The following is a 44215-nucleotide window of genomic DNA, read 5'->3' as shown; positions in this document are numbered from 1 at the left end:
CCAAAACCAACATCCCGATCTCGCCGCCTGAAAATCCAGCCGGCTGCTTAAACCATCGAAATGAGGGGTCCCTTTTAGACGCCGATCACCCCGCTAACGGGGTCCTTTTTGCACGCCGATCCACACGCCTGATTGATGACGAGATTTCGGGCAGAGCGGAACAGATAGGCTTCGGGATTTTCCACCCTCTCGAATGCTCCGCAGCGCAGCATCCCGGTAAAGGCTTGCTGGACGAGATCGGGCGCATCCTCTCGACCAACCCTCCTCCTGAAATAGTGGAACAGACGGCGGTTCTGGGACCGATAGAATTCGTCAAATGAGGCGAACGAGCCGGTGCTGGTCATGGCCGCGCCTCCCGACGATCGCGGCCGGTCAGCGGCGCGTCCCGCGAGGCGCGGTAGAGCGTGATACCGGCCTCGATCCGGTCGAGAATGAAGGTGTCGCGTTCGGACTTGGCGGTGCGGACGTCGGATTTGGAATAGATCTCAACATCGACCGCGCAGCGGTCGCCAAGCTCGCGCCGGATGACATCGCGAGCGCGCCGCCAGCAGCGCTCATTGGTGAACAGCGGATGATTGACGATGACCCAGAATTCGTAATCGGAAAAGTCGATCGTCCGCTGGTCTTCGTACCAGCTTCGGCGCGCATAGGGACCGATCAGGATAATCCGCTTGATGACACCCGGCCCAGGTGCCTGCACCTGCAAAGGATCGAACAGGCCGCGCAATATTCGAGTGATGCGCTCTATTTCTCCTTGTTTGCGCCGGATGAGATGGCCGACGCGCGCCATCACGACTTCGCGCGTGTAAACGTCGTTTAAATATGGGGTAGTCATTTGCAGCTCGCACCGCGGCGGTCCGCGCCTTGATGCGCGGATGGGCAAGCGGTGTTCGCTGTCGGGCCGCTGGTGCGGCTATCAGCAACCGTCCGACACGCGGCCGGACCTACATGATGCCTGGCGGGATTATCCCCGGAATGGCCGCCAGTCGTTCCATTCCGTGGAACGGATTATGCCAGAATCCGAGAGTCCCGGCAAGCCACGAGAGTTCGGCGCCTACTGGCGGGCCGCCGCCTCAAGCTCGGCGATCTTGTCGGAACAAACCTGATGCACGGCACAACCCAGTTCCTCGACGCGCTCGCCCAACCAAGTCAGCTCTTCTTCGCTGATCTTGTAATGCGTGGAATAACGGGCCTTGGTGTAGGCTTCCTTCAGCTTCTGGAACATCGCTCGCTCGCGGTGATTGGTCTCCGGCCATATTCCATAAAGGCGTCGGTCAAGACCTTCCGCGAGGGAACGCAGAAACGCGATATTGTGGTTGTAGGGCGTGTAGGACGTCAGCGTCAGCAGGAGGCATGAATAGAGGCGTTCCGTAGCCTGATGCAGATTGAACGCGGCCTCGTTGAGATTTCCGCGCTCGGTCAGAAACTTAAATGACGCGTGAAAAGCATCAGCGCTCGGGAACCACTTGGCATAATATTCCTTTGCCATGGCGAGCGCCTGTTCGGGCGTCTTGGGCTTGGGTGTCGCCAGCTCGCGGTCATCGGCCTCGTAAAGCCCGACGCCATCCTTTTTCACCTCCATGAAAAAGACGCGTCCGTGTGACAGCCCATCGTTAACCTCATGCAGGCTGTGAACGATGAAGTTGACCGGCGTATGGAGCGTCTTTTCTATCGTGTAGGCGCGGATCAGCCGTTCCTCGGCCTTTGCCCAATAGGCAGCGCGATCCGTCAGCTCCTTCTGGCTGACGATGATGAGGATGTCGTAGTCGGATTTATACTGGTTCGCCGACAGCGGTGCATCGACCCAATCGCCACGGGCGTGGCTCCCGAACAATATGATCTTGAGGATACGCGCGCCCTTGCGCGGTCCGGTCGCATTCTCGGTCGCGCCGCGAAACTCCTCGAAGATGATCTCGACGACGCGCTCAAGCTCGCGCTGTTTGGAGGCAGGAAGATGATCGAGATCGTTGCGCATCGTCATGAATCTTCGGGAACATTGCCCTTCTTGGCAAGGGATAAGTGGCCCGAGTTGCACCGACGCAGGCGGATGCGTCAGCATGGGAGAAGCGAAGCTCTATTTCTTTCCGGCGGAGCTTTTGCAAACCTGCTTCAAGTCTGGAACCTCCTTCTTACCCAAGATTCTTGTAATCCGAAGAGCCAGCTTGCTATCTACTTTTTTGAAGAACGCTGACGACCTCAAGGCGCTTTTAAACGAACCAAAGTCATCGTCATACGCATCGACAGCCGCATCCCAAAACGCGTCTGCAGATGCCTCGACGTATTTCTTAATTGCTGAGGAAAATTCCTTCCTCTTCATGCACTCAAGAGAAATTACGTTGGAAGAAAATGTGTTTCTCTTTTCAATAAGTTTTCTTGCCGTATAGCTTATCCAGTAAGTGCTTGTCACTCCGAGGAGCCCAGAGTTTTCATCATCTTTCAAATCATTATGGAGCTCCTGCCTTTTTGATTCGGCGAGGTTCCCAACGAGCCAAGCAAGGTAAACATCCTTCGCTGTTATGCCCTTAAAAAATATTGTCTGATATGGCTCATCAAAAAGCTCCCCCTTATTCGCGATGGCAGGGATTAGGTATTCTGCATAGCCAGATGCCAAGAACTGAGCAACCTTATCAAGCTCAATAATATTTAGATCTTTTTTTCGACGCGCCCCTTCAAGTTTAGGGGCGTAGTTTATTCCAATTGATTCAAATTCTTTACGAAGAGATTTCTGGATATTGTCAGCCGACCTGACACTCCAAATTCTTACCGCGTTCTGAGAGTTGTTATATCGAACGATATCAGTTCTTATATTTTGCTTGGCAGCGATAATCCTGACCAAAACTTTAGTATTTGCTGAAGCTTCGGCGTGCACGAGGCTGGATGTCGTTTGGCATCCGTTTACGATACTAAACCGCTTTAGCTTCACGCGCTGAATGTCGCCTTTTGCTCCTGGATCGATCGTATCGGCAACGATCGTAACGCCGTTGTTTAGCGCCCAGAAGACTCCGGGTTGCTCCTTCGCCGTCTTAATAATCTGCTCGTTAATTCCGCCCTTTCTGGCACCGAGAAATAGCCTAATATTTCCAGCGAACAGCTCCTGAGGGTAGGATTTATGCAATCTCTGCAATTCAGCAGCGCTCACCGAGCCAACGATCGCGCGACCATAATCACCTTTGTCTTCAAAGAAGCCAGAGGTGAAATCTATGTGGTCTTCCGCAATGCCGCCGCCATCTAAAATAATCGCCTTGTATTGGGCAATTAGCTCGTCTTGGGCAGAGTAAAAATAGGATATCTCTTGATCGCCACTTTTGGAAACTGAGACGGCATTGATTATCGTATCTGATTTTTTTCCAAGCGAAATTAGCCCAAGGGTAAGAGACAAATCTCGATGATCTTCATGCGCGCTTTCAATAAGGTCTGCGAGATCATCGCGCCCCGCCTCTCTCAGCGCGGCCGGATTCCTAATGTACGGAAGGCTTGCTAATACTGCGTCCCATTTTGCTTTCGGTGTCGGCTTGGTGGTGTTGCCGGGGCAATGGGCCTGTACGATCATCAAGCTCTCAGAGGCCTCATCAACGAACACGAGGTCTATGCCCTGATCGTTGCCGCCATCGGCCGCTGCCGCGTCGAGTGCATCATCCTCATCAATTGAATAGAAATTAATCGCATACCAAGCAGCGAATGCCTTCTCGCGGTCTACTTGCCCGCGGGCTGCCAATTCGTCGATCGAGGTCAATATGTCGTCTAACGTTGGCGTCGCCGTCATCGCGTTTCATCCCGCTTAGAGGTAATTAATTCTCCTCTCTAATTACGAGAAATGAATCAAACGTCCACCCTTCTGCTGATGGTAGTGAGCCGAATAACTTCGGTTCGCTCGGCTCGTCGAAAGCGCGGACATCGGAGGCGCCCAGTTCCGCCAACGGCGTGAGCACTTGCCGGATGGCAGGCTGGCACCTCAACAAAGCCCATGGGCGGAAAGAGGCTTTGCAAGGCCGAGGCCTGCCGCTTTGCTGGCGCCGGATGTCGGAGCGGCCGAAGGTGCAATCGCAGTTTGCACTGCTCCCGCCCGTTCACTTATCGCGGCAGCAAGCTTTGCGCGGTCGTTCGTGAAAATCGTCGCTGAATGCTTCGCGCGGGAAATCCCGACATAGAAGGATTTTTGATCGACCAGATTGGTCGCACGGCTGTCAGCGTGGATAATTACATGGTCGGCTGTACGGCCTTGGGCGGCAAAGGCCGTATCGACGTAGGCGTGGGCGATGTGCCGGTCGCGGGCTGCATCAAAATGGAGGGTCTCTATCTTACCCCGCGCGCCGCGAACGGTCGCGGTGCGGGATTCTTCATCAATCGCGGTCACAATCGCACGCGCGCCGTTGATCCGGCCCTCTGCGCGATCGTTGCGCGTAAATCGTATGCGGTCCCCGTTTCTGAGTTCGATCGACTGCGGTGAAAATGCCTGAACCTTGCCTGCGCCCCATTGGCGAAGCCGCCAATCGACCTCGCGCCCATCCTCTGATTTCAGGGCGATGGCGGATTTGGCGCGGTCGATGCTTTCGACGCGATAGGCTTCGCCGCGCGTCACACCCTTGTCGGCATAGTCGCGAGTAAAGCGAACGACATCACCCTCTTCATAGCTCATTGGATCGCGTGCCTCGGCGCGGCTGAGACCCTTGTTAGCAAGTGCCGTCACGGTGGCGGCGGGACCGGTAAGCGCGCCCGATCTGGCGAGCGCCGCGCGAATATCGGCCGTCAGGGCGTCGCGACCTTCGCGCGATGGCTCGATGACGAGCGTGCGAGCGCGACCGGCGGGGTCCAGCCCCGCATAGTGTTCGGAAATCGCCGCAAAGCGATCGGAGCGATCGGCATTTTCGATAATCGCGCCACCGCCTCCGTCGAGCGCCGCGATCGCCTTCTTGGCATCGCCCTCGATCGACGCCAGCACCGCTTCCTTGGTCGCGACATTGGTTTGCCGCACGATCTCGCCAAGCTTTGCGGTTTCCATGCCCGCATCCTGCAACTGCGCGAAAGCCGCGCCCGCCTCGACCGAGCCTAGCTGCTTTACATCGCCGACGAGGATGACGCGGGCATTATGCTTCTCCGCCAGGTCGAACAGGCGCGCGGTGTCGCGGGCTGAAAGCAAGGAGGCCTCGTCCACAATCCAAGCGGCGGGTTGACCATGTGCCGAAGGCTCCGGAGACAGTAAATGCCGCGCCACCGTATCGCCCCGCACGTCCAGCGCTTCCCCTAACACCATCGCGGCCGACGCGGTCGGTGCTAGCGCCACGACAGGCACGCCGCGCGCGTCGGCTTCGCGGGCGAATGTCGCAAGGACGGTGGTGGTTTTGGCTGTGCCGGCATAGCCTTGCACCGCTGTGATACGGTTGCGGCTGGTCAGAAGTTGTTGGGTGGCTACTCGCTGATCGGCGTTCCACGCAAAGCCGGACTGCTCAGATTGCGCGGCGGCGCGGGCGACCGTCTTCGCGGCAGCCAGTGGCGAGGCGATGGAAGCTATCGCCTCGCGCCCGCGTGCCTCAAGCCTAAGCAGCGTCCTTTCAGCTTCGACATTCTGGCGGGTCGTGAATCCTGCAAACGCAGCGCCGCGCCGATCCAGATATTTGCGGTCGATCAGTTCGCCCTGTTTTGTCGCCGCGTCCACGGCTGCCGCAATCTGCGCATAGCTGGCCTTACCCAATGCAAAGCGCCCGGCTTCTTCCTGCAAGGCGGCGGCAGAAAACACCGACTGCCGTTCGCCAAGCTTGTCGGCGGCGAAGGCGACGGCTCGATCGGCGATAGCCGCTTGTGAGGATGGATACGAAAGCGCAGCGCGGCTGGCCGCGAAGGATTGGGCTTGCTTGACCATCGCAATGCGGGCTTCCGAACCGAAGCCAGCACGATCGGCAGTTTCGCGCCAATCGGCAACCAGCGAAGTTTGATCGACCGCGACCTTCGCCTGCCGGGTATCGAGCGCTGCCACCTGCTTCTCGGTGGCGCTGGCCGCATCACGCGATGTTCCGCGCTCTTCTAGCGCGGCCTCGATCTCAGCGCTGCGGGTACTGAACGCCTTCATCACGTCGGCGGAAACGCCTCTGATCTCGAACATCGACTCCTTGTCCGTGTCGATCTCGTAGCCGAGCTCTCGCACCTTCAGGGCAAGTTCCTGCCGGTAGATAGCGCCAATCTGTTTCTGAAGCTGGTAGATCGCGCGCGGCTCAAGGCTTCGCCAAGTGTCATTCTCGCCCCGCGTGGCGTTCATGATGACATTATGGGTATGAAGCTGCGGGTCTTGCGCGCGGCTGGTGCCGTGCTGAAAGCTGGCGACAATGAGATTGCCGGTCGCTTCGCGGGCCACCGTGCCGCCATGCCGGACGCGGGTCGCGGCCATATGTGTTTCGACATGGGCGAGCGCGGTCTTCACCGCTTGGCCATGCGCCTCAATCAGCCGCCGGTCTCCCGCCACCTCCGCCATTATCGACACCGACTTGGGCGCGCTCAGGGTGACGTCCCATCCCGGTCGATGTTCAAGCTGACCCTCACGGATCGTGCCGAGTTGCTGGTCGCCGACCTCGCCGTCGAGTAATTCGCGAAAGGCATCGCGGTCCACTTCACCCGACAGGCCCAGTTCCTCGGCACCTTTGCCTTGCCATTTGGACGGCGATAGGCCGCCCTCGGCATAATAATCGTCGGCTTCGTAATAGCTGCTGGCCTGTGCTGAGCTGGTCAGTGCCGATACCGACGCGACCATCAAACCGGCCCCTGACGCTTGCGACGAAGAGCGGGCGGCGAAGGCGTGGGCGTTGGCATGGGCGCAACATCGGCCTGCGGGGGCGGCTTTGCCTGCTCCCACAGACTGTTTTTCGGATCGCCCGCGACAAATCCCGGCTGGCCTGCCGTGCCGCGGTGCGCGAGATGATCGGCGGTGAGGGCAATCGGCGCGACCGGCAGGCCATCGGGGAACAAAAGAAAACCCTTATATTTGGGCAGGCGGAATTCGCTTTCCAAAATGGCGGGCCGCCTTGTGCGCGTCTTGCTCAAGGTCGTTCGCGGCTTGTCGTCACCTGCGGCCAACGCGTCGGTCATCGTGTGAATTTCGACCTCGCACTCTCCGACCGTCTGACTTGCCCAGCGCCGGGTTTCGCCGTCGCCAAGCTGGAGGAACAGCTTGGTGTTGCAACAGCCGAGCATGGATTCGGCGAGTTGCGACCCGTAGCGATGCTGCATCTGGCCAAGCGCCTGAAAGGTCAGAACGACGGCGGCGCCGAACTTGCGACCTTCGGGAAGCAACCGCGCCAAATTATCGACGCGCGGCAAATCGGCAAGTTCGTCTAGGACGAACCAGATGCGCCGGTCGGAGGATGGGGACAGTCCGAGCACCGCGCTCGCCGCGCATTCGAGCCAACACGCGAGCAAGGGTTTCGACGCATCGAAATAGTCCTCTTTGCGCGGGACGAATATCCACGGCTTCGGACCCTCGCAGGCGTCCAGTTTCTGGATGAAATCGCGGAACGCAAAGGGAGCCTCGTCGCCACCGTCCGTCCGCAGGAACTGGATGAGGTTTGCTGCCTTGGCGAGCATGAACAAGACGCTGCCGGTCGCTCGGTCTGCGTCCTCGGCAAAGGTTCGGGCCGACGAGCTGTTGCCGAGCCATGTCTTGAGGTCATCCTTCTCCCGCGTTTGCAGCGCGTGAAGGAGGTCGGGCAGCGTGTCCTTGCCCTCGCGCCACAACGCGCGGATCATGTTGGCGACAAGGATGCGGCTGGTTTCCAGCCATACGTCGCGGTCGTGCTGGCCGGTCTCGGTAATCAACTGGTTCGCAATGCGGTCGGCGTCGGCAGGATGCGCTATCTCGGCAAAGGGCGACCAATAGGCGCAGCGGGCATCGAACGGATTGAGGATGATGTCGCCGCGTTCGGGCTGGTAATAATGGGCGATGAATTCGCCGCTGGTGTCATAGACCAAGGCGGCTTCGCCGCGCGCCTCGATGCCATCGAGCATCTGCCGTAGCGCGGTTGTCTTGCCGCTACCTGTCGTGCCGATCATCGCCATGTGCCGGGTTTCCAGTCGCGCCGATATTGGGACCGTGCCGATCGCAAGCGCGTTGGTCCCGGCTTCTGCGCGGGTCAGTTTGGCGAGCTTCTTTTCGGTTGTGACCTGAGTTCCGGCGATGACGCGATCCCGAAGGGCGCGTTCCCGGCGCTGCGCCCTAACGCCTCTCAGTAAGATCAACCCGGACAGCCATCCGGCAAAACCGAGCAAGGCTCCGCTGCGCAGTTGGCTCAGCAAGCTCGAAACGGCACCGCTATAATGTGGACTGGCGACGACATCGCGGGCGGGCACGAGATATTTCGATCCCTCATAGGTCACGGTGATTTCTGGTTCGGCCTCGGTGCCTGAGGCGATCCAGAGCGCGCCTCGGGCATAGGCGTAAACGCCGACCGCCCACCGCTCGTCTTCGGTCTGCATCATGTAGGGCATTGAGAGGGCACCCAAACCGACCGTTGCCAACATGATGACAACCTGCCGTTTGAAGCGTGCGGCACGATTGATCCGATTGTGACGACGCAAGGCATCGGCATGAATGCGGCGATCGGGGCGTTCGGTCATGACCGATCCTCCTGCGCGCGCTGCCGCTGTCGATCATAGGCTGCGTTGATGTCGGCGGTGATGTCCTCGTCGGATTCTTCTGATCCGAGCGCCGCGCTGCGTGCATAACAATATGCGGCACAGGCGGTGAAAAGCGCCCGGTCGAGTAGCCGTTCGACACCGATCATGCGGGTGCTGACCGATGCCAGTTCGAAGACGATCTCGCCGAACTCCACGTCTCTCGCTGGCGGGTTCGCTTGCGCCGCGATCCCGGTTTTTACGCAGCGCTGAAGCGTCGCGTAGGCGCTGATCCCCTCCCGTTCGGCGAGCGTTCGGAGGCTCTTGTCGAGCGCGGCGGGCAGGCGGATGTTGTAGCGGGCGAGAGTCATAGTCCGTCTCCCCGGCGATGCCGATCCGCTGCCTCCGAAAATACCGGAAATGCGCTCTTTGCGGGCCGTCCAAACTGCGCGCCGCCGGAACGCTGCCGCCAGAAATGGCGGAAAAGCTGGATGCACCCGTGCGTGAGGTGTGTATCCAAATTGTCGGCTCGATGCGTAGCATCGCAGCCCCTCCGCCCGTGATGGCGGGCGCTCTCATCGCGAAGCATGAAGGGCCTCGATCTGGCTATTACGGCGGACCCAGGCTTCCATCGACGCGATGGCTTCCGCGTCATCTTTGGCGCGATCGACTGATGGACGCTGGAAGTCGGGAACGTCGGTCAACGCATGTTTGAATAACCAGCGATTGATGGTGACATCGATCTCGGCGCGAAGGTCGAACAGAAGCTCTTTGGTCTCGACCGGCCCAAGCCGACGCCAGCCGCAAATTCCGCTGATCACTCCGCCCATCGGGAAGCGGTGCTGACCGGCGATCATCTCCGGGCCTTCGACTTGAAGCGCCACGCGGCGACCGGCGAAGGTCTCGATGACTGGACGCTCCGACCAAAGCCAATGACGGATGGCTGAGCGATAAGCACGGCCGTCGGCATCGTCGGCAACAAGGCCCGCGACCAGCGGGCGCATTTCGTCGGCGATATTTTCGGGGGCAGAGAATGTGAGATTGGGGCGAGAGAAAACGCGCATGATTCCTCCTTGCGGCGAAGTGCCTTTGTGAAGTGTCTGGAAGGTCAGTAGCGGCGGGGCTGGAGGCTGCTCAGCCAGTCCTCAACGTCGCCCGAGCGCCAGCGAATTTTGCCCGCGCCGATATGGCAGGGGCAGGGGAAGCGACCGTTTCGGGCGCGGCGATAGAGTGTGGTGCGGGACTTGAAGCCGGTGATTCTGAGCACCTCAGCGACGGTGAGGAGCTGGTCTCGATCGGGAGGCATTTGGGCGTCCTTTCATTCGTGGGAATGCAGGACGTGGCGGTGAGGGGCGTTGGAAGCTATTCAGTTCCACATTCACGGAAATTCATGCATCGGCAGGGCGCGCAGGAAATTGTTGAATGCGGGATATATCCCGGCATGTATTTTCTCGATGCGGCTCTCGCCGAAGCCCTCGCCGCTGAGCAGTTCTTTCTTCCTTTCGAATGTCATCCCGTCGAACTCGGGCCGTCGCAACGCGACGATAATCTGAACCGCCTCGCAAAACGAACGGGCTCGGGGAGTGGGCTGCTGGGCGTGCGAGAGCAACCACTCGATGCGTCGGTCGAACAGTTCCCGGTCGGGCGTGTCCAGCAAAACGCGAGACGTGACCAAGGCGGGGGCTACCCGTCCGCTCATGCGAACCCATAAGGAACTCATCGGGATTGGTCGGCGCGGGATGCACTGCCAAAGGGTTTGGTCACGGCTCAAGATGAGGAGCGTGCCGTGGTCGGCGGCAAAGGCGCTAAGAGCCGCTGGCGCGACGGGTTTGAGGGTGCCATCGGGCAATCGCTCCACGCAGGGAATGTCGCCGCTGGCGATCAGATTGCGGAAATCGTCGAGAGCACGCAAATTGCGTTCTAGGGTCGCGTCCGGCTCAGCAACGACTTCGTCGATCTCCGGTTCGTCTCTTATTTTGGACCGGTTGTGCGCTCCGATAAATCCCAGACCACCGATCAGCAACATGCCGATTCCGATGATCATGGGGTTCACTGCCACACTGACAATCGCGCCAACCGAGGCGACGATGGCCGAAGCGATCCGTAAGACATTGAGCAACCTGCGGCGCTTGCGGCCTCGGCGGGCTGCATCTGTCATCGCCAACAATGCGTGGCGCGGGATCACCGCCTCGATTGCGGTTCCGGCAGGCTGCTTGAGGAACGCGATATAGCCGTCCCAAACTCTGACCAGATCGGACGGGCGGAGAGGCAATTGCTGCTGCATGCCAACCGAATCTTAGGTGTGCGGACGCGCCTCTGCAATTCGGAATGACGCCTCCTCCACGTTCAAAATGGATGCGTTCCGTCGCTTTTGTTCTCAGAAGGTTCTGGCTGGCCTGCACCACCAGTGCACCACCAGAGGGCAATAAGGGGCTCGGCCCCTTATCGACAGGCCCGCAGGTGCCTCGTAAGTATCGGAAAATACTTGATAAATTGGTCGGGACGAGAGGATTCGAACCTCCGACCCCCACACCCCCAGTGTGATGCGCTACCAGGCTGCGCTACGTCCCGACCGGCCCTGTTGGGCAGGCGAGGCCCCTAGCGCGGCTTGGCCGGGGATGCAAGCGGGGATGGAGAGGCAAAATGCGGATTGCGCCCGGAAGTCGCATTCTGGCGGATGGAACACCCTTGATCTGACCGTTGCTATCCCCATTTCGGTCACGCTTGCCAAGGGGGAGGGCGCGCAGCGATTGGTTGCGTCGAAATTCCCTGCGTGATAGGCGCCGCGGCATCATTTTGCGCGCCCGTTCCTAGGAGGAAGGCCGCGCTTTCGAACAGAAAGTCTTTCATTCATGTCGACGCAATTGCTTCTGACCCAGGCGGCCGGATCCGGTGGCGGAGCCGCCGGCTTCCTGATGCTGGTCCCCTATCTGTTGATCTTCGTCGTCTTCTGGTTCTTCCTCATCCGTCCGCAGCAGATGCGCGCGAAGGAACATCGCGCCAAGGTTGCAGCGGTGAAGCCGCGCGACAAGGTCGTCACCGGCGGTGGTATCGTCGGTAAGGTGACCAGCGTCGACGATGATTTCGTCAATGTCGAAATCGCACAGGGCGTGAAGATCCAGGTCGTGAAATCGACCCTGGCCGACGTTCTCCAGCCTGGCGGCAAGCCCGCCAACGACTGACACGGCGCGGCCCGCACCCGCGGGCCGGCCCAGGCCAACCGGAATTTCCCATATGCTCGATTTCCCGCGCTGGAAAACCATCGGCATCAGCATCATCCTGCTGCTTGGTATTCTTTTCTCGATCCCCAGTTTCCTGCCCGAAAAGACGTTTGAGAAGCTGCCGTCCTTCGCGCAGACCAAGGTCAATCTGGGTCTCGATCTGGCGGGCGGCAGCCATTTGCTGCTCGAGGCCGATCTGGCCGATCTTCAAAAGACCCAGCTTTCCAATATGGAAAAGACCGTGCGTACCGCGATGCGCGGCGAGCGCGGCGCCGATGACGATATCGCAATCGGCGAACTGTCGACCGCGGGGGGCAAGATCAGCTTCCTTGTCCGCGATCAGGCGCAACTCGACGATGCGCGCGACAGGTTGTTCAAGGAAACGCAGGGCGCCGGGCTGACCGGTCAGCGCGACTGGAATATCAATATCGTCGATTCGACACGTATCGTGATGACGCCGACCAGCGCCGGGCGGACGCAGGCCGTTGCACATGCGATGGACACGGCGCGCGACATTATCGACCGCCGCGTCAACGCGCTGGGCACGCGCGAACCGACGATTATTCGCGAAGGCAATGACCGCGTTGTCGTTCAGGTTCCGGGTCTGCAAGATCCGACCGCGCTGAAGGAGCTGATCGGCAAGACCGCGCGGCTCGAGTTCCGCATGGTCGATGAGAATGCCGATCCGAACGAAGCCCTGGCCGGCCGCGTGCCGGTGGGCAGCGAAATCGTTCCCTATGCTGAGGGTGAGGGCAATGGCGCGTCGTTCGAAGTGCTGCGCCGTCAGGTGATGATCAGCGGTGAACAGCTGATCAACGCGCAGCAAAGCTATGAACCGCAGAACAACCAGCCGGTCGTCTCGATCCGTTTCGATTCGGCGGGTTCGAGCACCTTTGCCAAGGTCACGTCGCAGAGCGTCGGCAAGCGGTTCGCAATGGTCCTCGACGGCAAGGTGCTGTCGGCGCCGTCGATCAATGAACCGATTCTGGGCGGTAGCGCACAGATTTCGGGCAGCTTCAGTGTCGCCAGTGCCAATGCGCTCGCGATTTCGCTGCGCTCGGGTGCGTTGCCGGTGAAGATGACCGTTGTCGAAGAGCGTACCGTCACCCCCGAACTCGGCGCCGATTCGATCCGCAAGGGTGCGATCGCGGGCATCATCGCCACCGTTACCGTGCTGACGCTGATGTTCGTCGTTTATGGCCGCTTTGGCATTTATGCCAATATCGCGCTCGCCTTTAACGTGGCCCTGATCATCGCGATCATGGCGGCGTTCAACGCGACGCTGACGCTGCCGGGCATCGCGGGCTTCGTGCTGACGATCGGTGCGGCAGTCGACGCCAACGTGCTGATCAACGAGCGAATACGCGAAGAGCTGAAGCGTGGGCGAAAGGTCTTCCAGGCCGTCGAGCTCGGCTATTCCGAAGCCAGTCGCGCGATTTTCGACGCCAACGTCACCAACGTCATCGCGGCGTCGCTGATGTTCTGGTTCGGCTCGGGCCCGATCAAGGGGTTCGCCGTGGTGCTGACCATCGGTATCATCACCAGCGTCTTCACCGCCGTCACCGTCACGCGTATGTTCGTTGCCCATTGGCTGCGGACCAAGCGTCCGACGACGATCAACATTTAAGGGAGCGAAATCATGCGCTTGCTGAAACTCGTCCCTGACGACACGAATATCGATTTTCTGAAGTGGCGTAAGGTCGCTTCGGCCATGAGCATCATTCTGGTGGTCATCTCGATCGCGCTTGTCGCGGTGCGCGGGCTGAACCTGGGGGTCGATTTCGTCGGCGGCCAGTCGGTCCGCGTTGAATTCACGCAGGAAATGCCGCCGATCGACGATATCCGCGAAAAGGTCGGTGATATCGGCCTTGGCGAAGCGACGATCCAGCAGTTCGGGTCCGACAAGGCGATATCGATCCGCACCGCGCTCCCCGACGGTGACAAGGCTGCGGCGGAGCAGGCGGGGCAGCAGTTGGTGGCCGGTATCAAAAAGGCTTTCCCGACCGCAAAGACCGGATCGGTCGAAACTGTGTCGGGCAAGGTGTCCGAAGAATTGTTGCGCACCGGGGCGATCAGCCTCGCGCTCGCGATGCTGGGCATCTCCATCTATATCTGGGTTCGCTTCGAATGGCAGTTCGGCGTTGGTGCGCTAGGCCGTCTGTTCCACGAAGTCGCGCTGACGTTCGGCTTTTTTGCGGTGACGCAGCTGCAGTTCGACCTCAACAGCGTCGCGGCCTTGCTGACCATCGTCGGATATTCGCTCAACGATACGATCGTCGTGTATGATCGCATCCGCGAAAATCTGAAGAAATATCGCAAGATGGAGATCATTCCGCTGCTGAACCTCAGCATCAACGAAACGCTGTCGCGCACGGTCATGACCAGCGTTGCGATGCTGCTCGCGCTGGGTACGCTGCTGATCTTCGGTCCAGATGTGATCTTCGGCTTTACCGCCGCGATCCTGCTCGGCGTGTTTGTCGGCACCTATTCGTCGATCCTGATGTCGACGCCGATCCTGGTATGGCTGAAGGTCGGACCCGGCAGCTTCGTGCCGCGCACGAGCGCGGGGAACGAAGGCGCCGAACGGGTTGCCGGCAAGAGCGACGACGGCGCGGTCGTCTGAGCCCATCGAGCTTTGGTGAAAATCGGCGCCGGCCCGCTCTGAGAGTGGGCCGGCGTAGCCGTATCTAGAGACTGGCGCAGCGGCGGAGATGGTCCGCGAGTTCGCGGCCGTTGCGGCCCCAGTCGAAGCGGGCACTCAGGCTGGCGGCAACATCCGACGGAGCAGGCGGCGCGGCGATGATCGCACGCACCGCCTCGGCGATCGCTTCGGGGGCGCGCTGGACGATGCGGCCTGCGACGGGTGACGTTACCAGTTCGGCCGCTCCGCCCGCATTGCTGATCACAATCGGGGTGCCGCAGGCGATCGCCTCAACCCACGCATTGGCCAGGCCTTCGCTGACCGAGGGCATGACGACCGCATCGGCGGCGCGATAGAGCTGCGGGAGGTCGGCATTGGGTACGGGGCCCATGAAATGAACGCGCGGTGCGACGCCCAGCCGGGTGGCGAGGGCGCTATAGCGGGCTTCTTCCTCGCCGGTCCCCGCCACCCAGTAGTGGACATCGGGAAGTGCGGGCAGTGCTTCGATCACCAACGCCTGTCCCTTGCGTGCGATGAGCGCGCCGACGGTGAGTATGGCGGGTGCCTTGCCCATGCCGAGCGCGGCGCGCGCGGCCGTGCGGTCGCCGGGAGCGAAGCGCGCGGTGTCGATCCCGGTGTAGTGAACCGCGACCTTGTCCGCATCGATGCCGATCGCCGCCATGTCGCGGCGCATCGCGTCTGACACCGCAAGCAGTCCTGCCGCCTTGCTTGCCGCCGCGAGCAGTTGCGGCCGTGTCGCCGGAGCATGGCCGAAATGGCTGATGTCGGCGCCGCGTGCCTTGACCGAGAAGGGCAAACCGAGCGTCTCGGCGACACGCATCGCGGCGGGGCCGTCGGGATAGAAAAATTGCGCGTCGATGACGTCGAAGGTGGTGCTGTGCGCGATAGGCAGCACCGCGCGCGCGATCGCGCCGGGGTTGAGGCGCGCGCCGAGGCGCGGGATCAGGCGGAAGCGCGGGCGGTGGACGGTCAGGCCGTTCCACTCCTCGCGTTGTGGCAGGGCGCGGAGGGCGCGATAGCGCGGGTGGAGCGACAGGGGCCAAGGCGGCAGGCCGATGGGGGCGACAATGGTGAGGTCAATCCCGGGCTGTGCCGCGAGCGCGCGCAGGCTCCTCTCGACGAACAGGCCGAAGTTCGGGCGTGCGGTGTCGGGGAAGAGGGTGGCGATCGACAGGACGCGCAGTGGAGCGTTCACACGTAACCCCTCATCCGTTCGTGCTGAGCTTGTCGAAGCACTGCTCTTCCTCATGGGGCAAGAAAAGGACGGTCCTTCGATGATCCCGGATCAGGTCCGGGACAGGACGAGCGGAAAATTATAACGAGCGGATGAGTCGCACCGCGACCGCCGCCCATGGCGGGTTGCTGACCACCTGTTGCCGCTGGCCGGCGCCGAGCGGGAGCAGATGCAATTTCTCGCCATCGACGTTTAGCAGGCGCGCGAAGAAGAAGCGGCCGGCAGGGCGGGGGACGAGCAGGTCGCGGTTGAGCGCGCTTGCCCAGTCGCCCTCGATGCGGCGGCACCAGATTTCGTCGCCGGCGCGATAGTCGCCGATCGACGAGGTGACGCGTACCGCGATCATATCCTCGCCCGGGCGCGCGGTCAGCGCCTGTTCGACGCGGGTCGGCGCGATCGCACCGTCGGTGCCGAGATGTGCGGTAATCGTCAGCTGGGTATCCTGCGGCAGCTGGACGAGTTCGGCGGCATCGACCCCGAGCGCGGCGGCGATGCGGTTCATCCAGCCGAGCGACAAATTGCGGGTGCCGGTTTCGAGGCGGCCGATCGTCTGCGCGGTCGTCGGCGGGTCGCAGCGTTGCCCGACTTCTTCCAGTGTCAGTCCTTTGGCGCGGCGGACGGAGCGGATGCTGTTGATCATGGCGACACCTTCAAATAACCAAATCGGTTTCTTCTTTCCTACAAAATATCCGAGTGTCAAGGCTGGTCTTCGCTTTGAGGAGATTGCCATGACCGCGCGTCCGCTTGCCACCCGCCTCCATCCCGACGACCGTATCGACCCCGGCAAGACGGGGCCGCAGGCGATGCGCCATGTGACGGTCAATGTCGCCGAAAGCCCGATCGCCTGGCTCGCGGCGCGCGGGCATCTGACCGAAGCGCAGCTGTGCGCCGGAGAACGGCTGCGCGCCGATTATGAGCGCGCGGGGCTGTCGGCGCGGGTGACGATGCGTTGGGACGCCGCGCCGCCGGGCAAAAGTCGCGGCGGGACGCGGGCGTCGGATGCGTCGCTGGCGCGGATCGACGCGCATCGGCGCTTTCATGGCGCGCTCGACGCGGCAGGCCCGGGGCTCGCCGATATTTGCTGGCGCGTGATCTGCGCGGGGGAGGGGATTGGCGGGGCCGAGAAGGGGCTCGGCTGGCCTGCGCGGTCGGGGAAGCTGGTGCTGGGGTTGGCGCTCGATCGGCTGGCGCGGTTTTATGGGACGGGGTGAGGGGTGCGTTGGTGAGTGTCGAATTTGGGGTGGGAAGCGGACATAAAGATCCTCCCTGTCGCGCAGCGATGGGGAGGGGGACCGCCGCCGAAGGCGGCGGTGGAGGGGCCGTGGCGTCATGGCCCCTCCGTCAGCCGCCTGCGGCGACTGCCACCTCCCCATGCCTGCGGCACAGGGAGGATGTTTTGCCCGCAATTGGTCGTTTTCGGACACCTTCTTTCCGTTCGTGTCGAGCGAAGTCGAGACATCCATCGATCTGAAGCTGAACCTGAGGGGCATCTCGACTTCGCTCGATGCGAACGGGTTGGGGTGGTTTGGGTGTTCACATCTGGTCGTCAACAGTCACCCTGAATTCGTCACCCCGGACTTGATCCGGGGGCCACGCGGCGGGCGTGGCTATGGATGCCGGATCAAGTCCGGCATGACGATGGTTGGGGAGTGTTTGCAGCGGGGCGTTGGGGTTCGGTTTGCAAAACAGGCAATTGCCGCGATGGCAGGGCGTGCCATTGACCTCTGAGGAGGTTGCCAGCGGCCTCCGCCTGCGCGGGGGCGACGTTATGGGGCGGGGCGACGCTTACTGGAGGCCTTCGACCTCTTCGGCCAGCGCCAGCCAGCGATCTTCCGCCGCCGCCTTTTCGTCGCGCAGCGTGTCGAGCTTCCCCGTCAGCGCGGTGAATTTCGCATGATCGCGGGTAAACAGTGTGCCGTCGGACAGCTCCTTTTCGATGCCTGCCATTTCGGCCTCGATCGCCTCGATCCGGCCCGGCAGCAGGTCGTAATCCCTCTGGTCCTTATAGGTGAGTTTCTTGCGCGCGGTCGGCGGGGGCGGGGGTGCGGCAACCGACGCCTTGGTTTTGACGCTGTTCGGCTTGACGCGCTTCGCTTCCCAGTCGGCATAGCCGCCCGCGACGATATCGACCTTGCCCGATCCGTCGAGGCCGAGGGTGACGGTGACGGTGCGGTCGAGGAAGTCGCGGTCGTGGCTGACGAGCAGCACGGTGCCGGCATAATCGGCGATGACTTCCTGCAAAAGGTCGAGCGTTTCGAGGTCGAGGTCGTTGGTCGGCTCGTCGAGGACGAGCAGGTTCGATTCGCGGGCGAATTCGCGCGCCAGCAACAACCGTGAGCGTTCGCCGCCCGACAAAGCGCCGACGCTGGCCTCCATGACGCCGGGGTCGAACAGGAATTCTTTCAAATAGCCCTGAATATGCTTTTTGACCCCGCGCACTTCGACCCAGTCGCCGCCATCGGCGAGGATGTCGCGGACGGTCTTGTCGGGCGACATCAGGCTGCGTTGCTGGTCGATGATGATCCCGTCGAGGGTCGGGGCGAGGGTGATTTTGCCGCTGTCGGGCTGGATTTCGCCCGTGAGCAGCTTGAGCAGGGTCGATTTGCCTGCGCCATTGGCGCCGACGATGCCGATGCGGTCGCCGCGCTGGACGCGGAAATCGAAATTCTTGATGATCGTCCGGTCGCCGAAGCTGATCGAGACATTTTCGGCGACGATCACCGATTTCGACCGCACATCGTCGTTGGCGAGGCCCAGCTTGGCGACGCCGGGGCCGCCGATCATCGCGGCGCGGGTTGCGCGCATTTCCTTGAGCTTTTCGAGTCGGCCCTGATTGCGTTTGCGGCGCGCGGTGACGCCGCGTTCGAGCCAGTGCGCTTCGAGCCGCAGTTTCGAATCGAGGCGCTGGGCGGCGCGCGCTTCATCGGCGGCGATCGCGTCGCTCCATTCCTCGAAGCCGCCGAAGCCGATTTCCTTGCGGCGGATGCTGCCGCGGTCGAGCCACAAAGTCTGGCGCGTCAGGCGGGTGAGGAAGGTCCGGTCGTGACTGATCGCGACGAACGCGCCGGTGTAGCGGGCGAGCCAGGATTCGAGCCAGTCGATCGCGGCGAGGTCGAGGTGGTTGGTCGGTTCGTCGAGCAGCAGTACGTCGGGGTTTTGCGCGAGCGCGCGGGCGAGCGCGGCGCGGCGGCGTTCGCCGCCCGAGGCGCTGGCGGCAGTGCGGCTCATGTCGATGCCGAGCTGGTCGGCGATCGCGGCAACTTCAAATTCCTCGGGCGCATTGGGCGCGGCGAGGGCGAAATCCATCAGCGTCGCGAAGCCCGAGAAATTGGGTTCCTGTTCGAGCATCACGACATGGGTTCCGGGGACGATGACGCGCTTGCCCTTGTCGGGATCAATCTGTCCCGCGAGCAGTTTGAGCAAGGTCGTCTTGCCCGCGCCGTTGCGGCCGATCAGCGCGAGGCGGTCGCGTTCACCGACATAGATGTCGAGATCCTGGAACAGCCAGCCGCTGCCCTGAACGAGGCCGAGGCCTTCATATGATAATATCGGTGCTGCCATGATGAACGGCGAGCTAGCGGCCTGTTCAGCCCGGCGCAAGCGCGATGCGGGCAAAGGCCGGAACGGGTTGGCTCCGTCTGCGTTACGGGGCTGGGCTCATGAAGGGCCGGGACTCCGGCGACAGGAGAAGAATATGACGAAGCAGACGCTCACCGCTATGGCTACTGGACTGGCATTGCTGGTGGCAACGCCCGCACTCGCGCAGCAAGGGGGAACGACGGTGACGACAGCAACGGCCCAAGGTCCGATCCTCAGCTTCAGCGTCGACAAGGAAGTGCGTTCGCGCCCCGACCGCGCCAGCATTGGTGCGGGCGTGACCAGCACCGCGCCGACCGCGGTCGAAGCCTTGCGCGCGAATAGCGCTGCGATGGAAAAGCTGGTTGCCGCCGCCAAGGCGCGCGGGATCAAGGCGGACGATATCCAGACCAGCGGCATCAACCTGTCGCCGCAATATGATTATAACAACCAGGGCAATGGCCAGCCGCCGCGTTTTCTGGGCTATCAGGTCAGCAATACGGTGCGCGCAACAACCGACGACATTGGCAAGCTTGGCGAATTGCTCGACGCGCTGGTCGCGGCGGGCGGCACCAATGTCGACGGCCCCTATTTTTCGATGAAGGACGCCGATGCGTTGCTCGTTCCGGCGCGCAAGGCTGTGTTCGACGAAGCCAATCTTAAGGCCGCCGATTATGCGCGGCTTGCGGGTTATCGCACCGCCGAGCTGGTTTCGGTGAGCGAAGGCGGCGGCTTTCAGGGCCCGCCGCGTCCAATGGCCTATGCGTTGGATGCACGGGTGCAGAGCGCCGGTAAGGCCGTGATCGAGCCCGGTCAGGTTGCGAACACGCTGACGCTGAGCTTCCAGTATCGGTTGGTTCGTTAAGCGATCTAACGATCCGTTCGTGTCGAGCGTGGTCGAGACACCCCAAAGGCGCGTGCGACCGATGGGCATCTCGACTGCGCTCGATGCGAACGGATTTTTTGTGTCTGGAGCTTAGCCCAATTCTCCCTCGGCCCACGGCCAGGGCCGTTCGCGGAACCATTTGGTGATGATATATTTGCGCCCCTTGCGCACCTTCATCCCGTGGTGGAGCGTGTCGGCATTGGGCTGGCCATCGGCGCGGACATTGTTCCATGCGAGCAGCTTGCCGGTTTCGGGCTGGTGCATCTTGGCCGTGGAAAGAAAGCGCGTCGCGCCGCCGGCGCCGGGCTCGTTGAGATAGATCATCAGCGTCCAGCTGCGCTGCCCCGGCACCGCGCAATAGGTTTCCCAGTCGGCGCCGTGCGGGTCGAAATAATCGGTGTGCGCTTTGAACTGCTGGCCGACGTCGTAACGCTGCCCCTGTAGCGGTTCCCCATATTTGAGCGGGATGCCGGTGAGGTCGTGCAGCCTAGTGTTGACGGTGCTGACCAGCGGGTCGCGGTGGTTGAGGTCGCAGGTTGTGCTGGTGCGAAATGCCTCGTCGCCATTCGGGTCGGCGATCGTCGAGGGGCGCACGTCGCGGTCGATTTGCTCGACCAGGGCGGCGCAGGTGGCGGGGTCGAGGAAGCCCGCCAACATATATTGTTCGAGCTTGGACGTCGGGGCGCGGCGGATGCCGGGAACGGCGGCGAGCCGTGCTGCGGTGCGGTCGGCGCCCGATGTCGCCATGTCCACGATCTTGGTTTCGGTCATGCGGGCTTTTTAGTCGGGCGATGCCATGCGAACAATGCTTGACGAACGGGGGCGCCCGCGCCTATTCGCCGCGCGCTGTCGAGGTGCTTTATGCGCCCTCTTCGCTTATGTGGCGACCATAGCTCAGTTGGTTAGAGCGCCGGTTTGTGGTACCGGAGGTCGCGGGTTCGAGCCCCGTTGGTCGCCCCATTTTCCCATGATATCATGGATGATATTCCCCATGTGGAATCGGCGTGACTTCGCGCCATTGTTCTATTATTACTCTCGCACGTAATTTTTAAACGTGAGGATGAGTCCATGTCCGCAGTCTGGGATTTCGCCGATTTTGACGATCATGAGCATGTCCACATGTTCCGCGATCGCGCCAGCGGGCTGACGGCGGTCGTCGCGGTCCACTCGACGCATCTCGGCCCCGGGGCGGGCGGAGTGCGTTACTGGCATTATCCGCAGCGGGCGGCGGCGATCACCGATGCGCTGCGCCTGTCGCGCGGGATGAGCTATAAAAATGCGATGGCCGGGCTGCCGATGGGCGGCGGTAAGGGCGTGATTCTGGCCGACGAGGGCGGGGTGAAGACCCCCGAACTGCTCGCGGCGTTCGGCCGTGCGGTTGAATCGCTGGGCGGCGCCTATATCACCGCCGAAGATGTCGGGATCACTGACGTCGACATGGTCGAGATCGCCAAGCACACCAAATATGTCAGCGGACTTCCCGTGGCGAACGGTGCAGCCGTGGGCGGCAATCCCGGGCCGTACACAGCGCTGGGCGTTTATCTGGGCGTCAAGGCGGCGATTCGTAACGGGCTGGGCACCGACAGCGCCAAGGATGTGCGGATTGCGATCCAGGGCGTCGGTAGCGTCGGCGGCGGTGTGGCGCGGCGGCTGGCGGCCGAGGGCGCGAAGCTCACCCTCGCCGACGTCAATCTGGCGCGCGCGAAGGCGCTCGCCGATGAACTCGGCGCCGATCTGGCCGATTCGGGTGCGATTATGGAGATTGAGGCCGACGTTCTCAGCCCCAATGCGCTCGGTGCGATCCTGACCGAGCAGAGCATCGAGAAATTGCGGGTTTCTGTCGTCGCTGGCGGCGCGAACAACCAGCTCGCGACCGCAGCCGACGGCCAGCGAATCCACGATCGCGGCATCACCTATGCCCCCGATTATGTGATCAACGCGGGCGGCATCATCAATGTCGCGCTGGAATATCTGGGGCACGGCAGCCGCGAGGAAGTCGAAAGCCGTATTCACCTGATCCCCGGGCGGCTCGCCGATATCTGGGCCGAGAGCAAGGCGAGCGGTACGCCGGCTTCGATGGTCGCCGACCGTATGGCGCAGAAGCTGATCGGGCGGGGTTAAAAGACGAGTCTTCCCTGTTCCGTTCGTGCTGAGCTTGTCGAAGCACCGTCCTTCTTTCTCGCGACGCTGAAAGAAAGGACGGCCCTTCGACAAGCTCAGGGCGAACGGAAATTGGGGTCGGTTCGATCCTCAAGGCTGGCGCGCGGGTGGATTTCCGCTAAGCCATCGACAATGAAGCGGCATTTCTTTTTCGTCAGCGGCTGGCTGTCGCTGGGGTTGGGTGCGATTGGCGCCTTTCTGCCGCTGTTGCCGACCGTCCCCTTCGTGATTCTGGCGGCCTTTTGCTTTGCGCAATCGTCGCCGCGGCTCGAGGCGTGGCTGGTCGAGCACCCGACCTTCGGACAGCATATCGTCGCATGGCGCGAAAAGGGCGCGATCAGCCGCAAGGGCAAGGTTGCGGCGAGCATCGCCTTTGCCGTCAGCATCGTCGCGGCGCTGATCTTTGCGCCCTGGCCCTGGTCGATGGCGCCGGTCGTCGCGGCGGCGGTCACCGGAAGCTGGATATGGACGCGGCCGGAGGGTTGACGGTGCCGCAGGGCCAGCCAAAGAGGAGGGGCCTGTTCGCGCCGGGCAAATTGCTGGACCCACCCATCCGGCTCGCCTAAGGACGACGCCAATCCGATGCACGCATATGCCAACCCCACCCGTTTTCTCGCGATCGCCAGGCCGCTGACCCCGTGGCTGCTGGGCGTCGGCCTGTTGCTTCTGCTGATCGGGGCATGGGCCGGGCTGACCCAGGTTCCGGGTGACTATAAGCAGGGCGAGACCGCCCGCATTCTTTACGTCCATGTTCCGTCTGCATGGCTCGGCATGGGTGGCTGGACCGCACTTGCGATCACCGGGCTGGTCCAGCTTGTCTGGCGGCATCCGCTGGCGGGAATCGCCGCGCGCGCGGTCGCGGTGCCGGGAATGCTGTTCACCGCGCTGTGCCTTGCGACCGGTTCGATCTGGGGCAAGCCGACCTGGGGCACCTGGTGGGAATGGGACGGGCGGATGACGTCGATGCTCGTCCTGCTGTTCCTTTATGCCGGTTTCATCGCATTGACGAGCGGCGACGAGGGGCAGCGCCAAGGTGGTTCGCTGTCGCGCGGGGCGGCGATCTATGCGCTCGTCGGCGCGATCAATATTCCGATCATCAACCGCAGCGTCGTGTGGTGGAACAGCCTGCATCAGGGGCCGAGCATCACGCTGGGCGGATCGAGCATCGACAATGCGCTGCTGTGGCCGCTGGGGCTGACGTTGCTCGGTTTTTCATTTTTGTTCGGCGCGATCGTGTTGATGCGGATGCGCCGGATTATTGCCGACAACCGCGTTGCCGCCCGGCTGCGCCGGCTTGCCGATGACGAGGGGATATAGGACGTGACGGGGGTCATTAGCGGTGGCGGGCAATGGGGCTTTGTGGCCGCAGCCTATGTTCTGACGGCCGTGTTGACCGGCGCGGTGCTGCTGCACAGCTGGCGCGCGATGGCGAAGGCCGAACGGCGCAGCGACGCGCTGCGAAAGGACCGCAAGTGAAGGCGAAGCATCAACGGCTGATCCTGGCGCTGGTCGCGCTTGTTGGCGTCGCGGGCGCGGGCGTCCTCGCCGCGAGCGCGCTGCGCGATGAGGCCGCTTATTTCCGCACCCCCGTCGAAATTCAGGACGGCAAGGCAACGGTCGGCGAGGCGATGCGGCTGGGCGGCATGGTCGCCGCGGGCAGCATCAAGCGCCAGAGCGACGGCCTGACCATCCGCTTCGTCGCGACCGACGGCAAGGCGTCGGTGCCGGTCGAATATATGGGCATCGTCCCCGACCTGTTCGGCGAAGAATCGGGTATGGTCGCCGACGGCCGCATGCGCGCCGACGGCACATTCGTCGCCGACCGCATCCTCGCCAAGCATGACGAACGTTATATGCCGCCGCAGATGGGCGAGATGCCCAAGGGCGTAGCGAAAGCGCAGCAAAAAACATGATCGCCGAACTTGGACTAGCCCTGCTCTGGATCGCGGCGGCGCTCGCCTGTTTGTCGCTGGTTGCGGGCACGCTGTACCTGCGCGGCGGGCCGAAGGATCTGGGCGCGCTGGTGCGCCCGGCGAGCGTCGCGCAAGGCGTGTTGACGGCGGTCGCCTTTGCGTTGCTGATCGCGCTGTTCGTGCGCTCTGACATGTCGGTCGAGCTGGTGGCGCGCAACAGCAACAGTTTGAAGCCGATGATGTTCAAGGTCGCGGGGACGTGGGGCAATCATGAAGGATCGATGCTGCTGTGGCTGACGATCCTCGGCCTGTCGGGCGCGCTGGTCGCGATTTTCGAGAAGCGCCTGCGCGAGGATACGCTGATCGCGACGCTTGCGGCGCAGGCAGCATTGAGCATCGGTTTCTTTGCATTCCTGATCTTTTCGTCGAACCCGTTCAAGCGTTTGCCGGTGGCGCCGCCCGATGGGCAGGGGCTGAACCCGCTGCTTCAAGACCCCGGGCTCGCCTTCCATCCGCCGACGCTTTACATCGGCTATGTCGGGCTGTCGGTCGCCTTCAGCTTTGCCGTCGGCGCGCTGATTACGCGTGAGATCGGCCCGGCTTTCGCCCGTGCGATGCGGCCTTGGGTGCTGGGAAGCTGGATTTTCCTGACGATCGGCATCACCGCCGGTAGTTACTGGGCCTATTATGAGCTTGGCTGGGGCGGCTGGTGGTTCTGGGATCCGGTCGAGAATGTCTCGCTGATCCCCTGGTTGGCGGGCGCGGCTTTGCTTCATTCGGTCGCAGTGACCGCAACGCGCAACGCGCTCCGCGCATGGACGGTGATGCTCGCGGTGATCGGCTTTTCGATGTCGATGGTCGGGACTTTCATCGTTCGCTCGGGGTTGCTCACCAGCGTCCACAGCTTTGCCGTCGACCCCGAGCGCGGGACCTTCCTGCTCGTGCTGATGGCGGTCTATATCGGTGGCGCGCTGACCCTGTTCGCGCTGCGCGCCAATACGGTCGCCGAGGGGAAGAAATTCGCGCTGCTGAGCCGCGAAGGCTCGCTGGTGATCAACAATCTTCTGCTCACGACGATCCTTGCGCTGGTGCTGCTCGGCACCCTCTATCCGATCGTCGCCGAGGCGATGGGGGAAAAGATTTCCGTTGGTCCACCCTATTATAACAAGGTTGCCGGACCGCTCGCACTGATTCTTTGCCTCGTCATGGTCGCGGGGCCACTGCTCAGCTGGCGCAAGGATGATGGCAAAAAGCTCTGGTCGCGGCTGCCGCTCGCGGTGTTCGCCGGGGCGCTCGTGCTGGTGCTGCTCGTCATCTTCGGTGGCAAGGTCGGCATATTGCCACTGCTCGGGATGACCGTCGCGGGCGTCGTGGCCGTCGCGAGCCTCGCACCCTTGTGGGGCCGCAATTTGCGGCGCACCCCGCTGCCGACCTGGGGCATGGTGATCGCCCATTTCGGTGTCGCGGTGACGCTGGCCGGAATGGGCGCCGAAAGTGCTTTCATCAAGGAACGGCTGGTCGCGGCGGCGCCGGGCGATGTCGTCAAGGTTGGCGATTTTGCGGTGAAGTTCGTCGGGGTGAAGCCCGTTGCCGGACCCAATTTTACCGCGATCGAGGGAACTCTGGTCGCGACGACATCGGGCGGCGCGTCTTTCACGCTGAAGCCCGAATCGCGGATGTTCCCCGGGCTAATGGGCACCGCCCCGACCGAGACCAATGAAGCCGCGCTGCTGACGCGGCCGGGCGGGCAGCTTTATGCGGTGCTAGGCCAGCCGGTGGCAAGCGAGGATGGCAGCGCCGACCGCTATCAACTGCGCCTGTGGTGGAAGCCGCTGGTGTGGTGGATCTGGCTCGGCGGTGGATTGATTGCGCTCGGCGCGGTGCTGTCGATGCTCGGGCGCGCCCAGTTACTGACGCTATGGCGCGCGCGCCGGTCGCGCAAATCACAGGAGCGTTTCGCACCATGAAGAATCGTTGGGTTCTTTTCGTCCCGCTGGCGATCATGGGACTGTTGTTCGGCGCCTTCATCTATCGGCTGGTGACGCCGGCGGAGACGCTGATCCAGTCGCAGTGGATCAACAAGCCGATGCCATTGTTCGACCTGCCTCCTGCGACCGCCGGAGTCGAAGGGCTGAAGAGCGGCCAGCTTGCCGACGGTCGCCCGCGCCTGGTCAACGTCTTTGCGAGCTGGTGCATCCCGTGCCGCGCCGAAGCGCCGCAGCTCGAGGCGTTGAAGGCCGCAGGCGTTCCGATCGACGGCATCGCGATCCGCGACCGTCCGGAGGATGTCGCGATGTTCCTGCGCGAATATGGCAATCCCTTCGACCGCATCGGGTCGGACATGCAAAGCAGCGTCCAGATCGCACTCGGATCGTCGGGCGTACCCGAAACTTTCCTGATCGATGGCAAGGGTATCATCCGCGAACAGATTCAGGGCGTGATCCTGGCTGAGCAGGTGCCCGAAATCGTCGCCAAGCTGGAAGCGATGAAGTGAGCATGCGCTTTGCTGCTTTGGCGCTGTTCGGCGTGATCGTGGCGCCGCTGGCGGCACAGGACCGCTTGCCGCCAGCGCCCTATGCCTATCAGCAACTCGCCGACCCCGCCAAGGAGGCGAAGGCGAAGACGTTGATGGAAGAGCTGCGCTGTCTCGTCTGTCAGGGGCAGTCGATCGCCGACAGCGATGCGCCGCTGGCCGGCGACATGCGGCATGAGGTACGCAGCAAGATTGCGGCGGGCGAAAGCCCCGGCGAAATCCGCAAATGGCTGGTCGCGCGCTATGGCAATTGGGTCACTTATGACCCGCCGTTCGACATGGCGACGGCGCTGCTGTGGCTTGGGCCATTGATCTTCCTCGTGCTGGGCGGCTGGTTGGCCTTTGGCCGCTTCCGGCGCGGCGACAGCGAAGGCGAGGGCGAGGTATGATCTGGCTGTGGGTGATATTGGCCGCGCTGCTGACGATTGCGGGGATTTTCTGGCTGGGCAAGTTACCCGCCGCGGCGCGCCCGCTGGCGGCAGCAGCGGTGATGCTGGGCCTTGCGGGTTATGCGCTGGAGGGTAGCCCCTCGCTGCCCGGCAAGCCGGTTGCTACGGCAGCTGAACCCGAAGGTTTTGGTGAAGCGATTACCGATCAGCGACAGGGCATGGCCGATCGTTTCGGTCCGGCGGCGCAGTGGCTGGGCATGTCCGACGGTTTCGCGCGCACCGGCAAGACCGGGCTTGCCGCCCAGACCTTGCAAAAGGGGCTTGAGAAATATCCCGATAATGTCGACCTGTGGGTGGGGCTGGGCAATGCGCTCGTCGCGCATGGCGGCGGCGTGATGTCGCCCGCGGCGGCACTGGCATTCGATGAGGCGGCCCGCCGTGACCCGACCCATCCTGCGCCGCCCTTCTTTGCCGGGCTGGCGCTGGCGCAGGGCGGCGACCTCAAGGGCGCGGAGGCGGTGTGGAGCCAATTGCTCGCGCGCAGCCCCGCCGACGCGCCATGGCGGCGCGACCTCGAAATGCGGCTTTCGCAGCTGCGTCAGGCGCTCGGGCCGCAATTGCCGCCCGCAGCACCGACAGAGCCTTGATTTGAGTGCTATTCCATCACCGCGGACTGGTCTAAAGGCGCGCGATGACTGCTGAGTCGCAACAGGTGGCTGGCGGGGCCCCGAGCCCCGGCCTGACTGCCGCCGATACCGGCCATTACGGCCATGGCCATCAGGGCGATGGCAAGCTGAAGCTGGCCGTCGGCGCGGTGGGCGTTGTCTTTGGCGATATCGGCACCAGCCCGCTTTACGCATTTCGCGAGACGTTTTCGGGGCATCACCCGATCGAGCCTGACCCGCTGCACATTTATGGCGTGCTGAGCCTGGTGTTCTGGTCGATGATGCTGGTCGTCACGTTCAAATATGTGCTGACGATCATGAAGGCCGACAATAAGGGCGAGGGCGGCAGTCTGGCTCTGCTCGCGCTGATCAGTCGTCAGTCGTCAGGCAAGCGCTGGACCTGGCCGATCATCCTGCTCGGCGTGTTCGCGACCGCGCTTTTCTATGGCGACAGCATGATCACCCCGGCGATGTCGGTGCTCTCGGCGACCGAGGGGCTCAGCTATGTGAACAAGGGATTCGAACCCTATATCGTGCCGATCGCGCTCGCGATCCTGATCGGGCTGTTTGCGATCCAGGCGCATGGGACGGCCAAAGTCGGGGCGTTGTTCGGCCCGATCATGCTGCTCTATTTCCTGATGCTCGCGACACTGGGCGTGATGCATATTGTCGATCAGCCCGGGATCATCATCGAAACCTTGAATCCGGTGAATGCGCTGCGTTTCTTCTATGTCGACGGGTTCACGGCCTTTATCGCGCTGGGCGCGGTCGTGCTGGCGGTGACGGGGGCCGAGGCCCTTTATGCCGATATGGGGCATTTCGGCCGCAAGCCGATCGGCCTTTCATGGCTGTGCTTCGTGCTGCCCGCGCTGATGCTCAACTACATGGGGCAGGGCGCGATGGTGCTTGCCGCCGAAGCAGGGCCGCGCGCCGAACTGATCCAGGATCCCTTCTTTCAGATGATGCCCGACGCCTGGCGGATCCCAGTCGTCATCCTCGCGATACTGGCGACGATCATTGCGAGCCAGGCGGTGATCTCCGGGGCCTTCTCGCTGACCCAGCAGGCGATCCAGCTGGGCTTCATTCCGCGCCTGCGGGTCGAACACACCAGCGCATCGGCAGCCGGGCAGATTTATATCCCGATGGTCAATTGGGCGCTGATGGTGATGGTGATCATCCTCGTCCTCTTCTTCGGATCGTCGAGCAACCTTGCCGCCGCCTACGGGATTGCGGTGACGGGGGCGATGTTCATCGACACCTGTCTGATGAGCGTCGTGCTGTTCAGCCTGTGGCGCTGGCCGGCGTGGAAAGCTTTACCGGTCCTCGCGGTCTTCTTCATCGTCGATATCGCTTATTTCGGCGCGAACCTGATCAAGGTACCCGACGGAGGCTGGGTGCCGCTGGCGATCGGCCTGACGATCTTCACCCTGCTCACTACCTGGTCGCGCGGGCGTAAGCTGATGCAGCAGCAGATGGCCGAAGGTGCGATGCCGATCCCGGTGTTCGTGAAATCGGCGGCGAACAGCGCAACGCGTGTGCCGGGAACTGCGGTGTTCATGACATCGAGTTCCGATGGCGTGCCGCACGCGCTGCTCCACAATCTGAAGCACAACAAGGTGCTGCACGAACGCATCATCCTGTTGACGATCAAGATCGCCGACGTTCCCTTTGTGCGCGAAGAAAATCACTGTGCGCTCGAGGATCTGGGGCAGGGATTCCACCGGCTGGTGCTGAATTACGGCTTCATGCAGCCTGTTCATGTCCCCGAGGCGCTGAAGCGCGTCACCGGATGCGGCGCCGAATTCAAGATGATCGAGACCAGCTTCTTTCTGTCGCGGCAGACGCTGATCGCGGCGGCCACGCCGGGCATGCCGATCTGGCGTGAAAAGCTGTTCGCCTGGATGCTGCGCAATTCGGAAAGCGCGATGGAGTATTTCCGCCTGCCGACCAATCGTGTGGTCGAATTGGGCAGTCAGGTCGCGATCTGAAGCTCGACCGTTTCGGACCGATCGCCGCAATATGCGTTTGAACATTGCCGGCAGTCTTGCGATGCAAGCGCGAACGGACGGGGGTCGACGACCAGCATGACAGTCGGCAACAGCGATGCGCGGATACTGCCGGTTCCACCGGCACCCTTTGCCCTGATCGTGGGGTCTGTGGTGCGCCGGGCATCGGCCGACGAGCTGGAGCAGGCAATCCGGCATATGGGTCTGCAGCCCGAGCGGATCGACCGCGATGGTCGCGCACAGGCGCTCCCGACGTTCCGGCTGCGTTTCGGGACATTGTCGTGGATCGCGGGACCGGCCGACGAATCCGCACTCGATCAGATTGACCCGACGCGGCCTTCCACCAGTCTGCTCGCCGCCAGTCTGCCGCGCGACTGGCGCGACGGCAGGCATTGCTGGATGTTCGTTCCCGAGGATGCCGACGCACGAGGCGCAGCGACTGGGCCGTCTGCGGAAGGGCGCGATTATCTTAAGGCCATGCTGTTGCTGATCGACCTGTTCAACGCGAGCCATTTTTTCTGGATGCCCGCGCGGCTATGGTCCGATGCACCGCAATTTCGCGCGTCGGTCGCGGAGATGTTGACGAGCGGCATGCCGCCGGTGCTGCATCTGGTGGCCTTTCGGCGCCACGATAGCGACGAAGGCGAGGCCGTCGGAACGCGGGGACTGATGTGGTTCGCGGGGCAGGAGCTGGAGGCAGGAATGCCCCCCGGCTGGACGGTGGCGGAAATGATCAAGCGACTGGCGCGGCTGGCGCTCGACATGATGCTCCACGGCCGGTTCAGCGATAATCGCGCCCTGCAAGGGCTCGCGCCCGGCGAGACGATCCGGCTGACGGCGGTCGGCGGCGATCGACGGACTGTACGCGTCGAGTTCGGCCGCCAACGCTGATGCCGAAGCGGCGCTGGCAAGGGGCACCGCCACCGCGCAGCGGGTACCAGCGTCATCATCTGGTCCCGATTTCTTTGCTGGCACGGCCCCAGATGGCGGCAATGCTCACCTCTCTGGAAGAAGAGGGATTTGCGCTGCGGCATTTCGGCGGCAACGGCTTGATGCTGCCGGCGTCCGAGGTCGCAGCGTTATCGTCGGGCTACGCGCTGCATCGCGGGCCACACCATGGCTATAGCGATGTCGTGACGGCACGGGTCGAGCGCGTGCGGGTGCATTTTGCCCTGCATGCGCCGCACGACCTGCGCACCGCGCGACGCACCGCGGTGATGCGTCTGCGGTTGTTGCAGGACACCACGCGGCGGGCACTGACCGATCGGCACGGCATGGGATTTTGGCTCAACCGGCGCGACCCGATGCGGTTGTTCGCCGATCGTCCCTATCTGGACGAGGCAATCGATCGCCTGTTCGGAACGGTCAAAGTCTGACCTTGGCCTCCAACTCGCCGCGAGCGGCGAGATATTGCGCCTCCAGTTCGGTGACGAATTCGGCGACCGGGCGAACGGCGGTGAGGGGGCCGATGCCCTGACCCGATCCCCAGATATCCTTCCAGGCCTTGACCTTGGTGTTGCCGCCCGAGCCGAAGTTCATTGTCTTGAGGTCACCTTCGGGCAGATTGTCAGGATCCATGCCCGCGTCGATGATCGACTGGCGCAGATAATTGCCGTGAACGCCAGTGAAGAGGTTCGAATAGACGATGTCCCCGGCGCGGCCCGCAACGATGCCATTTTTATATCCCTCGTCGGCATTGGCTTCGGTGGTGGCGATGAAGGCGCTGCCCATATAGGCAAGGTCGGCGCCGCACGCCTGCGCTGCGAGGATCGAGCGGCCATGGCCGATGGCGCCTGACAGCGCGACGGGGCCGTCGAACCAGGTGCGGATTTCCTGCACCAGCGCGAAGGGCGACAGGACGCCGGCGTGGCCGCCGGCACCGGCGGCAACGGGTATCAGCCCGTCGGCACCCTTTTCAACCGCCTTGCGCGCGAAACGGTCGTCGATGACGTCGTGGAGCGTGATGCCGCCCCAGCCGTGCACCGCCTGGTTCAATTCTTCGCGCGCTCCGAGCGAGGTGATGGTGATCGGCACTTTCCATTTCGCGCAGGTGGCGATGTCCTGTTCGAGCCGGTCGTTGGATTTATGGACGATCTGGTTAACTGCGTAGGGCGCCGAAAGCCGGTCGGGATTGGCGCGGTCCCACGCTGCAAGCTCTTCGGTGATCTGGTGCAGCCATTCGTCGAGCAGGGTTTGCGGCCGGGCATTGAGCGCGGGGAAGCTGCCGACGATGCCCGCCTTGCACTGGGCGATGACCAGTTCGGGCCCCGAAACGATGAACAAGGGCGAGCCAATGACGGGCAGGCGCAGGCGGTCGAAAATCGGGGGAAGAGCCATGAATCAATCTCCGGTTGCGGTTTGAAACTGACCTTAACGTAAACGGAAGGTCGCGCAAGAGGGGTTGAATGGGGCGCCGAATGCGGCCGGGGGTGGGAGGCGGTATAGGCTTTTGGTTCAGGCGCCAACAAATGACAAAGGCGGCCGGAGCCGCCCTTGTTCGGGTCTCTTGCATCTTGTCAGGCTGTTGCGGTCCGGCGGCGGGCGGCTTTGAAGGCGGCATAGCCGAACAGGGCGGCGGCGATCAGGAGCGCGCCTTGTGCCGCGACGAACGGCCCTTCGGTCCCGGTTGGTGCGAGCGCATTGAGCGCGGGCACTTTCAGGAAGGATTGCACCACCAGCACGAACAGGTTGAGGTAGAGTGCGAGGGTGGCGGTGACCGCATAGGCGGTCGTGGCGCGGCCGGCGAGCTTGCGGCCATAATAGGCAGCGAAGGCGATGACCAGGATCAGCGTCGAGAGGATCCCGACCCCGAGCGCCGGAGTGAAGGCGACGATCGGGAACAGGAAACCGGTCAGGCTGGTGAGCAAGGTCGTCCACAGGAAAATGCCGGTAGTGCGGGGGAGCAGGCGCCCGCGCACGAAGGCGGGGAGGGCGACAAGACCCGTTCCGATGCCGATCAGGCTGATCGCTACATGGAGCGTGGTGAACTGCGGGATGGTCAAGCCGAGGATCATGATACGTCTCCTTAGAGGTAGCGGGCCGCGGGCTGCGACCGCGACAGGTTGGGACGAAGCGCGTTTCGCGCGGAGAGATAAGCGTCGTAGTCAGCCTGATCGGGAAGCGCGGGAATGGTGACGACCTCCCCCAGATCGAGCCCCCTCAGGGCGGCATCGACCATATCATTCACGTCCATCACCATTTCGGCTGGGATATTGGCAAGCTGTGCCTCGTCCCAGATCGGTGTGCGAGTGATGCCAGGAAGCACCGCCTGGATACGGACACCCTTGGCGCCGAGTTCGACCTGCAGCGCCTCGGTAAAGGCGAGGACATAGGCCTTGCTGGCGGGATAAACGGCAGTGAAGCCGTCGGGCATCAGCGCGGTGATCGAGGTGATGTTGACGATGGTGCCGCTGCCCTGTCCGGCAAGCCGGGGGGCGATGGCGGCGGCAAGGCGCGTCACAGCAAGGATGTTGAGATCGATCATCGCCGTGAGATGAGCGGGATCGGCTTCAACGATGCTGGTCTCGCCGGCAACACCGGCATTGTTGATCAGGCCGGTGATTGCGGGGTCTTCGCGCAGCCGCGTTTCGATGCGGGCGAGGTCGTCGGCGTTGGCGAGGTCGGCGGCGATCACTTCGACTGCAACGCCGGTGTCGGCACGAAGGCGGTCGGCGAGGTCTGCGAGCTTGTCGGCGCGGCGTGCGACGAGGATCAGGTTGGCGCCGCGCCTGGCGAAGCGGTCGGCATAGACGGCGCCAATGCCATCCGATGCGCCGGTGATGAGAATGGTTTCCTTGGTCATCTTACGTCTCCCTAGATGAGGAGGCGCAGTCCCCCCGGACCGCGCCTCGCAGGCTATCAGCTGTTGATGAAATCCAGAAGGTCGGTGTTGAACCGGTCCTGATGGGTGACGGTCAGGCCGTGATCGGCGCCTTCATAGATTTTGAGTACCGCCTGTTTGACGATCTTCACGGTCGACAGCGCCGCGGCGCCGATCGGCACGATCTGGTCGTCGTCGCCGTGGAGGACGAGGGTCGGGACATCGAACTTCTTCAAATCTTCGTTGAAGTCGCTTTCCGAAAAGGCACGGATGCTGTCGAGCAGGCCCTTGAGGCCGCCGTTCATGCCCTGACGGACGAAATCGTCGCGAACCGCTTCCGAAACCACCGCACCGGGACGGTTGTAGCCGTAGAAGGGGAGCGTCAGATCCTTGAAGAATTGCGGGCGATTGTCGAAGGTGCCCTTGCGGATGCCGTCGAAGACATCGATCGGCAGGCCGCCCGGATTGGCTTCGGTCTTGAGCATCAGCGGCGGTACTGCGCCGATCAAAGCGACTTTGGCTACGCGGCTGGTACCATGGCGGCCGATATAGCGGGTGACTTCGCCGCCGCCGGTCGAGTGGCCGACGAGGATCACGTCGCTCAGGTCCAGCTGTTCGATCAGTTCGCCGAGGTCGTCGGCATATTGGTCCATATTGTTATTTTCCCATACCTGATCCGAACGGCCGTGGCTGCGGCGGTCATGGGCGATGGTACGGAAACCCTGATTGGCGAAGAAAACCATCTGGGCGTCCCAGGCGTCGGCCGAGAGCGGCCAGCCGTGCGAGAAGATGATCGGCTGTCCATCCTTCGGACCCCAGTCCTTGAAGAAGATGTTCGTGCCGTCCCTGGTGGTGATCATGGTCATGATATCAGTCCTTCCGTGGTGTGCGAGGCGGCTTTGCCCGCCGGTGAGACAAGAGATACGTCGACGCGGACTTGATCGGGATTGGCGGAAGCGACATTATACGGGTCGATTCCGACAAAGGAGGCGATATGCCCAAGGTTGAGGTGTCTGACGCGAAGGTCGCACTCGTGGAGGTCGGAATGATGCTCTATCCCGATTGCCAGATGGGGATGGTCCTAGGGATCACCGACCTGTTCCACATCGCCGGGCGCTTTGCGGTCGATCATGGCCGCGCTCCCATCCGTATCAGCCATTGGCCGTTGCAGGAGGGCGGGGGCTTTGCGCGCTGTTATGACAGCCATCCCGATGAGCCGGAGGGCAATTCGCCGACGGTGCTGATCGCGCCGGGGAGTTTACACAAGCTGCTCGAGGCGGATGAGGTCGCACCCTATGCGCGCTGGCTGCTTGATCGTCATGCGCATGGCGCGACGCTGGCGTCCAACTGCGGCGGCGCCTTTGCGCTCGCGGCGACGGGGCTGCTCGCCGGACGCCCGGCGACGACGCACTGGTTTTTTGCGGAAGAGTTCCGGACACGCTTTCCCGACGTGCGGCTGGAGTCCGACCGGATGGTGATCGATGACGGTGATATTGTGACCGCGGGTGGGTTGATGGCATGGACCGATCTGGGACTGCGGATCGTCGAGCGTCTTTTGGGCCCCACGATCATGATGGAGACTGCGCGCTTCCTGCTGATCGACCCCGGCGGGCGCGAGCAGCGCAATTATGCGAGCTTTGCCCCGCGCCTGACGCATGGTGACGAGGCGGTGTTGAAGGCGCAGCATTTTTTACAGGCGAAGGAAGGCCGCGTTGGCGGTGTCAGTGAGCTGGCGGCCGAGGCCGGGCTGGAGGAGCGCACTTTCCAGCGCCGTTTTAAAGCCGCCACGGGAATGACCCCGGTCGAATATTCGCAGCATTTGCGCGTGGGAAAATCGCGCGAGCTGCTGGAGTTCACCAAGCGGACGGTCGACCAGATCGCCTGGAGCGTCGGTTACGAGGATGCGGCGGCCTTTCGAAAGCTTTTTCACCGGATCACCGGCCTGTCGCCCAACGAATATCGTCAGCGTTTTTCGACCGAGTCGATCCAGCGCGTGGCGTGAGCGTGGCCAGCCGGCGAAAAATATTCCGAGTATGTGTCGATTTCGACGACCCTCGTTCGTCGTGAAGATGCGAGGCCGATGTTGGCCCGGTGGAAACAAGGAGACGGACGATGCGTGTGATGGTTTTCGTGAAAGCGACCGATGACAGCGAACGGGGCCTTCCGCCTACGGAAGAGATGACCGGGATGTTCGAGGCGATGGGCAAGTTCAACGAGGAACTGGTCCATGCCGGAGTGATGATCGACGGGGATGGGCTGAAGCCGTCTTCGGCGGGCAAACGGATCGCTTTTGACGGCGCGAGCCGGACGGTGATCGACGGTCCCTTCGCCGAAGCGCGCGAGCTGGTCGCGGGTTACTGGGTCTGGGAGGTCAAGGACATGGACGAAGCGGTCGCCTGGGCAAAGCGCTGCCCAAACCCGATGCCCGGGCCGAGCGAACTCGAAATTCGCCCTTTCTATGAAATGGAGGATTTCGGCGAGGCGGTAACGCCCGAAATTGCCGAACGCGAACAGCGGCTACGCGATCAACTCGCAGGCGATTGATCGCCGATGCCCGCCGCCACGCTTGCCTTGCCGACCATGTTGGCCGACAATGCGGGCATGGCGGCGGACGAAGCCCACCGGGCGATAGAGGCGGTTTTCCGGATCGAGCGGGCGCGGTTGATTGCGGCGCTGGCGCGCTCGACGCGCGACGTCGATCGTGCCGAAGAACTGGCGCAGGACGCACTGCTCACGGCGCTTACTGAATGGCCAGAAAGTGGTGTCCCCGACAAACCGGGTGCCTGGTTGCTGGCGACGGCAAAGCGGCGCGCCATCGATGGTTTTCGCCGCGATATGATGCGAACGCGAAAACATGCCGAAATCGTCCGCGACCTCGATGGGGCGCACGACATGAGCGCAGAGACGATCGAAGCGGCGCTGGACAATGAACTGGGTGACGAACTGCTTGGGCTGATCTTTGCCGCATGTCATCCCGTGATTTCGCCCGAAGCGCGCGCCGCGCTGACGCTGCGGTTGGTTGGCGGACTGACGACCGAGGAGATCGCGCGTGCTTTTCTGTCGAACGAGGCGACGATTGCGCAGCGGATCGTGCGGGCGAAGAGGGCGATCGCCAAGGCCGGGGTTGCATTTGCGGTGCCGCGCGGGGGCGAACTGGCGGCGCGGCTGGGTTCTGTGCTCGAGGTCGTCTATCTGATCTTCAACGAGGGTTATTCCGCGACCGCGGGGCCATCGCTGGTCCGGCCACCGCTGTGCGCCGAGGCGCAGCGGCTGGGGCGTATCCTTGCCGCTTTGATGCCGGAGGAGCCCGAGGTGTTGGGGTTGCTTGCATTGATGGAGATTCAGGCCTCGCGGTTGGCGGCGCGCACTGGCCCTGACGGTGGGTTCGTTCCGCTGACCGAGCAGAACCGCGCGCGCTGGGACCAGCTGCTGATCCGCCGTGGGCTGAACGCGCTGGACCGTGCCGAGGCATTGGGCGGTGCCGATGGCCCCTATGTTTTGCAGGCGGCGCTGGGCGCGTGCCACGCAAGGGCCCGGCGATCCAGGGACACCGACTGGGTGCGGATTGCGGCGCTCTATGACCGGTTGGAGCAGGTGATGCCGTCTCCTGTGGTGGAGCTCAACCGCGCGGTCGCGCACAGCATGGCGTTCGGCCCCGAGGCCGGACTGCGGCTCGTCGATGGGATTGCCGACGCGGCCGCGCTGCGAAACTATGCGCCGTTGCCCGCCGCGCGGGGCGACTTTCTGTTTCGCGCCGGGCGCCTGGCCGAAGCAGGAGAGGCATTCGCTGCGGCAGCGGTGCTGGCGGGGAACGACCGTGAGCGCGACTATCTGCTCACTCGCGCCACGCTATGCGCGGACGGCTCGTGATTGACTTACCTATAACTCGGTGGTTATGAGTTATTCATAGTCAGAGAGTTATGTGTTCGATGCCCGACATGCTGTTCAAGACGCTCGCCGACCCGACGCGGCGGGCAATTTTCGAGCGATTGTGCCGCGATGGCGAGCAGACGGTCGGGGCGCTGACCGCGCGCGCCGGGGTGTCGCAGCCTGCGGTGTCGAAGCATTTGGGCGTTCTCAAACAGGCGGGCCTTGTGCTGGACCGGCAGGCGGGGCGGCAGACGCATTATAGTGTCCCGCGCGGTGCGCTGGTGCCGCTTGCGGATTGGACGCAGGAAATGACGGGGTTTTGGGAGAGCCGTTTCGACGGGCTCGAGGATTTGCTCAAAAGGATGGATCAATGACCGAAGCAACTGCCGCAACCCGATCGGTGATTGTCGAACGCGAAATCGCGCAGCCGGCGGAGAAGATCTGGCGCGCGCTGACGATGCCGCATCTGGTCGAGGAATGGCTGATGAAGGGCGATGTCGCGGCGGTTGCGGGGCATAAATTCCGTTTTGGCGCCGAGTGGGGCGATGTCGACTGCGAAGTGATCGAGGTCGAGCCGCAGCGGGTGCTATCCTATAGCTGGGCGGGCAAGGGGCTGGAGAGCGTCGTTACCTGGACGCTCACGCCGACCCCGACGGGTACACTGCTGCGCATGGAGCAGACCGGTTTCCAGCCCGATCAGCAGCTCGCCTATCATGGTGCCAAGGCCGGCTGGCCGCGCTTCCTGGGGCGGCTGGAGGAAGCTTTGGCACGAATGGACTGATCCTGGCCGACAAGGGAGAGACGGATGAACTGGAATATCTGGATACGGCAGTTCCACCGCTGGGTGTCGATACTGTTCACGCTGGTCGTGATGAGCATCTTCATCATGCTGGGACTGGGCAAGAAGCCCGCCGAATGGGTGTACCTGTTGCCGCTTGCGCCGCTGTTCCTGCTGACGTTCACCGGCCTGTACATGTTCGCGCTCCCCTATGTCGCCCGGCGGAGAGCGGGGCGTGGCTAAGGAACCCGTGCTGCTGTCGGGCGGCAATCCCCAGATCTCCAAGGGCGATGGCGACGCGCCGGTGCAGGCCTATATCGCCGCGATGCCGGGCTGGAAAAGCGACGCGGGAAAGCGGCTCGATGCGCTGATCATGCGGACCGTCCCGGCGGCGCAGAAGGCGGTGCGGTGGAACTCGCCCTTTTACGGGGTCGAGGGGCAGGGCTGGTTCATCTCCTTTCATTGCTTCACCAAATATATCAAAGTGACGCTGTTTCGCGGCACCTCGCTCGATCCGGAGCCGCCGGTCGGGTCGAAGGACCCCGAGGCGCGATACTTCCATATCTATGAGGATGAGGCGCCCGATGAGGCGTTGATGGCGCGCTGGATCGGGCAGGCGGCGGCGCTGCCCGGCTGGATTCCCTGAACGAAAGCGAGAGCAAATATGGCCCGAAATGCATCGGAAAAAGACGCGCCGCTGCTGCTCGCGGCAGCGGCGGTTACAGCGCCACGAAAATGACCGCGCCGGTCGCGGCGGCGAGGGTGACCAGCAGCGCAGCTTTTGGGCCATAGTCGCGGATGGCGCGCATCAGGCGCGGCGTGTGCATCTCGTCGGCCGGGGGCCAGTCGATGTCGGGCGCCGGGACGCCGATCCGGCTCGGCTGGGGCAGCGACGTCGGCGGCGAGGCGAGGCCGGGGCCGCTGATCCCGCTGGCGAGGACGAGCTTTTCGAAGGCCACCGCCATTTTCTCACGGCCCAAATGCTCATTGAGCGCCTCCGCCCCGACCGGCGCGGGCAGGCTCGCGACCTTGCGCTCGATTTCGCCATCGAGGGCGTGGAGGCGGTCCATCGCCTCGATAATCCGTTGCCGATCGCCGCTTTCGAGCGCGAGTTCGAGCCGGGTCAGCGACAATGTGCTGGCGCGGCAATATTGCAGGCCCCAGAAGAGCGTGGTCGCTTCCCTGTCCGCGATATTCGCCGGATGCGGCTGGCCGGTATCACCGACGGTCGTCGGGCAAGCGTTCACGATAGCTACTCCTCTGCACGCCCCCTGACCATCGGCTTAGGGGCAAAGGCGCGGCGGAAGAAATGGCGATCCGGCCAGCCGTGACGGGCTTGCGGCGGGGCGGGCCAAGGTGCGCCGGCGGCTAGCTCAGCAGCGGTTCGAGCGCCTTCCATTCGCGCTCGACCGCGGCGCGTCCGGCGTCGATCGCCTTGCGGATTTTCGCGGGATTGAACTCCAGCGTTTCGGACACCTCCTGATCGGGCTCGATGATGCGGATCGGCGCAAAGCGGTAGCGCGAGATTTGCAGGTCGAGCGGGCGGAGGATGCGCGCCGCGGCGCCGCCGCCAATCCCCGCGGACTGCAAGGCGCGCGCCTGTGCCTCGCGCGCGGCGATGATGTCATTGATCAGTGCGGCGTTTTTGGTGTCGTTCGCCGACACTTCGGATTGCAATATATCGACCGCGCGCAGCCCGATCTTGATCAGATTGGGGAAGAGGCGAACCTTGCCCGGGCGCGGCGGCGGCGAGGCGCGGACGACGATGACCCCACGCGGATTAAGCTCGAGCGCGTCGTCGAGCGGGGTCACATTGCGCACCCCGCCATCGACCCATTGTTCCTCGCTCCCGTCGGCGGCGGTGGTTTTGAGCGGGTCGAAAAAGACCGGCATCGCCGAGCTGGCATAGACCCAATTGTGGATGCCGGGGACGCTTTCGTCGATGCTGCGATAATCGCCGGTGCCAAGGTTGACGACGCCGAGCCGCAACTTGCGCCCGCTGGCCCGCAATTTCCGGTCGTCGGCAAAGCCCTTGAGCATCCGGCGCAGCGGCGCGGTGTCGTAAATCGCATCCTCGCCCAATATGCCGCCCGCGATCCCCAGCGGGCGTTCCTTGTAGATATCGCCATTGCCGCGAAGGGCGAGCCAGCGGTCAAGCAGCCCCGGCACGTCGTCCTGCGCCACCCCCAGCGCCTGGATCGCGCCGGTCGACACCCCGGCGACAATATCGAGCCGGACGCCGCGATTGACGACAAGTTCATGGACCACGCCGACCTGAAAGGCGCCCTTGGCACCGCCGCCGCTCAGTACGATCGCAAGGTCACCGGGCATGGCTATCCTCCTTCGATTGGGGACGAATATAGCATGGATGGGGTGGGTTTTGGTAGTGCGCCCTCCTGTTTCGCCATTCCGGCGCATGCGGGAAACAAGTTGCAACGGTGCAGTGCAGCGCTGCCGCGCTGAATATTGTTTGCGCTGGGTCCCCGCTTTCGCGGGGATGACGAAAGAGAGGGTGGGCGATGCGGGGCCTGATCCTCCCTGCGGCGAAGCCATGGGGAGGGGGACCGCGCCCGAAGGGCGTGGTGGAGGGGCGGCGACGGTAGCGCCAAGCCCCTCCGTCGGCGCTTCGCGCTGCCACCTCCCCATCGCTGCGCGACAGGGAGGATTGTGCATGGCACGTCGTCCCCACCTGTTTCCCGGCTTTGGCCAGAAAACAAGGGGCTATCCTGCCGATTTCCGCATTGTCCCGCCTTGCTTCGCCGCCGGTTCGGGGTCATTGGCGGGCGCGGGCAGGCCGAAGAAGGCGCGCCGCGCGGCTTCGCCCGCCTGGCGCAGCGGCGCGACGGCGGCGATGCGCGTGGCTGCGAAGGCGGCTTCTTCGTCCAGATCGAGGGTGCGTTCATAGTCGGGGTCGCCGAATTCGCCCTCCTCGATGCCAATAAAATCCTCGGGCGGCGGGAAGTTGGTGCGCCATTCGCCGCTTTCCTCGTCGCGCCAGATGGTCATCGCCGCCGCCTCTTCCTCCGGGGACGGATCGGCTTCATCCTCTTCTTCGGAATCGGCGGAAAACTGCGCAACTTCATTCGCGATCGCACTGTCTTTCCACAGGCTGGCGAGCGGGTTGGCGCGATTGTCGCGGGCGGCGAGCCAGCAGGCGAGCGCGGCGCTATGGCCCTCGGCATCGGGGTTGTCGGCATCGACGTCGAACAGCGACAGATAGCCCGCCCAGTCGCCCGCGATAATCTGTGCGAACATTGCCTCGCCCGCGCGGGCGCGGACGTTGACCATCTTGTCGAGCCGGGCGAGCATCGCGAGGCCAAGGCTGGGGATATGGCGCTTGCGCTTGCTGTGGGTAAAATGCGCGTCGCGGCTGTCGCGCTCGACGCTCTCCTCGACGCCCCAGATCGCGCGGTCGAGCAATTCATCGGCGAGCCGCCCGCGCGCGATCAGGATCGCCGCCGCCCAACCGAGCGCGAATGCCTTGCCCTGCGGCCGCTGTTTGAGCTGATAGGCGGCGGAGGGCGACATGCACACCATCGCGGCGGCGATCTTCACCGATCCGTTGATGGCGAGCTGTTCGAGAAATTCGCGCTGGAGTTTCGGCGTCCAGCGATAGGTGCCGGGGGCGGGGATGCCGGTGGGGTTGGGGGCGGATGCGTCCATCGATTCGTCCTTTCGGTTAGTTAAAACCGATAGAATGAACCATATGGGTGTTTTGTAGGAAAGGGAATTTTCTACTCAACGGAGCTGTTATAGGTGTCGGACTTGCAGATTATGCCCCCATTTGTCGTTGAGGTACTCGACTACCAAGCGGCGATGGCAATAATGTGCCGTATCTTCCGAGCACAGAAGACAAGATTCGTTAAAAAAATCTGGGTCGAATCGATTTTCTATCTTTCGATCGTTCATAAGATTCATGAAACTCTCTTCGTATATTTTCCAATCACCTTTCTCTTTCTTGAAAGACTTAAGTATATCGTCAGTTGGAGCAAGAATTGGTTTGTGAATGTAGTTGATATTTCCAATTTTTCTCAGAAAGAAAGAAAGATCTTCAGCTTTGGCAAATCCAGCGAGCTGCGATGTGTTATGAAGGCGTACATCGACAACAGTCTTTACTCCCGCGCTGAGAATGCGTTCAAAAAAACGCTCGGCAGTGCTTTTTGTAAATCCAATCGTCGTTACGCGCGTTTCATTCATGATATGTCCAATCATTTAGATCTTCATGCGAGTTCGGTGCGCGCTCTATGAATGCAACCTTATTTGCCCGTTCGCGATACGCTTCTTCCAATCTTACCTGATAGGGAGCGAACATGTCATCATGGATTTTTCCAGCCTGTTCGAGGAGCCATTGCTCGATCTGGTCCTGAACGATCGGAGTGCTTGCTTGAACGATGTGGCGAACGACATGGCCTCTTTCTGTAAGCGCGCGCCCGACCAACAGGCATCGGTGGCAATCGAGAGGATCGTGTTCTGAGCACATCATTGCAATTCTGAATCTCTCGGCGCCTCTTTCGAGTCGTTGTAGGCCGGTCTCAAAGGAAGAAGTGCGGGCCATTTTTTCGTAATCAGCAATGCCATGCGTATAAAGATGCGGGTGATTGGGTCTTCCTCCAAGCTCCCGCCCCAAGAAGACATATGATATCTTATCTTCGGCGAGAGCCGCTTTTAATTGTGTTCGATTATACTGTGGGTAATGCTTGGAAAAGGGCGAGCTGCGTACATCAGCGATGGCGGTTACGCCCTCGTTTTTCAATAGCATAGCGAAGGCCGAATATGATTGGGAAGAGTGGCCGACGCTCAAAATTTCAGACATGTTGCGAGCCGATTCTCGTTTGCGTGATACGTAGTGGTGAAATGTCAGGTCCAGCGGTTGGCGAAGTCCCAAGTTGCAAATATGCCCACGCATATGACAAGTTTTGCGAAGCAGTCTATCGTGGGCATGGCTGGATGCAATCCGCTACAAAAAATAGAGGCCATTCACTTGTGCATAGCAAGGTGCATCGTTGAATGCTCTGGCAAGTCCGACGCGCACGTGAAGGCGTGCTGCCTGCTGAATCTCGGCGACAAGGGCCGGCAAGCCATTTGCCAAAAAGCGTTCTTTCGCGGCGTCCGCAGTGACCGATAGATCGTATCCCAGCCCGGCGTGCTGGAGAACCGCTCGGAGGCGACGCTTGTTCCCTGGCAGGTTGTCTTCGTAAAGGTGGATAGCTCCGGGCAGGACTTCGATTGCCCCGAGCGAAGAGGTGGCAGTGTCGGCAGGCACATAGGCTTTGCCGGAATTTGCTCGGACCAGTTGGCCGCCGAATGCATGAAGTAGTGTGGGTGACACGCTTGGTTGCACGATCTGTGCGATCTCTGCAACAGTATGTTGGTCCAAAATTTTTGCGTTTGGCTGTTGTAATACTAGCCTGTCTTCGGTCGCATGCGGAAATGGGAAAGCTGCCGGTGGAAGTTCTGCGTCGAACTGCAATCTATTTCCGACAGAGAAGAACTTGCCGGGTCCCGCATCTTTGGCTTTCCAGAATCTGGATGCCTCGACGGCTGCATTTGCCGAATGCGGTTCAGGGCGGATCATGCTGCCGTTTTGTACATCCCATCAGGCTACGCAGTAAAGATCACCATATCTAGTTACATCTGTAACAATAATTTCATAAGTTGGCATTTTTTATCTCCCATATTGACGAAATAGGAAGACGTATTTGGGAGTTCAACTCCGGGAAAGCGATAATATTTGACGGATTTGGATTTTACTCCGTCCCGGAGGTGTGTTTGGATATCCCTTTTCACTTCTACCCCGATGCCTGAGGGTTGGATTGGGAAGCCTTGTTTCGCCCCATTGCCGGGCGCGCCCGCTGGCCGTCGCAACGGGTGCGTCCGGTTCGTACCAAGGCAGGTAATGATCGTCGG

Annotated in this window: 48 protein-coding genes, 2 tRNA genes and 1 pseudogene; 26 read left to right on the top strand and 25 right to left on the bottom strand. The window is 62.3% G+C overall.

Annotated elements, in window-relative coordinates; translation table 11 throughout:
* Positions 1-74: 74 nt before the first annotated feature.
* The 11 genes from CDQ91_RS22095 to CDQ91_RS19000 form a co-directional block, all read right to left on the bottom strand.
* On the bottom strand, positions 75-344 hold the full coding sequence (locus CDQ91_RS22095) for an RNA polymerase sigma factor (RefSeq protein ID WP_088474284.1): 270 nt from the start codon (positions 342-344) through the stop codon (positions 75-77).
* Positions 341-835, bottom strand: a complete 495-nt coding sequence (locus CDQ91_RS19045) for a hypothetical protein (protein ID WP_237246061.1) — start codon at positions 833-835, stop codon at positions 341-343. Before CDQ91_RS19045 ends, CDQ91_RS22095 begins: the two co-directional genes overlap by 4 nt.
* Positions 836-1054: 219 nt before the next feature.
* Positions 1055-1975 (bottom strand): nucleotidyltransferase and HEPN domain-containing protein, encoded by a 921-nt coding sequence (locus CDQ91_RS19040; RefSeq protein WP_088474294.1) that lies wholly within the window; start codon positions 1973-1975, stop codon positions 1055-1057.
* Positions 1976-2074: 99 nt separating this feature from the next.
* A complete protein-coding gene (locus tag CDQ91_RS19035; RefSeq protein ID WP_088474282.1) occupies positions 2075-3763 on the bottom strand; it encodes an AIPR family protein in 1689 nt (562 codons plus the stop codon).
* 189 nt (positions 3764-3952) lie between these two features.
* Positions 3953-6739 (bottom strand): MobF family relaxase, encoded by a 2787-nt coding sequence (mobF, locus tag CDQ91_RS19030; RefSeq protein ID WP_088474281.1) that lies wholly within the window; start codon positions 6737-6739, stop codon positions 3953-3955.
* Positions 6739-8598: a type IV secretion system DNA-binding domain-containing protein gene (locus tag CDQ91_RS19025; RefSeq protein WP_088474280.1), complete on the bottom strand. Its 1860-nt coding sequence runs from the start codon at positions 8596-8598 to the stop codon at positions 6739-6741. Before CDQ91_RS19025 ends, mobF begins: the two co-directional genes overlap by 1 nt.
* The gene (locus CDQ91_RS19020; RefSeq protein ID WP_088474279.1) at positions 8595-8966 is read right to left on the bottom strand and encodes a hypothetical protein; all 372 of its coding nucleotides are present in this window, start codon (positions 8964-8966) and stop codon (positions 8595-8597) included. The genes CDQ91_RS19025 and CDQ91_RS19020 overlap by 4 nt, the downstream gene beginning before the upstream one ends.
* Before the next feature lie 204 nt (positions 8967-9170).
* Complete coding sequence (locus CDQ91_RS19015) at positions 9171-9599, bottom strand: hypothetical protein (protein ID WP_144036825.1); 429 nt, start codon at positions 9597-9599, stop codon at positions 9171-9173.
* Positions 9600-9703: 104 nt separating this feature from the next.
* On the bottom strand, positions 9704-9901 hold the full coding sequence (locus CDQ91_RS19010; RefSeq protein WP_088474277.1) for a helix-turn-helix transcriptional regulator: 198 nt from the start codon (positions 9899-9901) through the stop codon (positions 9704-9706).
* Between the two features lie 72 nt (positions 9902-9973).
* The gene (locus CDQ91_RS19005) at positions 9974-10879 is read right to left on the bottom strand and encodes a hypothetical protein (RefSeq protein WP_088474276.1); all 906 of its coding nucleotides are present in this window, start codon (positions 10877-10879) and stop codon (positions 9974-9976) included.
* A 210-nt stretch (positions 10880-11089) separates the two neighbouring features.
* Positions 11090-11166, bottom strand: a tRNA-Pro gene (locus CDQ91_RS19000).
* Positions 11167-11447: 281 nt separating this feature from the next.
* Between CDQ91_RS19000 and yajC the strand changes: the two genes are divergently transcribed.
* Genes yajC through secF form a run of 3 tightly spaced genes read left to right on the top strand, consistent with a single transcriptional unit; the run spans position 11448 to position 14439 of the window.
* Entirely contained in the window at positions 11448-11777 is a 330-nt protein-coding gene (gene yajC, locus CDQ91_RS18995; RefSeq protein WP_088474275.1) for a preprotein translocase subunit YajC, read from the top strand.
* 52 nt (positions 11778-11829) lie between these two features.
* Positions 11830-13443: a protein translocase subunit SecD gene (gene secD / locus CDQ91_RS18990; RefSeq protein ID WP_088474274.1), complete on the top strand. Its 1614-nt coding sequence runs from the start codon at positions 11830-11832 to the stop codon at positions 13441-13443.
* Positions 13444-13455: 12 nt separating this feature from the next.
* Positions 13456-14439, top strand: coding sequence for a protein translocase subunit SecF (gene secF / locus CDQ91_RS18985; protein ID WP_088474273.1), 984 nt, complete (start codon positions 13456-13458; stop codon positions 14437-14439).
* 64 nt (positions 14440-14503) lie between these two features.
* On the opposite strand, the gene CDQ91_RS18980 is transcribed toward secF, so the two are convergent.
* Positions 14504-15673, bottom strand: a complete 1170-nt coding sequence (locus tag CDQ91_RS18980) for a glycosyltransferase (protein ID WP_237246060.1) — start codon at positions 15671-15673, stop codon at positions 14504-14506.
* Between the two features lie 118 nt (positions 15674-15791).
* Positions 15792-16352, bottom strand: a complete 561-nt coding sequence (locus tag CDQ91_RS18975) for a helix-turn-helix domain-containing protein (protein WP_088474271.1) — start codon at positions 16350-16352, stop codon at positions 15792-15794.
* A gap of 88 nt (positions 16353-16440) precedes the next feature.
* Between CDQ91_RS18975 and CDQ91_RS18970 the strand changes: the two genes are divergently transcribed.
* Both CDQ91_RS18970 and CDQ91_RS18965 read left to right on the top strand, forming a co-directional pair.
* Positions 16441-16923 (top strand): DUF6456 domain-containing protein, encoded by a 483-nt coding sequence (locus CDQ91_RS18970; RefSeq protein WP_419722574.1) that lies wholly within the window; start codon positions 16441-16443, stop codon positions 16921-16923.
* A gap of 160 nt (positions 16924-17083) precedes the next feature.
* Positions 17084-17440 (top strand): hypothetical protein, encoded by a 357-nt coding sequence (locus CDQ91_RS18965; protein ID WP_144036824.1) that lies wholly within the window; start codon positions 17084-17086, stop codon positions 17438-17440.
* Positions 17441-17497: 57 nt separating this feature from the next.
* On the opposite strand, the gene CDQ91_RS18960 is transcribed toward CDQ91_RS18965, so the two are convergent.
* Positions 17498-19273 carry an ABC-F family ATP-binding cassette domain-containing protein gene (locus CDQ91_RS18960; protein WP_088474269.1) on the bottom strand — a complete coding sequence of 592 codons (1776 nt, stop codon included), beginning with the start codon at positions 19271-19273 and terminating at the stop codon, positions 17498-17500.
* A 133-nt stretch (positions 19274-19406) separates the two neighbouring features.
* On the opposite strand from CDQ91_RS18960, the gene CDQ91_RS18955 reads away from it, so the two are divergent.
* Positions 19407-20153 (top strand): SIMPL domain-containing protein, encoded by a 747-nt coding sequence (locus CDQ91_RS18955; RefSeq protein ID WP_088474268.1) that lies wholly within the window; start codon positions 19407-19409, stop codon positions 20151-20153.
* A gap of 111 nt (positions 20154-20264) precedes the next feature.
* Here CDQ91_RS18955 and CDQ91_RS18950 read toward each other — a convergent pair whose 3' ends face one another.
* Positions 20265-20945, bottom strand: coding sequence for a prolyl hydroxylase family protein (locus tag CDQ91_RS18950; protein ID WP_237246059.1), 681 nt, complete (start codon positions 20943-20945; stop codon positions 20265-20267).
* Between the two features lie 112 nt (positions 20946-21057).
* On the opposite strand from CDQ91_RS18950, the gene CDQ91_RS18945 reads away from it, so the two are divergent.
* From CDQ91_RS18945 to CDQ91_RS18890, 13 genes are all read left to right on the top strand, one after another.
* Positions 21058-21134 (top strand) — tRNA-His (locus tag CDQ91_RS18945).
* A gap of 108 nt (positions 21135-21242) precedes the next feature.
* On the top strand, positions 21243-22295 hold the full coding sequence (locus CDQ91_RS18940) for a Glu/Leu/Phe/Val family dehydrogenase (protein ID WP_088474267.1): 1053 nt from the start codon (positions 21243-21245) through the stop codon (positions 22293-22295).
* Between the two features lie 171 nt (positions 22296-22466).
* Positions 22467-22820 carry a YbaN family protein gene (locus tag CDQ91_RS18935; RefSeq protein WP_088474266.1) on the top strand — a complete coding sequence of 118 codons (354 nt, stop codon included), beginning with the start codon at positions 22467-22469 and terminating at the stop codon, positions 22818-22820.
* Positions 22821-22916: 96 nt separating this feature from the next.
* Positions 22917-23651: a heme ABC transporter permease CcmC gene (ccmC, locus tag CDQ91_RS18930; RefSeq protein ID WP_088474265.1), complete on the top strand. Its 735-nt coding sequence runs from the start codon at positions 22917-22919 to the stop codon at positions 23649-23651.
* A 3-nt stretch (positions 23652-23654) separates the two neighbouring features.
* On the top strand, positions 23655-23810 hold the full coding sequence (locus CDQ91_RS21485) for a hypothetical protein (protein WP_164499279.1): 156 nt from the start codon (positions 23655-23657) through the stop codon (positions 23808-23810).
* Complete coding sequence (ccmE, locus tag CDQ91_RS18925; RefSeq protein ID WP_088474264.1) at positions 23807-24247, top strand: cytochrome c maturation protein CcmE; 441 nt, start codon at positions 23807-23809, stop codon at positions 24245-24247. The genes CDQ91_RS21485 and ccmE overlap by 4 nt, the downstream gene beginning before the upstream one ends.
* Positions 24244-26214 carry a heme lyase CcmF/NrfE family subunit gene (locus CDQ91_RS18920; protein WP_088474263.1) on the top strand — a complete coding sequence of 657 codons (1971 nt, stop codon included), beginning with the start codon at positions 24244-24246 and terminating at the stop codon, positions 26212-26214. The genes ccmE and CDQ91_RS18920 overlap by 4 nt, the downstream gene beginning before the upstream one ends.
* Positions 26211-26741: a DsbE family thiol:disulfide interchange protein gene (locus tag CDQ91_RS18915; protein WP_088474262.1), complete on the top strand. Its 531-nt coding sequence runs from the start codon at positions 26211-26213 to the stop codon at positions 26739-26741. Before CDQ91_RS18920 ends, CDQ91_RS18915 begins: the two co-directional genes overlap by 4 nt.
* A 2-nt stretch (positions 26742-26743) precedes the next feature.
* Positions 26744-27169: a cytochrome c-type biogenesis protein gene (locus CDQ91_RS18910; RefSeq protein ID WP_088474261.1), complete on the top strand. Its 426-nt coding sequence runs from the start codon at positions 26744-26746 to the stop codon at positions 27167-27169.
* Positions 27166-27816, top strand: a complete 651-nt coding sequence (locus tag CDQ91_RS18905) for a tetratricopeptide repeat protein (RefSeq protein ID WP_088474260.1) — start codon at positions 27166-27168, stop codon at positions 27814-27816. The genes CDQ91_RS18910 and CDQ91_RS18905 overlap by 4 nt, the downstream gene beginning before the upstream one ends.
* A 44-nt stretch (positions 27817-27860) precedes the next feature.
* Complete coding sequence (locus CDQ91_RS18900) at positions 27861-29822, top strand: potassium transporter Kup (RefSeq protein ID WP_088474259.1); 1962 nt, start codon at positions 27861-27863, stop codon at positions 29820-29822.
* A gap of 96 nt (positions 29823-29918) precedes the next feature.
* Complete coding sequence (locus tag CDQ91_RS18895) at positions 29919-30731, top strand: hypothetical protein (protein WP_088474258.1); 813 nt, start codon at positions 29919-29921, stop codon at positions 30729-30731.
* A complete protein-coding gene (locus tag CDQ91_RS18890) occupies positions 30731-31216 on the top strand; it encodes an AHH domain-containing protein (protein WP_088474257.1) in 486 nt (161 codons plus the stop codon). The genes CDQ91_RS18895 and CDQ91_RS18890 overlap by 1 nt, the downstream gene beginning before the upstream one ends.
* On the opposite strand, the gene CDQ91_RS18885 is transcribed toward CDQ91_RS18890, so the two are convergent.
* The 4 genes from CDQ91_RS18885 to CDQ91_RS18870 form a co-directional block, all read right to left on the bottom strand.
* The gene (locus CDQ91_RS18885; RefSeq protein WP_088474256.1) at positions 31206-32177 is read right to left on the bottom strand and encodes an NAD(P)H-dependent flavin oxidoreductase; all 972 of its coding nucleotides are present in this window, start codon (positions 32175-32177) and stop codon (positions 31206-31208) included. The genes CDQ91_RS18890 and CDQ91_RS18885 overlap by 11 nt on opposite strands.
* Positions 32178-32356: 179 nt before the next feature.
* Entirely contained in the window at positions 32357-32854 is a 498-nt protein-coding gene (locus CDQ91_RS18880; RefSeq protein WP_088474255.1) for a hypothetical protein, read from the bottom strand.
* 11 nt (positions 32855-32865) lie between these two features.
* Positions 32866-33642: an SDR family NAD(P)-dependent oxidoreductase gene (locus tag CDQ91_RS18875; RefSeq protein ID WP_088474254.1), complete on the bottom strand. Its 777-nt coding sequence runs from the start codon at positions 33640-33642 to the stop codon at positions 32866-32868.
* Between the two features lie 56 nt (positions 33643-33698).
* Positions 33699-34526 carry an alpha/beta fold hydrolase gene (locus tag CDQ91_RS18870; RefSeq protein WP_088474253.1) on the bottom strand — a complete coding sequence of 276 codons (828 nt, stop codon included), beginning with the start codon at positions 34524-34526 and terminating at the stop codon, positions 33699-33701.
* Positions 34527-34654: 128 nt separating this feature from the next.
* Between CDQ91_RS18870 and CDQ91_RS18865 the strand changes: the two genes are divergently transcribed.
* From CDQ91_RS18865 to CDQ91_RS18835, 7 genes and pseudogenes are all read left to right on the top strand, one after another.
* Entirely contained in the window at positions 34655-35662 is a 1008-nt protein-coding gene (locus CDQ91_RS18865; protein WP_088474291.1) for a GlxA family transcriptional regulator, read from the top strand.
* 110 nt (positions 35663-35772) lie between these two features.
* Positions 35773-36123, top strand: a pseudogene (locus CDQ91_RS18860) (YciI family protein); the annotation flags it as partial.
* Positions 36124-36210: 87 nt separating this feature from the next.
* The gene (locus tag CDQ91_RS18855; RefSeq protein ID WP_237246058.1) at positions 36211-37530 is read left to right on the top strand and encodes an RNA polymerase sigma factor; all 1320 of its coding nucleotides are present in this window, start codon (positions 36211-36213) and stop codon (positions 37528-37530) included.
* Positions 37531-37589: 59 nt separating this feature from the next.
* Entirely contained in the window at positions 37590-37904 is a 315-nt protein-coding gene (locus CDQ91_RS18850) for an ArsR/SmtB family transcription factor (RefSeq protein ID WP_237246057.1), read from the top strand.
* The gene (locus CDQ91_RS18845; RefSeq protein WP_088474250.1) at positions 37901-38311 is read left to right on the top strand and encodes an SRPBCC family protein; all 411 of its coding nucleotides are present in this window, start codon (positions 37901-37903) and stop codon (positions 38309-38311) included. The genes CDQ91_RS18850 and CDQ91_RS18845 overlap by 4 nt, the downstream gene beginning before the upstream one ends.
* A gap of 24 nt (positions 38312-38335) precedes the next feature.
* Positions 38336-38551, top strand: a complete 216-nt coding sequence (locus CDQ91_RS18840) for a hypothetical protein (protein WP_088474249.1) — start codon at positions 38336-38338, stop codon at positions 38549-38551.
* Positions 38544-38954: a DUF1801 domain-containing protein gene (locus tag CDQ91_RS18835; RefSeq protein ID WP_237246056.1), complete on the top strand. Its 411-nt coding sequence runs from the start codon at positions 38544-38546 to the stop codon at positions 38952-38954. The genes CDQ91_RS18840 and CDQ91_RS18835 overlap by 8 nt, the downstream gene beginning before the upstream one ends.
* Before the next feature lie 73 nt (positions 38955-39027).
* On the opposite strand, the gene CDQ91_RS18830 is transcribed toward CDQ91_RS18835, so the two are convergent.
* The 6 genes from CDQ91_RS18830 to CDQ91_RS21095 all read right to left on the bottom strand — a co-directional run bounded on the left by CDQ91_RS18830 (position 39028) and on the right by CDQ91_RS21095 (position 43883).
* Entirely contained in the window at positions 39028-39555 is a 528-nt protein-coding gene (locus CDQ91_RS18830; protein ID WP_088474247.1) for a hypothetical protein, read from the bottom strand.
* A gap of 121 nt (positions 39556-39676) precedes the next feature.
* On the bottom strand, positions 39677-40639 hold the full coding sequence (locus CDQ91_RS18825) for a patatin-like phospholipase family protein (RefSeq protein ID WP_158213724.1): 963 nt from the start codon (positions 40637-40639) through the stop codon (positions 39677-39679).
* A gap of 390 nt (positions 40640-41029) precedes the next feature.
* Positions 41030-41971 (bottom strand): hypothetical protein, encoded by a 942-nt coding sequence (locus CDQ91_RS18820; protein WP_088474245.1) that lies wholly within the window; start codon positions 41969-41971, stop codon positions 41030-41032.
* Positions 41972-42058: 87 nt separating this feature from the next.
* On the bottom strand, positions 42059-42505 hold the full coding sequence (locus CDQ91_RS18815; RefSeq protein WP_088474244.1) for a DUF488 domain-containing protein: 447 nt from the start codon (positions 42503-42505) through the stop codon (positions 42059-42061).
* The gene (locus CDQ91_RS18810; protein WP_158213723.1) at positions 42498-43121 is read right to left on the bottom strand and encodes a DUF488 domain-containing protein; all 624 of its coding nucleotides are present in this window, start codon (positions 43119-43121) and stop codon (positions 42498-42500) included. The genes CDQ91_RS18815 and CDQ91_RS18810 overlap by 8 nt, the downstream gene beginning before the upstream one ends.
* Positions 43122-43265: 144 nt before the next feature.
* A complete protein-coding gene (locus CDQ91_RS21095; RefSeq protein WP_144036823.1) occupies positions 43266-43883 on the bottom strand; it encodes a dual OB domain-containing protein in 618 nt (205 codons plus the stop codon).
* Positions 43884-44215 lie beyond the last annotated feature (332 nt).

This window comes from Sphingopyxis witflariensis, from assembly GCF_002205635.1.
Lineage (GTDB): Bacteria > Pseudomonadota > Alphaproteobacteria > Sphingomonadales > Sphingomonadaceae > Sphingopyxis > Sphingopyxis witflariensis.
Note: the sequence above shows the minus strand (reverse complement) of the source record. Positions and strands in the feature narration are given on the sequence as shown.

Excerpts from the sequence above, each read along its gene's own strand:
- CDQ91_RS22095 (WP_088474284.1), bottom strand. The coding sequence starts at position 344 with ATGACCAGCACCGGCTCGTTCGCCTCATTTGACGAATTCTATCGGTCC.
- CDQ91_RS19045 (WP_237246061.1), bottom strand. The coding sequence starts at position 835 with ATGACTACCCCATATTTAAACGACGTTTACACGCGCGAAGTCGTGATG.
- CDQ91_RS19040 (WP_088474294.1), bottom strand. The coding sequence starts at position 1,975 with ATGCGCAACGATCTCGATCATCTTCCTGCCTCCAAACAGCGCGAGCTT.
- CDQ91_RS19035 (WP_088474282.1), bottom strand. The coding sequence starts at position 3,763 with ATGACGGCGACGCCAACGTTAGACGACATATTGACCTCGATCGACGAA.
- mobF (WP_088474281.1), bottom strand. The coding sequence starts at position 6,739 with ATGGTCGCGTCGGTATCGGCACTGACCAGCTCAGCACAGGCCAGCAGC.
- CDQ91_RS19025 (WP_088474280.1), bottom strand. The coding sequence starts at position 8,598 with ATGACCGAACGCCCCGATCGCCGCATTCATGCCGATGCCTTGCGTCGT.
- CDQ91_RS19020 (WP_088474279.1), bottom strand. The coding sequence starts at position 8,966 with ATGACTCTCGCCCGCTACAACATCCGCCTGCCCGCCGCGCTCGACAAG.
- CDQ91_RS19015 (WP_144036825.1), bottom strand. The coding sequence starts at position 9,599 with ATGCGCCCGCTGGTCGCGGGCCTTGTTGCCGACGATGCCGACGGCCGT.
- CDQ91_RS19010 (WP_088474277.1), bottom strand. The coding sequence starts at position 9,901 with ATGCCTCCCGATCGAGACCAGCTCCTCACCGTCGCTGAGGTGCTCAGA.
- CDQ91_RS19005 (WP_088474276.1), bottom strand. The coding sequence starts at position 10,879 with ATGCAGCAGCAATTGCCTCTCCGCCCGTCCGATCTGGTCAGAGTTTGG.
- yajC (WP_088474275.1), top strand. The coding sequence starts at position 11,448 with ATGTCGACGCAATTGCTTCTGACCCAGGCGGCCGGATCCGGTGGCGGA.
- secD (WP_088474274.1), top strand. The coding sequence starts at position 11,830 with ATGCTCGATTTCCCGCGCTGGAAAACCATCGGCATCAGCATCATCCTG.
- secF (WP_088474273.1), top strand. The coding sequence starts at position 13,456 with ATGCGCTTGCTGAAACTCGTCCCTGACGACACGAATATCGATTTTCTG.
- CDQ91_RS18975 (WP_088474271.1), bottom strand. The coding sequence starts at position 16,352 with ATGATCAACAGCATCCGCTCCGTCCGCCGCGCCAAAGGACTGACACTG.
- CDQ91_RS18970 (WP_419722574.1), top strand. The coding sequence starts at position 16,441 with ATGACCGCGCGTCCGCTTGCCACCCGCCTCCATCCCGACGACCGTATC.
- CDQ91_RS18965 (WP_144036824.1), top strand. The coding sequence starts at position 17,084 with ATGCCTGCGGCACAGGGAGGATGTTTTGCCCGCAATTGGTCGTTTTCG.
- CDQ91_RS18960 (WP_088474269.1), bottom strand. The coding sequence starts at position 19,273 with ATGGCAGCACCGATATTATCATATGAAGGCCTCGGCCTCGTTCAGGGC.
- CDQ91_RS18955 (WP_088474268.1), top strand. The coding sequence starts at position 19,407 with ATGACGAAGCAGACGCTCACCGCTATGGCTACTGGACTGGCATTGCTG.
- CDQ91_RS18950 (WP_237246059.1), bottom strand. The coding sequence starts at position 20,945 with ATGACCGAAACCAAGATCGTGGACATGGCGACATCGGGCGCCGACCGC.
- CDQ91_RS18940 (WP_088474267.1), top strand. The coding sequence starts at position 21,243 with ATGTCCGCAGTCTGGGATTTCGCCGATTTTGACGATCATGAGCATGTC.
- CDQ91_RS18935 (WP_088474266.1), top strand. The coding sequence starts at position 22,467 with ATGAAGCGGCATTTCTTTTTCGTCAGCGGCTGGCTGTCGCTGGGGTTG.
- ccmC (WP_088474265.1), top strand. The coding sequence starts at position 22,917 with ATGCACGCATATGCCAACCCCACCCGTTTTCTCGCGATCGCCAGGCCG.
- CDQ91_RS18920 (WP_088474263.1), top strand. The coding sequence starts at position 24,244 with ATGATCGCCGAACTTGGACTAGCCCTGCTCTGGATCGCGGCGGCGCTC.
- CDQ91_RS18915 (WP_088474262.1), top strand. The coding sequence starts at position 26,211 with ATGAAGAATCGTTGGGTTCTTTTCGTCCCGCTGGCGATCATGGGACTG.
- CDQ91_RS18910 (WP_088474261.1), top strand. The coding sequence starts at position 26,744 with ATGCGCTTTGCTGCTTTGGCGCTGTTCGGCGTGATCGTGGCGCCGCTG.
- CDQ91_RS18905 (WP_088474260.1), top strand. The coding sequence starts at position 27,166 with ATGATCTGGCTGTGGGTGATATTGGCCGCGCTGCTGACGATTGCGGGG.
- CDQ91_RS18900 (WP_088474259.1), top strand. The coding sequence starts at position 27,861 with ATGACTGCTGAGTCGCAACAGGTGGCTGGCGGGGCCCCGAGCCCCGGC.
- CDQ91_RS18895 (WP_088474258.1), top strand. The coding sequence starts at position 29,919 with ATGACAGTCGGCAACAGCGATGCGCGGATACTGCCGGTTCCACCGGCA.
- CDQ91_RS18890 (WP_088474257.1), top strand. The coding sequence starts at position 30,731 with ATGCCGAAGCGGCGCTGGCAAGGGGCACCGCCACCGCGCAGCGGGTAC.
- CDQ91_RS18885 (WP_088474256.1), bottom strand. The coding sequence starts at position 32,177 with ATGGCTCTTCCCCCGATTTTCGACCGCCTGCGCCTGCCCGTCATTGGC.
- CDQ91_RS18880 (WP_088474255.1), bottom strand. The coding sequence starts at position 32,854 with ATGATCCTCGGCTTGACCATCCCGCAGTTCACCACGCTCCATGTAGCG.
- CDQ91_RS18875 (WP_088474254.1), bottom strand. The coding sequence starts at position 33,642 with ATGACCAAGGAAACCATTCTCATCACCGGCGCATCGGATGGCATTGGC.
- CDQ91_RS18870 (WP_088474253.1), bottom strand. The coding sequence starts at position 34,526 with ATGACCATGATCACCACCAGGGACGGCACGAACATCTTCTTCAAGGAC.
- CDQ91_RS18865 (WP_088474291.1), top strand. The coding sequence starts at position 34,655 with ATGCCCAAGGTTGAGGTGTCTGACGCGAAGGTCGCACTCGTGGAGGTC.
- CDQ91_RS18855 (WP_237246058.1), top strand. The coding sequence starts at position 36,211 with ATGCCCGCCGCCACGCTTGCCTTGCCGACCATGTTGGCCGACAATGCG.
- CDQ91_RS18850 (WP_237246057.1), top strand. The coding sequence starts at position 37,590 with ATGCCCGACATGCTGTTCAAGACGCTCGCCGACCCGACGCGGCGGGCA.
- CDQ91_RS18845 (WP_088474250.1), top strand. The coding sequence starts at position 37,901 with ATGACCGAAGCAACTGCCGCAACCCGATCGGTGATTGTCGAACGCGAA.
- CDQ91_RS18840 (WP_088474249.1), top strand. The coding sequence starts at position 38,336 with ATGAACTGGAATATCTGGATACGGCAGTTCCACCGCTGGGTGTCGATA.
- CDQ91_RS18825 (WP_158213724.1), bottom strand. The coding sequence starts at position 40,639 with ATGCCCGGTGACCTTGCGATCGTACTGAGCGGCGGCGGTGCCAAGGGC.
- CDQ91_RS18820 (WP_088474245.1), bottom strand. The coding sequence starts at position 41,971 with ATGGACGCATCCGCCCCCAACCCCACCGGCATCCCCGCCCCCGGCACC.
- CDQ91_RS18815 (WP_088474244.1), bottom strand. The coding sequence starts at position 42,505 with ATGAATGAAACGCGCGTAACGACGATTGGATTTACAAAAAGCACTGCC.
- CDQ91_RS18810 (WP_158213723.1), bottom strand. The coding sequence starts at position 43,121 with ATGTCTGAAATTTTGAGCGTCGGCCACTCTTCCCAATCATATTCGGCC.
- CDQ91_RS21095 (WP_144036823.1), bottom strand. The coding sequence starts at position 43,883 with ATGATCCGCCCTGAACCGCATTCGGCAAATGCAGCCGTCGAGGCATCC.